Below are 44,954 nucleotides of genomic sequence, written 5' to 3' on the forward strand. Positions count from 1 at the left end.
ATTCTTTTTCTGTTTTGCTCATAGCTATACCTGCCTCTCGAATTTCAACGAATCAATTCAGCACACCAACTATCTCTTTCCCTATAAAGCAATTATACCATGTTGCAGGCTTTTTGCCTAAATCTATAAAGGACAAAATAAAAAACAGGAGATTATTTCGCCTTTTCGGCTGATAATTCCGGGAGTTTGACAGTTGAATAATAGAAAAAGTACTTGCAGGCCGCATAAAACCTGCATTTTTTGTGTCAATTTTTCTGTTTTTATATATTGTATTTTATTGCAATGTGTTGTAAAATATATAAAAGGGGGTATTTTTTCTATGAGAGTTGTAACCTCGAAATCCAAGAACGCTGAATCTTTTTATATTTCAAAAGGCTATGTTAATGACAAAGGAGTCAGTACTTCTGTTATCGTCAGGAAACTGGGAACTCTAAAAGAACTTTTACCAGAACACGGTCCGACACGAGATGATGTAATGGCCTGGGCAAGAGAACAAGCACGCATAGAAACTTTAAAGTATAAACAGGAAAAAGAAGAAAAACAGATAAAACTCACTTTTCATGCAGACCGCTTGCTGGATTATCATAAACAAACCTTTTTCCGTGGAGGATACCTTTTCCTGCAGTCCATCTATTATCAGATGCAGATGAATAAGATCTGTCGGAAATTGAAACAAAGATATAAATTTAAATATGACATCAACGCGATCCTTTCTGACTTGATCTATGCAAGGATACTGGATCCATGCAGCAAGCGTTCTTCCTATAAAGCTGCATCGGAGTTCTTAGAAAAACCTTCCTATGAACTTCATGATGTATACCGCGCCCTGGATGTTCTCGGTGCTGAATGCGACCTGATCCAGGCAGAAGTCTATAAAAACAGCCATTTCATGGGGAAAAGGAATGATAAGATCCTTTATTATGACTGCTCGAATTATTATTTCGAGATTGAACAGGAAGATGGCAGCAAAAAGTACGGGAAAAGCAAAGAACACAGACCGAATCCGATCATTCAAATGGGGCTTTTCATGGACGGGGATGGGATTCCTCTTGCGTTTTCTCTCTTCCCGGGAAATGCAAACGAACAGACATCCTTGAAGCCGTTAGAAAAGAAAGTTCTTGGGGATTTCGGATGCCAGAAATTTATTTACTGCAGCGATGCCGGACTGGGTTCAGAATCCATCCGGGAATACAACCATATGGGAGAGCGGGCTTATATCGTAACCCAGTCGATCAAAAAGCTGAAGAAAGAAGAAAAAGAGTGGGCGCTGGACCCGCAGGGATTTAAACGGGTCTCCGATGACAAGCCTGTCGATATCACGAAACTGCCGGAAGATGACAAAGGGCTTTATTACAAGGACGAACCGTATACCACAAAAAAGCTGCACCAGCGTTTAATCATAACTTATTCCCCAAAGTATGCCCTGTATCAGAAATCCATCCGTAACAAACAGGTGGAGCGGGCACAAAAAATGCTGGATTCGGGGAAAACAAAAAAGAACCGGAAGAACCCGAATGACCCGGCACGTTTCATTGGAAAGATGGCTGTTACAAAAGATGGGGAGGCTGCGGATATCAAACAGTATCTGGATGAGGATAAGATTGCAGAAGAGGCGCAGTATGATGGGCTTTATGCAGTATGCACGGATCTTTTAGATGATGAGGTCGATGATATCTTAAAAGTAAGTGAAGGCAGATGGAAGATCGAAGAATGCTTCCGGATCATGAAAACGGATTTTACTGCAAGACCGGTTTATTTAAGGGATGAAAACAGGATCAAAGCCCATTTCCTGATCTGTTTTCTTGGATTAACCGTCTACCGTTACCTTGAGAAAAAACTGGATTTAAAATACACCTGCGAAGAATTGCTGGACACACTGAAAGCAATGAACTTTGCCGGGATACAAGAGCAGGGCTTCATCCCTCTGTATCGTCGGGAAAGTATCACGGATGCTCTTCATGAAGCCTGCGGTTTCCGGACGGACTATCAATTCATAACCAAAAGTAAAATGAGAACAATCCAGAAAAAAAGTAAAGGGAAGGAATAAATTACTATAGTTCGAAACAACAGCAAAAATCGCTGTAGCCCAGTAAGCACAAGGGATACAGCGATTTTTTCTTCCGTCAACTGTCAAAGACAGGATTATAGTGTGCCACTTCACTGTTTGGTGCCTGGGCTTTTTCATCAATAACTACCAATTCTTTTTCTGTTTTGCTCATAGCTATACCTGCCTCTCGAATTTCAACGAATCAATTCAGCACACCAACTATCTCTTTCCCTATAAAGCAATTATACCATGTTGCAGGCTTTTTGCCTCCCTAAATCTACAAAGGACAAAGTAAAAAGCAGGAGATTATTTCGCCTTTTCGGCTGATAATTCCTGCTTTTAAAACCCGTTCCCGAGGTGATTCGAACACCCGACCTACCGCTTAGGAGGCGGTCGCTCTATCCTGCTGAGCTACGGAAACATAATTGTCACAACACCCCTGATTATACCATATCCCGGGGGTGTTGTGAAGCTTTTATGAAAAATTAATTTTACCCTGGAGCCAGATATTCGTGCGGAACCTTCTTCCCACTGCCGGTTCTCCCAGTATATTGGCTTTCGGAATGCAGACATCAAAAATCATTTCATTGACATCCAGTGTGAGAATCATGATTTTTTCCCTTGTCACCTCATTGATAACCAGATCCATATCCAGGATTTCACCCATGATTGAATACAGGTCACATTCTACGCCGTACGGCATAAAATACGTGTCTATAATACTGAAAATATCCTCTGTAACCACTCTTTTGGACACTTTCTGGTACGTATCCATATCTTTGAGTGTCAGTGTCTCTATTGCCTCGGAATCGCCTTTTCTGGCGGCGCTTACAAGCATCATCCTGTCCCGGAACTGTTCTCTTTGTTCCTTTTTGTCCTTTTCATTTTTTGTGACAGGGAACAGAACAGTACCATCATATGCAAGTCCCGCGAGCGTCACGGATGTTTTCTTTTTGCTGAGATTTCCAGACTGAAGTTCTCTTACATACTCCATCGGATTCTGAAGATAAAACATCAGGGAAATGTCCACTCTGGCATCCTCGCAGATGCCTATATAAGCCTCTTTGTCAATCTTTTTCTCTACAATAACATCCGCGTATGTGGTGATTCCTTTTCCTTGAAATACAGGCACGCTGTATTCTTTTTCAAAGTTTTCGTCCAGATCCATTACACCGTACATGGCCAGTTCCAGACGCTCTCCAAGAATCTTTCGGAATTCACAGTAATCGGTATCTTCATCCAGTATCATTCTTTCATGGGAGGTGAATTCTCTGCGGACTTCCTCTTCCACTTTTCTCATCATGGATCCGGAGATATCACCTCCGAACCCGATTGCTTTTGAATATTTATGCATTATCTGATTTCCTTCATTCCACCCATGTAAGGCTGAAGCGCTTCCGGAATCTTCACAGAGCCATCTGCCTGAAGATTGTTTTCCAGAAATGCGATCAGCATTCTTGGCGGCGCTACTACTGTGTTATTGAGTGTATGTGCAAAATATTTCTTTCCGTCCTGTCCTTTTACACGGATTCCAAGACGTCTTGCCTGAGCGTCTCCAAGGTTGGAGCAGCTTCCTACTTCAAAATATTTTTTCTGTCTTGGAGACCATGCTTCCACATCGCAGGACTTCACTTTCAGATCCGCAAGATCTCCGGAGCAGCATTCCAGTGTACGTACCGGGATATCCAGAGTGCGGAAGAAATCTACTGTGTTTTTCCACATTTTTTCATACCATTCCATACTGTCTTCCGGTTTACATACAACAATCATTTCCTGCTTTTCAAACTGATGTATTCTGTATACACCACGCTCTTCAATTCCGTGTGCCCCTTTTTCTTTTCTGAAGCATGGAGAATAACTGGTCAGTGTTCTCGGAAGTGTCTCCTCCGGAAGCATGGAATCAATGAATTTTCCAATCATGGAGTGTTCACTTGTTCCGATCAGGTACAGATCTTCTCCTTCAATCTTATACATCATTGCATCCATTTCTGCGAAGCTCATTACTCCGGTCACGACATTGCTGCGTATCATAAACGGCGGTACACAGTAAGTAAATCCGCGGTTAATCATAAAATCTCTTGCATAAGAGATTACCGCTGAGTGAAGCCTTGCAATGTCCCCCATCAGGTAATAGAAACCGTTTCCTGCCACTTTTCCGGCGCTTTCCAGATCGATTCCATTGAATTTTTCCATGATTTCTGTATGATATGGGATCTCATAGTCCGGAACAACCGGCTCTCCGAAGCGTTCCAGCTCTACATTTTCGCTGTCATCTTTCCCGATTGGTACAGACGGATCAATGATATTCGGAATCACCATCATGATCTTTTTGATTTTCTCTTCTACTTCCTTTTCTTCTGCAGAAAGTTCAGCTGTTCTTCCGGCATTTGCCTCCACCTGTTTTTTCAGTTCTTCCGCTTCTTCTTTCTTTCCCTGAGCCATGCAGGCACCGATTTGTTTTGAAATTTTGTTCTTATCTGCTCGCAGCGCTTCTACTTCCTGTTTGATTTCACGGTTTCTCTTGTCAAGTTCCAGTACTTCATCTACCAGCGGCAGTTTCTCATCCTGAAATTTCTTTTTGATATTTTCTTTTACTACATCCGGGTTACTTCTGACAAACTTAATATCTAACATTTTAAACTCTTCCTTCCTTATTCTATTCCTGCCAGTTCCTCTGAATCACCATACATAGCCTGTTCCAGTGATTCCGCCTCTTCCTCGGCAAGTTCTGTGTGACATTCTCCGTTCACAATTTCTTTTATATAAATGTAACATCCTTCTCTGCTGTGCATGGCATTTAAGATCCAGCCATTGTCTTCTCCATCCAGTATCGTAAACGCAAAGCTCAATTTCCCGCCCATTTCATTAAAAGCATCGTACTGCACCAGTCCCGTTTTCTGAATACTTCCACTGATTTTTTCTTTTAATGACCGCAGTTCCATCTGATTCTGTCCGGAAAGTTCTTCAATCCTCTCCATTTCTTCCAGGTGACGCCGGATATTATCTTCCAGCGTCTTCCCGTCGCTTCCTCGCATAAACCGGGAATAGCTTCTTTTCAGTCGATTATACTTCATGTTGAGACTCACAAGAAAAGCTCCCAGTATAATCAGAATCAGAAACATGACAATCAGAATATATGCCGGATCAATACCTATCGATTCCAGAATTTTACTCTGCATCTTATCTGACTTCCTCTCTAATACTCATGATCATCTCAAACAGTCTTTCCAGTTCTTCGTCAGAATAATACTCTATTTCTATTTTTCCTTTGCCATTTGCCTTTCTGTTGACGCTGACTTTCGTTCCCATGATTCCTTTCATTTTTTCCTCCAGATCATGGTAAATAAAATCATTTTCCTTTTTTACTTTCTTTTTCTCCGGTTTTGGTTTATTCCATTCACGGATCAGCTTTTCTGTCTCTCTTACACTCAGTTTTTCATCAAAAACCTGAGTTGCAGCCGCATATTGTTCTTCCTTATCTTCCAAAGCAAGAAGTGCCCTTGCATGTCCACTTGAAATCATATCGTCAATCAGCATCTGCTGTACTCTTTCATCCAGCTTCAGGAGACGGATCGAATTCGTTACTGCTGTTCTGCTCTTTCCAACACGCTCCGCGATTTCATCCTGCTTCATGGAAAACTCTTCCATCAGTCTTTTATATGCCTGTGCTTCTTCTACTGGATTCAGGTTTTCTCTCTGAATATTTTCTATCAGAGCAATCTCAACGACTTCCTGTTTTGAATATTCTCTTATAATCACTGGCACTTCCTTGACTCCGGCCAGCTTAGCTGCCCTCCATCTCCGTTCTCCGGCGATAATTTCATAATATCCATCCTTTTTCTGTACAAGAAGCGGCTGCAGCACTCCAAACTGCTTGATCGACTCTGCAAGTTCCAGAAGGGAATCTTCCTCAAAATTTCTTCTCGGCTGTTCTCTGTTTGGTTCAATCATATTGATTTTCACCAGTTTTTCTCCAGTTGATACCGCTTCTTCTGTTTTTTCCTTTGCAGGCGTACTCTTTTTGGCCGAACGGTTATCCGGGATCAGACTGTCCAGTCCCTTTCCAAGTCCTTTTCCTAATCCACTTCTTTTCGCTGTCATTCTTCTTCTCCTTTATGAATCACTTCATCTGCCAATAGCATATAACTCTCTGCTCCGGTTGACTTTGGATCATACAGATTAATCGGCATACCATAGCTTGGCGCCTCAGCAAGTCTGATATTTCTCGGAATGATGGTCTTGTAGATCGTCTGTTCCAGGTTATCTTTTACATTTTCCACTACCTGAAGTGAAAGATTTGTTCTCGCATCATACATTGTGAACACGACGCCTTCCATCTTCAGATTCTCATTCAATCTTTCCTGTACAAGTTCAATTGTGTGGATCAGCTGGCTTAATCCCTCCAGAGCATAGTATTCACACTGAATCGGGACCAGTACACTGTCAGCTGTCGTCATCGCATTGATTGTCAACATATTCAAAGACGGAGGGCAGTCGATAATCACATAATCATAATTTTCTCTTATCTTTGCCACCTCATCTCTGAGGATATATTCTTTGTTTTCTACTCCAATCATTTCGATTTCAGCGGCCGACAAATCAATATTTGTAGGAAGCACGTCCAGATTTTCAATCACTTCTTTGCACAGAACCTCTTCAATTCCTGCTTTTCCAATGATCAGATCATAGACTGTATTTTCTACCTGATCTTTCTCTACCCCCAGCCCGCTGGTCATATTTCCCTGCGGGTCCATGTCAATCGCCAATACTTTCTGTCCTTTTGCCGCCAGACACGAGGATAAATTAATAGCTGTTGTCGTCTTGCCGACGCCGCCTTTCTGATTGGCAACCGCAATTATTCTACCCATTTATACTTCACCTTTCTTTCATAAGCCTTATTATAACATTTTTTATTTCTATAATCTATATAATGTTTCATGTGAAACATGAAAAATTCGTAACGATTCAGCTATGTGGTTCAGATTTCGGTGAAATATTCCACGTGAAACAAAAAAATTTTGTATTCATTCAGCTCCATAACTCAAATTTCAGCAGAATGTTTCACGTGGAACATCAAGAAACTCGTGTCAATTCAGCTGTGCAGCTCCGATTTCGGCAAAAATGTTTCACGTGGAACATTTTTGAACAAAACCAGGTCTTTGTCTTCAAACTAAAATTGTCCCTCAAACACATGATGTTTCACGTGAAACATTTTCTTTTTGCACCAAACCACTGCGCCTTGAATTCTCGATGAGCAATAACCAAAACAAGAATCGTGTCGAAAATTTCATACATTCACTTCTTTTCTTGCTCTATCCAATGTAGTATAATATATCATAAGAATAACTATGAAAGTTGGCCGAATTTATGAAGAAAAAAATAAGATCTTTTGTTATCCTGACTGCCTTATGTGCAGCTACAATACATATTATAAACAGAACGATTCATCATCTCTCTACACTGCATAATCTGCTTCACAAAGAGAATGAATCTGATTATGAATGGCGTTTTGGGAAGATTCATTATAGAAAATGCGGCACTGGGAAGCCTTTGCTGCTGCTCCACGATCTTGCTCCGGCAAGCTCATCTATAGAGTGGTCTCACATTGTTCCTTTACTTTCCAGGGAGCATACTGTTTATACGGTAGATCTTCTCGGATGTGGTCAGTCAGATAAGCCAAACCTGACCTATACCAATTTTCTGTATGTACAGATGATTTCCGATTTTATCAAACATGTAGTCCATGAACCTGTAGATGTCATCGCCACTGGTGCTTCTGCTCCTCTTGTAGCAATGACAGCAACCTCCAGCCAGGAACTAATTGATAAAATGATCTTCGTTAATCCGCAGAGCCTGCATGAGTTGGCTAAAATACCTTCCAAGCGCAGCAAATTATTATATCACTTTATCAATATGCCACTGCTTGGCACTTTCCTTTATAATATCTTGTTCTGCCGGAGACGGATTGCCGCAAAATCGGAAGAAGCATTCTTTGATCCTGCTCAGATCGATGAGCTTATGGTCAATACCTATTATGAGTCTGCTCATCTGGATCATATGCATTCCAGATACCTGTTTGCAAGCATCCGCGGAAACTATACGAATGTGAACCTTGCACCATTCCTTTCAAGGATCACACACAGTATCTTTATTATTACCGGTGCTGAGAATCCTCTCTTTAATGAGAACGCATCCCAGTATCAAAAATACCTTCCGTCAATCGAAATTGTCTCCATGGGAGAGACAAAAGCCTATCCTCACATTGAAAAACCGGAAGAATTTTGCGAACAGGTTGAGATCCTTCTTGATCCAAAATAACAAAAAAAATGAGTGTTTCACGTGAAACACTCATTTTTTTTATTACTGTAATGGCTCTTTTGCAGGCAGGCCTGCTTTTCTCGGATATCTCTTTGCCGTAGATTTGATTTTCTTAATTTTAATGAATGAACGGCCAATCTCGGTTCCCTGCAGCTTGAACTTATACACTTCTTCGATTGTTCCTCCAAGAATTTTTGCCGCATTGCGTGCCTGTTCTACTTCTTCATCCACTTCTTCCGACTTATACGGTACAAAATAGCCGCCAACTTTTACATAAGGAAGGCAATATTCCGATAAAGTGGCCAGATTTGCCACTGCGCGCGATACACAAAGGTCAAACTTTTCTCTATAATCCGCCTTTTTAGCGAAATCTTCTGCTCTTCCATGGATCGTTTCAATTCCGTTAAGTCCCAGCTTTGCAATTACCTCATTCAGAAAACGGATTCTTTTATTTAATGAATCCAGCAACACAACTTTGATCTCCGGAAAGACGATTTTAAGCGGAATTCCCGGAAATCCGGCTCCGGTCCCCACATCGATCAATGATGATACCTTTGTCATATCACAGCTTTTGACAATCGAAAGGCTGTCCAGGAAATGCTTTTCATTCACTTCCTCATATTCTGTAATTCCGGTGAGATTCATTACCTTGTTCCATTCCACCAGAATATCATAATACTGATCAAACTGTTCGTACTGTCTGTCCGTCAGGGAAAGACCGATCTCTTTTAATCTTGCTTCAAACACCTTATCCACTCTTCTTCTCCTTTCCCGTTAAGCCCGTCTCATGGACTCCAGATAGACCAGCAGTACGGAAATATCTGCCGGTGAAACCCCGGATATTCTGGATGCCTGTCCAATGGATACCGGACGCTGCGCGCTCAGCTTCTGCACTGCCTCAATCCGAAGGCTTTTCACATCGTTATAATCAATATCCTCCGGTATTTTCTTTTTCTCCATCTTCTTGAACTGTTCCACCTGCCGCATCTGCCGCTTGATATATCCGTCATATTTAATATTAATATCAACCTGCTCTGCCACTTCTTCCGGGATCTGCGGCCTGTTTTCATCAATTGGAGCCAGAATATTGTAATGAAGCTCCGGTCTCCGGATCAGATCCGCAATGGTTGCTCCGGAATTCAGCGGAGTACTTCCATACTGTATTAACAGATTCTGTACTTTTTCACTCGTTCCTACATTTACATGTTCTACTCGTTCTATCTCAGATGTAATCATTTTTTCCTTTTCCAGGAGATTTTCATACCGTTCTTCTGAAACCAGCCCGATTTCATATCCAATCTTCGTCAGTCTCTGGTCCGCATTATCCTGGCGAAGCAGGAGGCGGTATTCTGCCCTGGATGTCATCATTCTGTATGGTTCATGGCTCTCTTTTGTAACCAGATCATCGATGAGAACGCCGATATAAGCCTGGGAACGGTCCAGAATGAGCTGTTCCCTGCCAAGGATCTTCTGCGCCGCATTGATGCCCGCTACAAGTCCCTGTGCCGCAGCCTCCTCATATCCGGAGCTTCCGTTAAACTGTCCGGCACTGTAGAGCCCTTCCACCTTCCGAAATTCCAGCGTCGGATAAAGCTGTCTTGCATCGATACAGTCATACTCAATCGCATAGGCATTTCTCACAATCTTCGCATGCTCCAGCCCCGGTACAGAACGGTACATCTCATACTGTACATCCTCCGGGAGGGAACTGGACATTCCGCCGATATACATCTCATTCGTATATTCTCCCTCCGGTTCGATGAATACCTGATGCCTGTTTTTATCTGCGAATTTTACGACCTTGTCTTCGATAGACGGACAATACCTCGGTCCGGTTCCCTCGATCGCGCCGGAAAACAGAGGGGATCTGTCCAGATTATTCCGGATGATTTCATGGGTTTTTTCATTCGTATACGTCAGCCAGCAGGAAATCTGCTCTCTCTGCACCGATTCCGGATCTGTTGTAAAGGAAAACGGTGTAATTCTTTCGTCTCCCTTCTGCTCTTCCATCTTGGAAAAATCAATCGATCTGCGGTCGATTCTCGCCGGAGTTCCTGTCTTAAAACGGTACATTGATACACCAAGCTTCTTCATGCAGTCAGACAGGTATGTGGACGCCTGAAGGCCGTTTGGGCCGGTTTCTATGCTGACATCACCATAAATACACCTCGCCTTCAAATACGTCCCTGTACAGAGGATTACGGCCTTACAGCGGTATATGGCACCGGAGATGATCTGTACTCCGGTAACTTTCCCGTCTTCCACTAGAATATCCACCACTTCCGCCTGCTTTAAGTCCAGCCCCGGTTGGTTTTCCAGCACCATACGCATGGCCTTGCTGTACTCCTGTTTATCCGCCTGCGCTCTCAATGAATGAACCGCAGGCCCTTTGGAACGATTCAGCATTTTTGACTGAATAAATGTGCGGTCGATGACCTTTCCCATCTCTCCGCCGAGAGCATCCACCTCTTTTACCAGATGCCCCTTTGATGTTCCGCCGATATTCGGATTACACGGCATCATCGCCACGCTTTCCATGCTGACCGTAAAGACAATCGTCCTCATCCCAAGTCTTGCCGCCGCCAGGGCCGCCTCACAGCCCGCATGTCCGGCGCCGATTACGGCAACATCGTACACGTCTTTATTTTCCCATACAGAATTTACTGAATATTTCATTAACCAGATCCTCTCCTATCGTTTCTCCCGTAATACTTCCAAGTGCTTCGTATGCATCCATCAGATCAATCGTATAAAAATCCTCCGGCATGCCGTCTTCGATACTTCGTTTTACCTGTTTCAGGCTTGTAAAGGCCTGTTCCAGAGCCTCTTTCTGTCTCACATTCGTAATATAGACTTCATCATTAAAAGCAATCTCGCCCCGGAAAAACATCTCCTTTACGGTCTGTTCCAGTTCGTAGATTCCCTCTTCTTCCTTTGCTGAAATCTCAATCATCGGCTTATCCAGATGTTCCTGGATCATTTCTTTTGTCACCTTTGTCTCAAGATCCGACTTATTCAACAGAACAATCACGTTCTTATCCTGGATCATCTCCATGATCTCAAAATCATTTTCATCCAGATTTCGCGATGAGTCAACTACAAAAATAATCAAATCCGCATCTTCCGCCTGATTTTTCGCCCGGTCGACGCCGATTTTTTCCACCACATCTTCTGTCTTTCGGATTCCGGCCGTATCCATAATATTCAGGCTGACTCCGTTTAACTGGATGTGCTCTTCCAGAATATCCCTTGTCGTCCCCTCAATCTCCGTCACAATGGCCCGCTCTTCTCCTACCAGCGCATTCAGAAGAGAGGACTTCCCTGCATTTGGCTTTCCTACGATCACCGTCCGGATTCCTTCCTGCATCATCCTGCCGTTATCCGCAGTATCGATCAGTTTTTTCAGTTCTTTCAACAATTCCTCTACTTTTTCCACAAGGGTATCTCCGTATCCGTCCAGAGAAATATGCTCCGGATCATCCAGGGCAGACTCAATGTAGGCTGTATGATACAGAATTTCTTCCCTCATGGCGCTGATTTTGCGTTGTACGCTTCCTTTCAACTGACTGACTGAATTCTTCAGGGCATACTCATTTTGGGAATGAATGACGTCTATGACCGCCTCTGCCTGCGACAGATCCATCCTTCCATTCAGGAAAGCCCTCTTTGTAAATTCACCCGGTTCAGCAGCTCTGGCGCCGTTTTTCAGTACGGTTTCCAGTATTTTTCTGACGACAAAGACTCCCCCGTGGCAGTCGATTTCCACGGTATCTTCTCCTGTATAGCTGTGCGGTCCTCTCATAAGCATCACCAGCACTTCATCTATCGTATTTTCCCCGTCCTTGATCCACCCATAATGTACGGTATGAGATGGCTGCGAGGAAAGTGTTTTCTTCCCTTTATAAATCCTGTCTGCAATTTCAAATGCATCCGGTCCGCTGATCCTTACAATTCCGATTCCGGAATCCGACATGGCTGTCGAGATCGCTGCGATTGTCTCCGTTACTTTCATCATGTCTGCACCCTCTCTTGTTCCTGCATATTCTGCACTGGAAATATTTTCCTGTTCAAAAAACAAAAAGGGCAGATTCTCCTGTTGTCATGGAAATCAGCCCTTTTTCTATCTTTACTTATTTCTGATTAAGGTTACTACGACTCTTCTGTAAGGCTCTTCTCCTTCACTGTGTGTCGTCACATAACGGTCTGCCTGAAGAGCAGAATGAATAATTCTTCTTTCGTATGGATTCATCGGTTCCAGAGCAACCGGTTTCTTCGTTCTCTTTACCTTGTAGGCAATGTTTTTCGCAAGATTTTCGAGAGTTTCTTTTCTTCTTCTTCTGTAGTCTTCTGTATCCAGCTTCACTCTCACATATCCATCCTGTGTCTTGTTTGCTACTCTGTTTGTAAGATACTGAAGAGAATCCAGTGTCTGACCTCTCTTACCGATCAGGATTCCCATATTCTTTCCATCCATCACGATTTCGAGGGCGCCCTCTTCATCAATACGGGATGAAATTTTAACTTCCATATCCATTGCGTGAAGCACGTCTGTGAGGAATTTCTCACATGCTGCAATTGTCTCATCCTGCACTTTTGCGAGCTTTTTACTCTCCTGAACCGGCTTTGTTTCTTTTACTTCTTTCACTTCAGCCGCTTCTTTTTCTCTTTTTTCTTTCCGCTCTTTCTTTTCTCTGCGCGGTTTTTTCTCTTTTACCTCGGATTTCATCTCCGGTTTTACTGCTTTTTCTTCGCCTTTTACCTCAGAGATGACCTCCTGGATTTCTTCTTTAAGCTCTTCTAATTCATCTTCTTTTTCTACTGTTTTCTTTTTCCATGCACGGATGACAGCCTGTTTGCTTCCGATTCCAAGAAAACCGCTGCTTCCTTTTTCAATTACATCGTATTCCAGCATATCACTTGTAACACCAAGCTGGATCAGGGCTTCTGTAATTGCATCATCCACTGTTTTTGCTGATACTGTAATTTCACCCATCCTGATAACCTCTTTCTTCATCTCTTACTTCTTTTGACTGTCTTTATGATTACTTTCATTATACTGTCTTACCAGATTTGCTTTCGCTGCGAGGCTTCCTGATTTTGCGTTTTTGCTCTTCTCAGCCGCTCTTTGTAAGGCTTCTTCTCTTTCTTTTTCTGTCATCTTTTTCTGTTTTGGCTCTTCAATGCTTCTTGCGTGAACCTGAGCCATCTCAGAAAGTTTCTGTGCGTTTGTGCCCTTCTTTTCTCTCTTTTTCGCCGCTTTTTTCTGATTCTTCTCAATCAGTTCTTCAATCGATATCCTGGAAAGATATTTATTAATAGCAAGCTGCTGAATCATACGTACTACTGCACTGGCGATCCAGTAAAGTCCGATACCGGAAGGGAATGTAAAACACATTACCACTGAAAATAACGGCATGATCTTCATCGTTGCATTCATGGAATTTACCATGGAATTGTCACTGCTGTCATTTTCTGTCGGCGCTGCCGTCGGTGAAAGTTTCATACTGATATACTGTGTCAATCCCGAAATAATCGGAATAGACAGAGCCAGGATTGCCGCTATAACAGCTCCTGTTTGAATCGAATTCATGAAAATATTCAGTGGAGTTTCCGCAATATTGATTCCGAGGAAAGAATTCAAATGTGTCAGACTATCCTGAGTAGAACGGATCAGCGACTCCAGATCCGGCAGTTTGTCGGCCAGAGTATCCCAGCTGCTTTCCTGAAATTTGTAAAGCGCATCCACCATAACGTTGGGCTGGCTGAATTTATATCTGGACGGATCCATTGCAATCGCATTCGTCTTACCAAGCGCCTCCATTGCCGCCTGTCCGCCTTCGGTGGACAAAAGCTGATTTACGAGCGGCATGTAAACTTCTTTGATTCCGTCTACATAAGCCGGGATATTACGGATTACATAAAACAGACCCCACAGAATCGGCAGCTGGATCAAAAGCTGCGAACAGCCTCCCATCATGGAAGTTCCGTATTTCTCATAGACCATCTTGGTTTCTTCCTGCATCTTCATCATCGATGCCTGGTCTTTTTTGTTCTTATATTTGTTCTGAATCCTTCTAAGCTCCGGATTCATTACAACAGTCAGTTTTGACGCCTTTTGCTGTTTGTACGTCAATGGAAGAAGCAGTGTATAGATAATGATTGTAAAAATAATGATACAAAGACCAATATTTTCAATATGGAATACATTACTAAGCACACTGAAAATTCCGTTCATCAGATGCCCCAGAAGCCAGGAAATCTGGCCGACGATCGGAGCCGATGACTGTGTCAATAATAAACCTTCCATCAGTTCTCCTCCATATTCAGGTATTATTTAATTACGGTACCGGATCGTATCCTCCCCGGTGGAACGGATTACATCTGAGTATTCTCCAGACCGTAAGAAGTCCTCCCTTTAAGGCTCCGTACTTCTCGATTGCCTCCAGTCCGTACTCCGAACAGGTCGGCGTATAAATACAGTGCTGTGTCGGCAGCTTGTACTTTGATAAATGCTTTCTGTAAAAACGAATTACTGCAAGCAACAGTTTTTTCATCGTTTCATCTCCATTTCATTTCCCTTATCCGAAGAATCCTGCTGTGTGTCCTGTAAATATATATGATGAAGTTTTCCGAGATGGACCACTGCACTTTCTATTTCCTGATAGCTTTTGTCCTTTGCCGAAGCCCGTGCAATGATAATTATGTCATATCCACGCCGGAAATGCTCTTCCTGCAGTCGATAACTTTCTCTCAATAGCCGTGTAACCCTGTGACGGACTACACTGTTCCCTACCTTTTTGCTGACTGAAAGTCCCAGTCTGTTGCCCGAGGTACCATTCTCTCTGACATACATGACAAGATATCTGTTTGCATAGGATTTTCCTTTTTTATAGGTCAGCTGAAAATCCCTGTTCTTTTTCAATGATTCTGAAAACTGCATTGCCGTATGCTCCTGATATGTTCTACGGTACGCAGATTATCCGCCTTTTCTTCATTCTGTATAGAAGAAAAGGCCACATATATGCGGCCTACGCTGATAATCTTTTTCTTCCTTTTGCTCTTCTGGCTGCGAGAACTTTTCTTCCGCCTGCCGTGCTCATTCTTGCTCTGAATCCATGAACTTTCGCTCTGGAACGTTTCTTTGGCTGAAATGTCATTTTCATTACTTTCCACCTCCTTAACCTGAAACTTATATATATAAATATAAGTACATTAATATCGTTCTTTGCTAAAAGACACCACGTCTGATTATAGTCAAAAACCCCCTGCAAGTCAAGTAATTCCGTGATTTTTTTACGTTTTTTCACAAGGATCCACAGTTATACAGCTCCTTTCCACAGGACCGGGACAATTTTATCTGCTCCGGAATGCTTTACACGCTGATTTCCACATGTTTTCAACATTTTGTGGATAATTTTGTGATTTTGTGTGGAAAACATGTTGGATTCTGCTAAATTCGTCATTTTTTTTCCGGTTTCATGCGGTTTTCCACTGTTCAAAATCTTATCCACATCGATTTTACATTGCACTTGAAATCTTTTTGTTGTAATATATAAGGGAGTGAATCTATTTATTTCACGAGATCGCAGCGAAAATCCGGCCCGTTTTTTTGTGTCGGGTGTTTTTTGCTGTGCTTTTCAGTCATGTCCTGATCAGACGTCTCTGACAGGCGGACAGTACTAAAACAATAAGATTAGGAGTCATCAAAATGGACATCGTAACAGAAAAATGGAATGAAATAATTGAAAATTTAAGACTTGAGCATAGTCTTTCCGACGTTTCATTTAAAACATGGATTCTTCCATTAAAAGTCTATGATGTAATTGAAAATACCGTCTATATTCTCGTGACGTTAGATGGGACCGGTGATTATATCGATTACATAGAGAAAAAATACCTCCTTCCATTTAAAGTTTCGATCGCTGAAATTACCGGAATCGAGTATGATGTCAAATTTATTCCGGATAACCCGAGCGAACTGGAAAAGGTAGAAGAAATAGCAAATGCTCACAAGAAAAAAGCAGCGGCACACACAAAGAAAAACGACAATCTTCTTATGATAGAGCGTGCAAACTTAAACCCGCGCTATACATTTGATACCTTTGTCGTCGGCAAAAACAACAATTTCGCCCATGCCGCATCCCTTGCAGTTGCAGAATCACCGGGTGAAGTATACAATCCTTTATTCCTCTACGGAGGTGTAGGACTTGGGAAAACCCATCTGATGCATTCGATTGCTCATTTTATTCTGGAAAAAGATCCGAAGAAAAAGGTTCTCTACGTGACAAGTGAGGCCTTTACCAATGAGCTGATCGAATCCCTCAGAAGCGGTAAAACAGGAAACGAACTTCCGATGACTGCTTTTCGTGATAAATACAGAAATGTCGATGTGCTCCTGATTGACGATATCCAGTTTATTATAGGAAAGGAGAGTACCCAGGAAGAGTTTTTCCACACATTCAATCACCTGCATGTGGCCGGAAAACAGATCATCATTTCCTCGGACAAACCTCCTAAGGATATCGAAACACTGGAGGCACGGCTTCGTACCCGGTTTGAGTGGGGACTCATCGCTGATATTTCGGCTCCGGATTACGAGACCCGAATGGCAATTCTGAAGAAAAAAATCGAATCCGATCAGCTGGAACGCTACCATATTCCGGAAGATGTTCTGCAGTTTATTGCGACTAACATCAAATCCAACATCCGGGAGCTGGAAGGTTCTCTTAACAAACTGATCGCACTGTATAAATTAAAGAACGAAGAGATCAATATTTCACTTGCAGCCGAGGCTTTAAAAGATCTGATCTCGCCGGATGAAAACCGGAAGATCACGCCGGAACTGATCATCGAAACAGTTTCCGAACATTTCGGGATCTCTGTAGCGGACTTAAAGAGCGCAAGCCGCGACGCAAAGACAACAAGCGCACGTCATATTGCCATGTATCTTTGCCGTTCCATGACAGACACCCCTCTGAAAATGATCGGATCCTTACTTGGCGGAAGAGACCACTCGACTGTGAAACATGGTGTGGATAAAGTGTCGAAAGATATGGAAAACAATGATTCTCTGAAAAATACACTCAGTATCATTCAAAAGAAAATCAGTCCGCTTTGATGGTTTTCCTGCATTCATCCTCATGAAATCCAAGCCCGTTCAACGAAGATTTCCATCCCGGAATCCACGAACTGGCGCGGGTTTGCACAGGTTATGCACATATCCACACATCCTAAGGCGGCGAATGCGGATATCTTATATATAAAAATTTATCTGGCTCAGCGAAAGGAGTTATACACATGAAAATTATCTGCACAAAATCCAATCTGGCAAAAGGTGTGGGAATCGTCTCCAAAGCAGTTCCTTCTAAAACAACAATGCCGATTCTGGAATGTATTTTGATTGATGCGACAAACGATATAATCAAACTGACAGCAAATGATATGGAACTTGGAATCGAAACAATTATCGAAGGTGAAATTGTACAGCCTGGTATGATTGCTCTGGATGCAAAAATCTTTTCTGAAATTGTCAGAAAGCTCCCGGATAGTGAAATCGTTATCACAACGGATGAAAATGAACAAACATTAATTATCTGTGAGAAAGCGAAATTTCAGATTGCCGGAAAATCCGGAAGTGATTTCGCCTACCTTCCATATATTGAAAAGAACGAATCCATTCTGGTATCACAATATACATTAAAAGAAGTGATCCGCCAGACAATCTTTTCTATTGCTGATACAGAGAGCAACAAGCTGATGACCGGCGAGCTGTTTGAAGTAGAAGATAACATTCTGAAAGTAGTTTCACTGGACGGTCACAGAATCTCCATCCGGAAGATTGAGCTGAAAGACAACTATGACCATAAAAAAGTTGTCGTTCCAGGAAAGACACTCACAGAAATCAGCAAGATTTTATCCGGCGATGCCGAGAGCGAAGTACAGATTTACTTTGCAGAAAATCATATTGTATTTGAATTTGATCAGACTGTCGTCGTATCCCGTCTGATCGAGGGAGAGTATTTCCGCATTGAGCAGATGCTCTCAAGCGATTATGAGACGAAGGTACACATTAATAAAAAAGAACTGTTAAACTGTATTGACCGTGCAACGCTTCTTGTAAAAGAAGGAGACAAGCGTCCGATCATCATTCAGATCGGCGACGAAACAATGGAGCTGAAGATCCAGTCACAGCTTGGATCCATGGATGAGGAGATTTTTATCACAAAAGAAGGAAAGGATCTTCTGATCGGATTCAATCCGAAATTCCTGATCGACGCCCTGAGAGTGATCGATGATGAGGAAGTCGCTTTGTACTTTATGAATGCGAAGGCTCCATGCTTTATCAAGGATGAGAAGGAAAGTTATGTATATCTGATCCTTCCGGTCAACTTTAACGCAATCTAAAGGAAAGAGGTTACCAGATGGAGACAATTACACTTCGGGATGAATTTATCAAGCTTGGACAGGCTCTGAAAGCTGCCGGACTTTGTGAATCCGGGGTAGAGGCGAAAGAAGTCATCCAGGACGGCCTTGTGAAGGTCAATGGAAGTGTCGACACAAGACGCGGAAGAAAGCTGTATGACGGGGACGTCGTATCCTTCGACGGACAGGAAATCAAAATACAGAAATAGCGGACAGGTGCGGCATGATCATCCAGTCATTGAAATTAAAAAATTTTAGAAACTATGAACTTTTAAATCTTGAATTTCATCCTGTCACAAATATTTTTCACGGGGATAATGCCCAGGGAAAGACGAATATTCTTGAGGCGGTCTACCTTGCGGGCACGACGAAGTCGCACCGCGGAACAAAGGACAGGGATATGATTTCGTTTGGAAAAGAGGAATCCCATATTGAGGTCGAGGTTCTGAAAAATGGGGTTCCTTTTCGAATCGATATCCATCTGAAAAAAAACAGCCCGAAGGGGGCGGCCATCAACCGGATGCCGGTGAAACGTGCAAGCGAACTGTTCGGGATCATTAATCTGGTGTTTTTTTCACCGGAGGATCTGAATATTATCAAGGATGGTCCGGCTCAGAGGAGACGGTTCATGGATCTGGAGCTCTCCCAGCTCGATAAGATCTATCTGAACAACCTGGCGGACTATAACCGGGTGGTCAACCAGAGGAACCGACTGTTAAAAGAGATGGCATTTCAGGATAATTTAAGAGATACGCTGGACATCTGGGATCTGCAGCTCATCCGGTACGGGGAGCTGGTCATGGAAGGAAGGCGGAAGTTTATCCGGGAGATCAATGAGATCGTCGGAGAGATACATGAAAAGCTGACCGGGGGAAAGGAACGGCTTGTCATGGAGTACGAACCGTCCACAGGGGAGATGTCCCTTGAGGAGGCGGTGAAAAAGAACCGGGAGCGGGATATCCGGATGAAGAGTACCTCTGCGGGTCCACACCGGGATGATATCTGCTTTCGGATCCATGATATGGACATCCGGAAGTTCGGTTCTCAGGGACAGCAGCGTACAGCGGCACTTTCCCTGAAGCTTGCGGAGATTGAGATCGTAAAGCGGGTGATTCATGACACACCGGTTTTACTTTTGGACGATGTGTTGTCTGAACTTGATAAACACAGGCAAAACTATTTATTAGACAGCATACACGATATTCAGACTCTGATCACCTGTACCGGTGTGGAAGAGTTCGTGAATCATCGTTTTTCAATCAATAAAGTGTTCCTTGTCCAGAATGGACATGTAACAAATGAAAATTAATAGGAGGATCAGTATGAGCGCAGAATATGGTGGAGATCAAATCCAGATCTTGGAAGGGTTGGAGGCGGTCCGCAAAAGACCAGGAATGTATATCGGCAGCACTTCTGCAAGAGGACTTCACCACCTTGTGTACGAAATCGTGGACAATGCGGTGGATGAGGCGCTTGCGGGATTTTGTGATACGATCGAAGTGACGGTCAACGCGGATAATTCCGTGACAGTCATTGACAACGGAAGAGGCATTCCAACCGGCATCAACCATAAATCCGGGCTTCCTGCCGTGGAAGTCGTATTTACGGTACTTCATGCCGGCGGAAAATTCGGAGGCGGAGGATACAAGGTATCCGGCGGTCTTCACGGAGTAGGGGCATCCGTTGTCAATGCGCTTTCAGACTGGCTTGTAGTAGAAGTATGGAGAGACGGCAAAATTCATGAACAGCGTTATGAGAGAGGCAAGGTCGTCACTCCGCTGACTGTAATCGGGGAATGTGACCCTGATAAAACCGGAACGAAAGTCACTTTCCTTCCGGACGAGACGATTTTTGAGGAGACAGTGTTTGATTACGGAGTGTTAAGACAGCGTCTCCGTGAAATGGCATTCCTTACAAAAAATCTGAAGATCACATTAAAAGACGACAGAGAGGAAAAACGGGAGGAGTCCTTCCACTATGAAGGAGGAATCCGCGAATTTGTAAGCTATTTAAACCGAAGCGTGCAGCCTCTTTATGAGCAGATTATCTACTGTGAGGGCACAAGAGATGATGTGTATGTGGAGGTTGCAATGCAGCATAACGATTCCTACACAGAGAGTACATACGGGTTTGTCAATAATATTACAACACCGGAAGGTGGTACTCATATTGTGGGATTCCGTAATGCTCTGACAAAGACGTTCAACGCTTATGCAAAGAAGAATAAACTGATCAAGGAAAATGAGCAGAGCTTGAGCGGTGAAGATATCAGGGAAGGACTGACTGCCATTGTCAGTGTTAAACTTCCGGAGCCTCAGTTTGAGGGACAGACAAAGCAGAAGCTTGGAAACAGCGAGGCAAGAGGAGCGGTCGACAGTATCGTAAGCTCCCAGCTTGAGATTTTCCTGGAGCAGAATCCGGCTGTGGCAAAGACAATTATTGAGAAGTCTGTGATGGCACAAAGAGCGAGAGAGGCAGCGAGAAAAGCGCGTGATCTGACAAGAAGAAAGTCGGCGCTGGAAGGCATGTCTCTGCCTGGAAAGCTTGCGGACTGTTCCGACAAGGATCCGAAAAACTGTGAAATCTACATTGTAGAGGGAGACTCCGCCGGCGGTTCCGCAAAGACGGCGAGAGACCGTACGACCCAGGCGATTCTGCCGCTTCGTGGTAAGATTCTGAATGTGGAGAAGGCACGACTGGACAAGATTTACGCAAACGCGGAGATCAAGGCTATGATTACAGCTTTCGGAACCGGAATCCATGAAGATTTTGATATCAGCAAGCTACGGTATGACAAGATTATCATCATGACCGATGCGGATGTGGACGGGGCACATATCAGTACCCTGCTTCTGACATTCCTTTACCGGTTTATGCCGGATCTGATCAAAGAAGGACATGTATACCTTGCAAAACCGCCGCTTTACAAACTTGAGAAAAATAAAAAAGTCTGGTATGCGTACAGCGATGAGGAGCTTGCATCCATTCTCGCGGAAGTGGGACGTGACCAGAATAACAAGATCCAGAGATACAAAGGACTTGGTGAGATGGATGCAGATCAGCTCTGGGAGACGACGATGGATCCGGAACAGAGAATTCTGATCCGTGTGACGATGGATGAAGAGACATCCTCGGAACTGGATCTGACATTTACGACTCTGATGGGAGACAAGGTCGAACCGAGACGTGAGTTCATCGAGGAAAATGCGAAATACGTGAAGAATCTGGATGTATAAGGGAAGGGAGATAAGCAATGGAAGATACTATCTTTGATAAGATCGAGGAAATCGATCTTGAGAAAAAAATGAAAGAGTCGTATATCGACTATGCCATGAGCGTTATCGCTTCCCGTGCGCTTCCGGATGTAAGGGACGGTCTGAAGCCGGTACAGAGAAGAATCCTGTATTCGATGATCGAGCTGAACAACGGTCCGGACAAGCCGCACCGTAAATGTGCGCGTATCGTCGGTGATACGATGGGTAAATATCATCCGCACGGTGACAGTTCCATCTATGGAGCCCTGGTTAATATGGCACAGGACTGGTCCACACGTTATCCGCTTGTAGACGGCCATGGAAACTTTGGATCCGTGGACGGGGACGGCGCGGCAGCCATGCGTTATACAGAGGCAAGACTCAGTAAAATTTCCATGGAACTGACTGCGGATATCAATAAAAATACCGTAGACTTTGAGCCGAACTTTGACGAGACGGAAAAGGAACCGGTTGTACTTCCGGCGAGATTTCCGAATCTTCTCGTAAACGGAACCTCCGGTATCGCGGTCGGAATGGCGACAAATATTCCGCCGCACAACTTAAAAGAAGTCATTGGTGCGGTAGTCAGGATCATCGATGACCAGATGGAGAATAAAGAGACGACCATCGAAGACATTATGAAGATTGTAAAAGGACCGGACTTCCCGACCGGAGCGACGATCCTCGGAACAAGAGGAATCAACGAGGCGTACCGCACCGGAAGAGGAAAGATTGTTGTCCGGGCCGTAACTAATATTGAGGCCATGGCAAACGGCAAGAGCCGGATCATTGTGACAGAGCTCCCGTACATGGTCAATAAAGCAAGACTCATTGCCAAGATTGCGGATCTGGTGAAAGAAAAGAGAATCGACGGTATCGTTGACTTAAGCGACCAGTCCAGCCGGGAAGGTATGAGAATCTGTATTGAGCTGAGACGTGACGCCAACGCAAACGTCATCTTAAACCAGCTCTACAAGCACACCCAGCTCCAGGATACGTTTGGAGTCATCATGCTGGCACTCGTGAACGGGGAGCCGAAGATCATGAATCTTCTGGATATGCTCGGACATTACCTGAAACATCAGGAAGAAGTAATTACGAGAAGAACCCAGTATGAGTTAAACAAGGCAGAAGAGCGTGCCCATATTTTACAGGGACTGCTCATTGCCCTTGACAATATTGACGAAGTCATCAAGATTATCCGTGGTTCCCAGACCGTACAGCTTGCAAAGACGGAATTGATGGAACGCTTCCAGCTCTCTGACGCACAGGCACAGGCAATCGTAGACATGCGTCTGCGTGCTCTGACCGGACTGGAAAGAGAGAAGCTGGAAAAAGAATTTGAAGAACTGATGAAACGGATCGGGGAGTTGAAAGCAATTTTGGCAGACAGAAACCTGCTTCTTGGAGTCATCAAAGAAGAGATCCTTGCGATCAGCGAAAAATACGGAGACGAGAGACGGACACAGATCGGATTCGATGTGTACGACATCTCTACAGAAGATCTCATTCCGAGAGAGGACGTTGTGATCACCATGACAAAGCTTGGATATATCAAGCGGATGACAACGGATAACTTCAAGAGCCAGAACCGTGGAGGCCGCGGTATCAAAGGAATGCAGACACTGGATGAGGACTACGTGGAAGAGCTCTTTATGTGCTCAACCCATCACTATATTATGTTCTTCACCAATACAGGAAGAGTCTACCGTCTGAAAGGATATGAAATTCCGGAGGCGGGAAGGACCGCAAGAGGAACGGCGATCATCAATCTGCTTCAGCTTCAGCCGGAGGAGAAGATCACCGCAGTCATCCCGATCAAGGAGTATGAAGAAGGACAGTATCTGTTCATGGCAACCAAGAAGGGTCTTGTCAAGAAGACTCCGATCATGGACTACGCAAATGTCAGAAAGACAGGACTGGCAGCCATCACACTCAGAGAAGACGACGAACTGATCGAGGTTAAGACGACAGACGATACGAAGGACATTCTGCTTGTAACAAAATACGGACAGTGTATTCGTTTCCACGAAACAGATGTCCGGCCGACAGGAAGAACATCCATGGGAGTACGTGGAATGAATCTTGGTGATCAGGATGAAGTTATCGGAATGCAGCTTGATATCCAGGGAGAATATCTCCTGATTGTATCGGAAAAAGGTATGGGAAAACTGACCGCTATGGAAGAATTCACACCACAGAACCGAGGCGGAAAAGGAATCAAATGCTACAAGATCATTGAAAAGACAGGAAATGTCGTAGGTGTGAAAGCCGTCGATGAGGACGATGAGATCATGATTATCAATACCGAAGGCATTATCATCCGGACCGAGTGCTCCGGCATCTCAAAACTGGGACGGATTACATCCGGCGTCAAACTCATCAACCTGGACGATAACGTCAGCGTGGCAAGCATCGCAAAAGTCAGAAAGACGGAAGATGACGGGGACGAAGAGGAAGAAAGCCAGGAAGAGAACGAAGAAGTGACAGAAGAATAAAGAAGTAATCGCGCCCCTATTTTGTGCACGGTTACATAGAAAACAGGAAGATGTTCTCAGATCGAGAATGTCTTCCTGTTTTTTTATCTGCTATAAAGCCGGTTTTTGTAAATGAAATACAGTACAGCTCCAACAACCGCCGTCACAAGCTCGGTAGCCGGGAAGGACATCCAGACACCTGTCATGTCCCAGAGGTTTGCAAAGAGAAAGGCAATCGGGATAATCAGGATCAGCCCCCGCAGGAGAGAGATGATCTGTGCCGGAAGTGCCTTCTCGACGGAAGTAAAGTACATCGAAAGGATGATATTGAATCCCGCAAACACAAGGGAGGTAAAATATAACTTCAGTCCGGTTATTGCAATCTCCTGCAGCTTTGCGTTGTGTTCGCTGTTAAATGCAGATGCGATCGGATCCGCAAATACAAAGAGGATCAGGTACATCACTGCGGACAGGATCACCATGGAAATCATGGCGTAGCGCAGAAACTGCCGGATGCCGTCCGTCTTTTTCCGGCCGTAGGAATGGCTGACAAGCGGCTGGATTCCCTGGGCGATTCCGGTATAGAAAGAAAGAACCACGAGGGAAATATTGGCGATGACTCCGTAGGCAGCTACTCCTGTATTGCCTTCCAGGCCCAGAATCAGCATATTAAATATAATCATGACAATCGCGGCGCTGATCTGGGACAGCAGGGAAGGAAATCCAAGGGAAATATTGGTACGGATGGAATCTGCATCCGGAACCAGTTTCCGGAAATGGAATCCTCTTTTCTTTCCAAGCCAGTGCGGGGACATGATAGTGAGTCCGACAACCGGAGAAAATCCGGTGGCAAGAACCGCACCAAGCATTCCCATATTGCAAGGGAAGATAAAAATATAGTCAAATACGACATTGAACAGACTTCCGCATACGGTTGCAATCATGGAAAGTCTTGGATTGCCGTCGTTTCTTACGAAACAGAGAATGATATCATTAAAAATAAAGGCCGGTGAAAACAGCATCATCACACGTAGATACGTATTTGTCATTTCGAAGGTATTCTGATTGGCACCAAGGAGTCTTGCCAGGGAACCGGAGAAAAACAGCCCTCCGAGCATAAAAATTATTGAGAAAAAGATCCCCAGATATACGGTATTCGTAAAAATCGTATCGGCACCCTTCTGATTATTCTGGCTTTTCAGAATGGAAAAACGGGTAGCGCCTCCCATTCCGAGCATCAGTCCGGTTCCATGAATAAAATCATAGGTCGGAATGGCAAGATTCAGGGCTGCAAGACCATTTGTCCCCAGTCCCTGGGCCACAAAAAAGGTATCAGCAAGAATATAGCAGGAAATGGCAATCATACCCATAATGCTGAAAAAGGAATACCTGATAAAATCCTGAAATGGTGTATTTTTCGTCATAAAACCCTCCTGTTATTTCGGACTTCCACGCCGGAAAAGACAAAAAGAAAAGCGCTGACATTTTGTATCTTCAAAGGCCTACGATACAAAATCCAACGCTTGATTACCCGGCGGTAAGTCTTTATTTTATTTCTCGACTCAGAATATCAGAATGCCAGGAAAGAGTCAAGGAAAAATTCAGATGAGTTGACTTTTTTCTGCCTATCCTGTTTAATGAAAAACAGGAAGAAGATGATGAAAGGAGAGACCGGGTATGCAGACGACAAAAATTCTGCTGGTGGAGGACGACCGGCTGATTATAGAAAATCTGACAGAATTTTTAAAGGGGGAAGGCTTTGAAGTACAGTACGCCGAAGGGCAGGAAAAAGCGATGAGACTTCTGGAAGAGCAGGAATTTGACCTGATCCTTCTGGATGTTACGCTGGCACAGGGAAACGGTTACAGTGCCTGTACACAGATCAAGTCCAGATATGAGATTCCGATTATTTTTCTGACGGCGCTGGACGATGAATTTTCCGTGGTGACAGGACTGGAGATGGGAGCGGACGATTATATCAGCAAGCCGTTCCGACCAAGGGAGCTGGTATCCAGAATGAGGACGGTACTCAGAAGAACGGGACGGAACCAGAAGATGCTTTCCTGTCAGGACATCTGCGTGGATCCGGTCAAGGGAATTACGACAAAAAAGGGAGAGGAAGTATTTCTCTCGGCGCTGGAATACAGGCTGCTGCTAGTCTTTTTCCAGCATCGGGGCATGGTGATGTCAAGATCCATGCTTCTGGAGGAAATCTGGGATATTGCAGGAGAGTATGTCAATGACAATACGCTGACAGTCTATATTAAAAGACTGAGAGAAAAGATCGAGGACAATCCACAGGAGCCGAAGATCATCAAAACGGTTCGGGGACTTGGATATAAGATGGAGGGATAAGGATGAAACTGTTTCGGAACCGGGAGATTGGAAGCTATATGTCCGCTTTCCTGCTTACTACAGCTGCAGTCTGCATCTGTTTTCTTTTAACAGGAGGAAATGCGGTCTTTTATCTGATGGCGGAAGGTCTGATCCTTCTTGGGATTTTTCTCATCTGCCTGAGAAGGCGGTATGAGGATATGGAAAAACTGACCCAGAAGGTCGACCGGATTCTTCATGGAGAGGATCAGCTGGAGCTTGGTGAATATAAGGAAGGGGATCTCGAAATTCTAAAAGACGAGATCTATAAGATGACTGTGCGTTTAAGAGAGCAGAACGAGCAGCTGGAACGGGAAAAGAGTTATCTTGCCAATGCGCTTGCTGATATTTCCCATCAGATCCGCACGCCCCTTACTTCTTTAAATCTTATGGTAGAACGGCTCAGAAGACCGGATATGGAAGAAGGACAGAAACGAAAAATATACCGGGAAATGACAGGGATGCTTCAGAGGATGGAGTGGCTGATCCTGGCTCTTCTGAAAATTTCCAAACTGGATGCAGGGGCGGTTACATTGGAAAAACAGAAAATTATGGTAAGACCGTTTTTGAGAGAAGTCTTAAGTGTTCTTGAAATTCCGATGGAGCTTAGGGAGCAGCAGGTCATTTTGAATGGAAATGAGGATGCCTCATTTTATGGAGATGAATCCTGGACTATGGAGGCAGTCGAAAATGTACTGAAAAACTGTATGGAACACACCCCTTACGGCGGAACAATCCGGATTTCCTGGGAGGAGAATCCTCTCTACACGGAGATTTCGGTGACAGATTCCGGAAAGGGAATCGATGAAAAGGATCTGCCGCACATTTTTGAGCGGTTTTATAAAGGCAGAATGTCGGAACAGCAGAATTTTGGCATTGGACTTGCGCTTTCACGCAGCATCCTTTCCCACGAGAAGGCGGTGATTACAGCAAAAAACGCAAAAGAAGGAGGGGCGAAATTTCAGATGCGTTTTTATGAAAACCGTTAAAAAACGGAAAGTGACAGAATTGTTATGAAAAAGTCATCCGGGTGTCATGCGGGCCGGGTATACTCATTTTCAGAAAGCAGGAGGAGGAAAAAGTATGGAAATTCTAAAAATAGAAAATCTGACGAAAGTTTACGGAAAAGGAGAAAATGAGGTACACGCGCTCAACGGAGTTTCTTTTTCAGTGGAGAAAGGAGAGTTTGTCTCCATTATCGGATCATCCGGATCCGGAAAATCCACACTTCTTCATTTGATCGGAGGAGTGGACCGGCCGACATCCGGAAAAGTATATGTGGACGGAAAAGACGTCTATGCACAGAAAGAGGAGGCACTTGCTATCTTCAGAAGGAGACAAGTGGGGCTGATTTATCAGTTTTACAACCTGATCCCGGTTCTCAATGTAGAGGAAAATATGACGCTTCCGGTGCTGATGGACGGAAGAAAGGTCAATCAGAAGCGGTTTGACGAGCTGATCGAAGTACTGAACATGAAAGACCGGATTCACCATCTGCCAAACGAGCTTTCCGGAGGACAGCAGCAAAGAGTATCCATCGGAAGAGCACTGTTAAATGCCCCGGCTATTCTGCTGGCGGATGAGCCGACCGGAAATCTGGATTCGGAAAACAGTAAGGAGATCATGAATCTTCTGCGGTATTCCAACCGGGCATATGACCAGACGATGCTTGTAATCACCCACGATGAAAATATCGCCCTTCAGGCGGACCGGATTATTACCCTGGAAGACGGGCGGATTGTAAGAGATGAGGTGGTCCGCTCATGAATATCTTTGCAACCATTACCAACAGAACAATGAAACAGAACAAGGCAAGAACGATCGTGACGATCATCGGTGTCATTCTTGCCACCGCAATGATATCGGCGGTCATCACTCTGGGAATCAGTTTGCAGAGATATATGTACGATTATGCGGTAGAAACTGACGGTAACTGGCATGTTGTGGCAAAAGGTCTTTCCGAAGAGCAGGTCAAAGAATTTCAGGAAAATGAGGAAGTGAAAGATTTTTCCGTGATTTCCGAGATCGGATATGCCAAGATCGGTGAAAATGATGAGGATCTTTTCGGACAATATCTGTATCTTCAGAGTATTGATGAAAAAGCGGCTGAAATGCTTTCTGTCAAACTGACCCAGGGAAGGCTTCCGGAAAATGAAAATGAGATCATTATTCAGGGAGGACTTCAGCAAAACGATAATGAAATCCGAATCGGAGATACGATTTCGTTCCCGGTGGGAGACAGAAAAGATGCAGAGGGAAACAGCCTGCCTTTCAATGCCTATATTCAGGTTGATGAGGAAGGGAATCCAATGGAGACTTTCCAGGAGCGTGAGCAGAGACAGTTTGAAGTAGTTGGTTTTCTGGAACACTGGGGAGACACCCAGGTAGCAGGCGCAGGTCTGGATGCTTTTATAGGAAAAGGAGAGGAATCCCAGTCTGTCAACCAGATCTATATGGAACTGAAAAACCCTTCGGACGCATTTGCTTTTATGGAAAAATATGAGGATGAGTTTTCCATGCAGGGAAATACCAGTGTCCTGAGATGGATGGGCGTCTCTGGAAACGCTTCCTTTGAAGGAATGTTGAATGGAATGTTGACAATACTGATTGTGATCATTGGAGTAGGAGCCGTTTCCCTTATCTACAATGCGTTTTCTATTTCGCTTAGAGAACGGACGACGCAGTTTGGCCTGTTATCCTCCATTGGAGCAACGAAGCGTCAGCTGCGCAGATCCATGTGGCAGGAGGCACTGGTTGTGGGAGCAATCGGAATTCCGATCGGGATTCTCTGCGGAATCGGAGGAATCGGAGTTACTCTGTACTTTATCGGAGATTCCATGGCTCAATTTATCCATGGTACGCAGAGCGGAAAGATGACATTGCAGACATCGCCGGGAGCCATTTTGTTATCGGCTCTGATAGCGTTTTTGATCATCTGCATTTCCGTCTGGATTCCTGCGGCAAGAATTAAAAAGATCACGCCGCTGGAGGCAATCCGGGCAAATAAGGATGTCCGCATCCGTGCAAAAGAAGTGAAAAGTCCGAAAATCATCCAGAAGCTGTTTGGACTGGAAGGAATGCTGGCAGATAAAAACTACAAGAGGGATCGGAAGAAATACCGTGCAACTGTATTTTCTCTGACCATTAGCATTGTGCTCTTTACGTCGGCAACCCTGTTCTCGAATTATATGGACATGACAGGAAGTTTTATGCTGGAAGCACCGGAATATGAACTTCAGTTTGTGCTGGTTGATTCCGAAGAAGATGCCACAGAAGGAGCCGATAATGAACGGGAAGACCTGCTTCAGATGTTTGAGCAGGGCGAGGATGTGGATGAAGTAGAACTTCATGGAGAAATGAGCATGCCGGCCGGGATCGCGAAAGAGGATCTCGCTGATGAAGCTACAAACCATATATGGGGATATGGACTTCAGGAATTTTATACAATTACCGAGGAAGCAGCATCACCATTCAATGAGAAAAATTATTACGAATATTTTGAGGTGATCGGCCTTTCGGATGAAGCGTTTGAGGAGTATGCTTCTTCTCAGGGAGTGAATCCGGCTCCGTATATGCAGAAAGGGAACAGAGAAGTCCTCTTTTATGATAACTATCAGTTCTATAATGGAGAAAGCGGGCGGTATGAGAATGTCCGTACGATAGACCAGGAGGGGATCAACATCCAGATCCTTCCGGAAAATCCATCCTATGATGAGGAATTTCAGGATCCAAATACAATTATGAACGGAGCAGAAAGCCTTGTATTGGGACATCGTGTAGATCAGATGCCGGAAGGGGTTGAAAATTCAAATTCCATCTGTACGATTGTGATTCCAGAGAGTCGTGGAGAAGAGCTCATTGGAACGAACAGTTATAACCGTTCTGGATTCATCTGGTGCTATCAGATTCAGTCTTCCAATTATCAGAACTCTTATGAAGATCTGACTCAGAAAATGGAAGAGAGAGGGATCGATAAAGATGCGCTCAGAAATATTGCACAGCAGTATGAACAGGACAGAGGAATTCAGATCGCGATCCGTATTCTTTCATTTGGATTTATTACACTGATCTCCCTGATTGCGGCAGTCAATGTGTTTAATACGATCTCCACCAATATCATGCTGAGAAAACGGGAATTTGCCATGCTCAAGTCCATGGGAATGAATATGAAAAGCATGAAGAAGATGATGAATTACGAGTGTCTGATCTACGGATTCCGTTCGATCTTCTACGGAGTAATCCTGTCTCTTCTGATCAGCTTTGCCATGTTTATGGTTCTGAGCCAGGGAGCAGCTGTAGATTTCCGACAGCCTTGGGAAGGAATTCTCATTTCGGTGATCTGGGTATTTGCAGTTGTATTTATCACGATGCTCTACTCCATGAGTAAGATCAAAAAACAGAATATTATTGATGAATTAAAGAAAGATTCATAAGAAAGAACAGCAGGAATCGCGCTTAGGATTCCTGCTGTTCGTCATGTTTCAGCTCTCTTAAAATAATCTCCGCAGTCTTTTTTGTAGTAGAAGTGACAATGTCCGTACACATGGCTTTCCGTTCCGGGGCGTCCCTGTCGTAGTCTTTGATCAATACTCCGCAGCAAGGCGAATGGAAGGATTCCGTAAAGAAATCATGGAGTTCCTTCGTCAGTGCGAAGCAACGCTGATTTCTCGGATCTCCCGGCGTCCTCCGGCCAAAGAAGTAGCCGATGCACATCGCACCTCCTGCCAGAGCTCCGCAGATGCAGCCGCCTCCGCCCAGACCCCACGGAAATCCGCTGCTCATGGCAATGGCGTCATCAGAAAGATCAATCTCAAAATTTTTACGGATTGCATAGATGACAGATTCCGAACAGGCAAATCCCTGATGGAAGATGTTATCTGCGTCCTGTGCAAGCTGTTCCATATCGATATTTGTATTCATATCCATTCCTCTTTTCTCTTCTCTCTTTATATCCCATTATATAATTCCGAAAGAAAAAAGTAAAATGCAGCACATCAGGATTTTTCTATATTTTGTTTACAGTTCTTGCTAGAAATTCATTCTCTCTGTAAACTCAGTTATTGTTTCCATGATAGCAGGATATGTAATCTCTCTTGCATATAAATTTTGTGTTTGATACCTTTTCCATAAACCCTGCAGAACAGTTGATTCTCTCAACGCTGGCAGAATACGTGCCGTGTCCTGCAGAACGGATAAGGAATCTCTTTTCTTCGCTGTGGAAAGAACTGCCTGTTTTAAAAGGTCCCAGTCTGCATTTTCCTGATATAGTCGATACAAAAGGTGTAAATCATAAAAATCTCTTGCACGCGTATTTCCGATATTTCTTCGGATAATCGTTTCGTATTTTTCCGCCAGTATAGTTTCCTGTGTATAGGCTTTCACAAGTACTTGGCGGTCATCAAACAGGAATGGGTAGGAAAATTGGACTTCTTTTGGTGTAATTTCGTCACCGGTCGTTATATCAATCTTCATAGATATTTTCATTTTTCCGTAAGTCGCTTGGATCGAAGCACGGAAATTTTCGTATTCGTCATCTTCACGGATAGGTGTTAGGTATAAAAGCTGAAATTCGATTCCATCATTCACTGGCTGATTCAGAATTTCGGTGATCGCTTTCCGTATGCTCTTTTCATCCATTGGAAATCCTTTTACAGTTGTGTCCATATCCATTGTAGTCCGTTCAGTTATTCCAAGGATGGCGGAAATTAAAAGACCGCCTTTTAAAATAAACTTGTCCTTGTATGAAGAAACGGAAAGACGTTCAATGATACGTTCAAACATGAAAATCTGGAGGACTTCCTGTGCATGGATTCCTTTCTTTTTTGCCAGGCTGCGGATGGATCCTTTTAATTGTTCTGGTGTTTTCATCATAATATCTCCATATACTCTTGCACTTTTTCCTCAATGTGAAATTTCTTGGCATATTCCATCAAGCGAATATTATCACGCTCTTTGGAAGAAAAATATCCTTTCACCGCCTGAATAAAAACCTGTGGATCAGTCTGCTTGCGGCTTCGTATCATATCACAGATACACCGTTCTCTATCATAGACCGTGATTTTCCCGCCCTGCGGTGAGATCATCTTTATCATTCCAAGGTCCCATAAGGACGGTTTGATTCTGTGGAACTCTACATGAAATAATTCTTCTTTTAGATAAAATACATTGTAGGTCTTCGGCACTGTCATGGAAATCATCTGTGGAAACCGATCTGACAGGCCATGAAAATACAATGCTGTTCCATAAGAGAAAACGCCTTTTTTACATCTGCTCTGCAACAATACAAATTCATCATTGATACTGTCAGCAAAGGAATAGATTCCCCGACTTTCCCGAATCAGGCTGCCTTCTTCCAAATATTTTTTGAGATATTCCCGGCGAATTCCTGCGTTGGTTACGTCTTTGGTATAGAGATAACCATTTTCCCTGACAAGTTTTTTTAAAGAATCTAAATCAATCATAACATCACCCTTTTCGGCTTAACTTGACACCATTATATCATATAGTATCAATTTTGTACATATTTTTTAGAAGTTCAATTTCCGTATCAGGTTGAATGTAGTGAATGAAGAAATTCTTAATTTTATCGAAAAACGATAAATCTATATTGAAAAACAATAAGCACCGTGCTATGGTATAGAAAAGTCAAAGAGCAGCAAGGAGGATGCAAAACAATGATTGGAAAAAGATCTGAGAGAAGACTGATACTGGGAACAAAATGGATTCTGGATTTTATGTTTGTTTCCGGGGTGATTGTACTTTTGATGTCCCCGTTTCTTTTACAGTACGCAGGAGATCATTTTGCGGGAGTCATCCGGGAACACTATATCCTGTATGTGGCGGTTTATCTGATTTCCGGTGTGATGGGACTTGCGATTGTATTCTGCCTCAGGAAGATGATGAAGACTGTCATAAGTCAGGACTGTTTTGTAGATGAAAACGTGAGAGAACTCAAGATCATGGGCACGGCAAGTTTTGTGATTGCGGCAGCGTTTCTTGTGAAAACCATATTTGCGGGAACCGTGGCAGGCGTGGTGATTATTGTTGTATTTTTTATTGCGGCGTTGTTCAGCTTCGTGCTGGCGGGTGTCTTTTCAGAAGCGGTCCGCTATAAAAAAGAAAATGATCTGACAATTTAGGAGGGTTCTGAAGATGGCAATACGTATGAATCTGGACGTCATGATGGCAAAAAGAAAGATCGGGCTGACGGAATTGTCGAAGGAAGTCGATATCACGATGGCCAATCTGTCAATCCTGAAAAACAATAAGGCAAAGGCCGTACGGTTTACGACGTTGGAAGCACTCTGCAAGGCGCTCCACTGTCAGCCGGGAGATCTGATCGAATATGTAGAAGAAGAGGAGGAAAAGGATGGAGAAGAGCAGATATGAAGTAATCATGGAACAAAAGACGGGAAAACTGCTTGCGGGCAGTCTGATCTACGGGATCTTGTTTGCGGTTCTTCTGTACCGGAATATGAGCGGAATCGGGATTCCGGTCCTGATGCTGGTAACCTGCCTGTTTCTTGCGGGATTTTTCCGGATGTTTGAAATGAAACTGAAAAAAGAGACGGTCTATTATATGACCGTGATGGTGCTGCTCGGTGTATCATCGACTTTGACGACATCGGATTTCTTTATTATGTTTAACTGGTTTGGAAGTATCGGATTGTTCTTTCTGATCCTGATCCACCAGTTTTATGAAGACCGGAACTGGAATTTCCTTTCTTATACGGTGGTTTATCTGAGAATGATGTTTGCTCCGCTCGGAAATCTTCTGTCTCCATTCCGGGCACTGATCCGATACCGGAAAAGTAAGGAAGACGGGGAAGAAAAGAAGAAATCAGGTTATATTGGACAGGTGGTGCTCGGAATCATTCTGGCAGGTTTGCTTTTGCTTGTAATTTTTCCGCTCCTCTTTTCAGGAGATATGGTATTTGCGGAATTTATCCGTCTGTTTACTGGAAATTTTAGAGGATTTTCTTTTTCGACAGGCTGGATCACCCTGTTTCTGGCTGGATTTATTCTCTGCTTTGCCGTATGGCAGGCATTTGTCAATTATGATCCGGACTTTGAGACGGAAGAAAAAGAAGAGCGTTCGATTCAGGTTGCAGGGATCACCTGCATATCGATTCTGACGGCAGTTTATCTGATTTTCTGTGCGATTCAGCTCGGATCACTGTTCTTCGGACACGGAATGGGGCTTCCGGATGGATATACTTATGCAGAATACGCAAGAAGCGGATTTTTTGAACTGCTTGGAGTCAGTATCATCAATCTGCTGATTGTTCTTGCGGTCATCCACCTGTTTTACCCAAAACGGCTGATGCAGAGACTCCTTACCGTTTTTTCCGGCTGCACGTATGTGATGATCCTTTCTTCCGGATACCGGATGTGCATGTATATCGAAGCATACAGGTTTACGCTTTCGAGAGTCCTGGTACTGTGGGGATTATGTGTCTTGTCTTTCATTTTGGCAGGTGTTATAGTAAATGTATATAAAAAAGACTTTCCACTGTTTCGTTACAGTGCGGCTGTCTGTGCCGCATTCTATTTGATTTTGTCCCTTTCCAGACCGGATGAGTGGATGGCACGTTATAATCTGGCCTATAAAGAAGAGTGGATCGAATCATACGATGAAATCCGGTATCTGTTTTCCAGAGATCTCCTGCTTGCGGTGGACGCGGAGCAGATCCAGCATCTCAAAGGAGATCCGGGAAATCTGATTCATTACTGTCAGGAAGTCGTAGACATGTACGACAATGAACCGGGATGGACATACAGTATCGGTGAGGCGAGAGCGAAAGAATCAGCGGAGCGTTTTTTGAAAGAATATGGAGACATCACATAAGGAGAAAACACGATGCGTACAGTAAATGTCAGTGAGATCACAGAGAACATCAAAGAAATGTGCATAGAAGCCAACCATTATCTCTCAAAAGATATGGAGGCTGCCTTAAAACACTCTCAGGAGACAGAAGCATCCCCGCTTGGACGGCAGATTCTCGGACAGCTTTCTGAAAATCTTCAGATTGCGGCGGATGAGATGATTCCGATCTGCCAGGATACCGGGATGGCGGTTGTCTTTCTGGAGGTCGGACAGGATGTCCATCTGGAGGGCGGAGCCGTCGAGGAGGCTGTCAATGAAGGTGTGCGTAAAGGCTATACCGAAGGATATCTGAGAAAATCTGTTGTAGGGGATCCGATTGAGCGGATCAATACAGGAGATAATACACCGGCTGTTATTCATTATTCCATTGCCCCTGGAGATACTGTCCGGATTACGGTGGCACCAAAAGGATTCGGAAGTGAAAATATGAGCCGGGTTTTCATGTTAAAGCCGGCAGATGGCATCGAGGGAGTCAAAGACGCAATATTAAAGGCGGTCAGCGAGGCGGGTCCGAATGCCTGTCCGCCGATGGTGGTAGGAGTCGGTATCGGGGGAACTTTTGAAAAATGCGCACTGATGGCAAAGCAGGCATTGACACGTGAGACCGGGGCTCATTCCACGATTCCGTATGTCAGGGAACTGGAAGAGGAAATGCTGGAAAAGATCAACGGACTTGGAATCGGTCCGGGCGGACTTGGAGGCACTACAACAGCTCTGGCAGTTCATATCAATACTTATCCGACACATATTGCAGGACTTCCGGTGGCGGTCAATATATGCTGCCACGTCAACCGGCATATTGTCCGGGAACTGTAGGAAGAACCTCAGCAGAAAGATGGAATACAGAAAGGAAGGATAAGACGATGGAAAAGCAGATCAGCGCACCGATCGATAAAAAGACTGCCGAAGAACTGACGGCGGGAGATTATGTCTATATTACAGGTACGATTTATACGGCAAGAGATGCCGCGCATAAGCGGATGAAGGAAACTCTGGACAGGGGAGAGTCACTTCCGTTTGATATAAAAGGTCAAATGATTTATTATATGGGGCCGTCTCCGGCAAGAGAAGGACGTCCGATCGGATCAGCAGGACCGACAACGGCAAGCCGTATGGATAAATACACACCGGAACTTTTGAATCTTGGCCTTGGAGCCATGATCGGAAAAGGAAAGAGAAGCAGGGAAGTGCTGGATGCGGTTGTAAGAAACAAGGCAGTCTATTTTGCGGCTGTCGGAGGAGCAGGAGCTCTTTTATCAAAGTGCATCCAGTCATCGGAAGTGATTGCCTATGAGGATCTTGGAACAGAGGCAGTACGCAAACTGTATGTGAAAGATTTCCCGGTTATCGTAGTGGCAGACAGCAAAGGAAATAATCTGTACGAAACAGCAATAGAACAGTACAGGAAAGCATAAGAGGAGAAGAAAAATGAAGCGTATATTAATGATGGTCATCCGGAATCTGATTTTTGTTCCGTACGGATGGATTAAACTGTGCTATTACGCCAGCCACGTAGATAAATATACGGAAGAAGAGCGATACCGCCTTTTAAAGTATATTGACCACAAGGCAAATAAGGGAGGCAGCGTCCATATCGAAGTACACGGACAGGAAAACATCCCGAAAGAAAACGGATTTATGTTTTTCCCAAACCATCAGGGGCTTTACGATGTGCTGGCAGTGCTTGAGGCATGCCCGGTTCCTTTTTCGGTTGTCGCAAAAAAGGAAATTGCCAATATTCCGTTTCTGAAACAGGTCTTTGCCTGCATGAAGGCGTACATGATTGACAGGGAGGATGTCAGGCAGGCCATGCAGGTCATCATCGATGTGACAAATGAAGTGAAAAGTGGAAGAAATTACCTGATTTTTGCGGAGGGAACAAGATCTAAAGAGGGAAATAAACCGGGGACTTTCAAAGGAGGAAGCTTCAAATCGGCAACAAAGGCAAAATGTCCGATCATTCCGGTGGCACTGATTGACGCATTTAAGCCGTTTGATACAAACAGCATCAAACCGGTGACTGTACAGGTTCATTTTTTGAAACCGATGTATTACGAAGAATACAAAGACATGAAAACGACGGAGATTGCAGCAGAGGTAAAAAAAAGGATCGAACAGACAATAGAAGAGAATATCTGATACCATAAGAATTTCGGCAGGATCTCTTGTAAAAGAGACAGCATTATGATAAACTTTTCTTAATTGAAGAACAAATGCTGAGACGGGAGAGCAACAGGACAACAGAGATGTTGTTTTGTTTTGCTCTTCTTTTTTTCTGGAAACAGAGGAGGATAGAGTTTCTGATTCCGGAGAATCAGAATGAAGGAAGTGAGTGGAAGAAAAATGAACCAGAGATTCTATGATATGCTGGAGGAAAATCCGGTGATTGCGGCGGTGAAGGATGAGGAGGGACTGGAGAAATGCTGCGGTCTGGAAGACATCAAGGTTGTCTTCATCCTTTTTGGAGATCTCTGCAGTATTCCGGATCTTGTAGGAAGAATCAAGGAGTCGGGGAAGATGGCAGTTGTCCATGCAGATCTGATTACCGGACTTGGAAGCAGGGAGATTGCGGTGGATTTTATCAAAAAGGCTACGCAGGCGGACGGGATCATTTCTACAAAACCGGCTCTGATCAAACGAGGGAGAGAACTGGGAATGTTCACCGTCATGCGGTATTTCCTGATTGATTCCATGGCGCTGGAAAATGTCAGGACTCTTCCGGGCGGAGTCAGACCGGATGTCATTGAAATCCTGCCCGGACTGATGCCGGATATTATCCGGAACATCTGTCAGGATCTGAAGACCCCGATTATCGCAGGAGGTTTGATTACAGACAGAAAATCCGTTATGGCTGCACTGTCGGCAGGAGCATTGTGTGTTTCTTCCACAAACCAGAATGTCTGGACAATGTAAAATACGGCACAGGAGCCGAAAAAAAGGAGGAACTGAATATGGCTAAATATGTAATGGCGCTGGATGCGGGAACCACAAGCAACAGGTGTATCCTGTTTAATGAGAGGGGAGAAATGTGCAGCGTGGCTCAGCGGGAATTCCGCCAGTATTTTCCAAAGCCGGGCTGGGTGGAGCACGACGCGGATGAGATCTGGGCAAGCCAGCTTGGAGTGGCTGTCGAAGCAATGAATATGATTTCCGCTACAGCAGATGATATTGCGGCAATCGGTATTACCAATCAAAGAGAGACCGCCATTGTCTGGGATAAGAATACGGGGGAACCGGTCTATCATGCAATTGTCTGGCAGTGCCGGAGGACATCTGAATACTGTGATTCTCTTGTGGAAAAAGGACTGACGGAAAAATTCCGGGAGAAAACAGGTCTTGTGATCGATGCTTATTTTTCTGCAACGAAGATCAAGTGGATTCTGGACAATGTGCCGGGAGCAAGAGAAAGAGCTGAGAAAGGCGAGCTTTTGTTTGGAACCGTGGAGACATGGCTGATCTGGAAACTGACAAAAGGTGCTGTCCATGTGACAGATTATTCGAATGCGTCCAGAACCATGCTGTTTAATATCAATACATTGGAATGGGACGATGAGATTCTTCAGGAACTTGATATTCCGAAGGCTATGCTTCCGGAGCCGAAACCGTCCAGCTGCATATACGGGGAGACAGACCCTTCATTTCTGGGCGGAGCGATTCCGATTGCAGGAGCGGCAGGAGATCAGCAGGCCGCTTTGTTTGGACAGACCTGTTTCAAGGCAGGAGAAGCGAAAAATACATATGGAACGGGATGCTTTCTTCTGATGAACACGGGAGAAAAACCTGTTTTTTCTCAAAACGGACTGGTTACCACGATTGCCTGGGGAATGGATGGAAAAGTGAATTATGCTCTTGAAGGCTCCATCTTTGTCGCGGGAGCAGCAGTGCAGTGGCTCAGGGATGAAATGAGACTGATTGATTCGGCGGCAGATTCGGAATATATGGCAAAAAAAGAAAAGGATACGAACGGATGCTATGTTGTTCCGGCATTTACCGGACTTGGAGCACCACATTGGGATCAGTATGCAAGAGGGACGATCGTGGGAATTACCCGGGGAGTCAACAAATATCATATTATCCGGGCTACACTGGAGTCTATCGCATATCAGGTGAACGATGTGCTGGAAGCGATGAAAGCAGACTCGGGAATCCAGCTGGCATCTTTGAAAGTGGATGGCGGGGCAAGTGCAAACAACTTCCTTATGCAGACGCAGTCGGATATCATCAATGCTCCGGTCAACCGTCCAAGATGCGTGGAAACTACGGCAATGGGCGCTGCCTATCTGGCAGGACTTGCAGTAGGATACTGGAAAGATAAAAAGGATGTAAAGAGAAACTGGAAGATCGATCAGATTTTCCTGCCATCCATCGATGAAGAAAAGAGGCAGAAAAAAATCAAAGGATGGAATAAAGCTGTAAAATATGCCTATGGATGGGCAAAAGAAGACTGAGAATGGTGTCAGGAAGAAGGGAGACGAGAAGAGATGTATGATGTGATCATAATCGGAGGGGGCGTATCCGGCGCGGCATCCGCGAGGGAACTTTCCCGATACAAGATCAAAGCCTGTGTCCTGGAAAAAGAGGAGGATGTCTGCTGCGGAACATCAAAAGCCAACAGCGCGATTGTACACGCAGGGTATGATGCAGTTCCGGGATCTTTGATGGCAAAACTGAATGTCAAAGGGAATGAGATGATGGAACAGCTTTCAAAAGACCTGGATTTTCCGTTTCGGAGAATCGGTTCTCTTGTCATCTGTCTGAACGAAACGGATATGCCGAAACTGCAGGAACTGTACGAGAAAGGACTGAAAAATGGAGTCAGAGACTTAAAAGTCATCAGCGGAGAAGAGGCAAAGGCCATGGAGCCGAATCTGGATGATCAGGTCTGTGCGGCACTTTATGCGCCAACAGCAGGGATTGTCTGTCCGTTTGAACTGAATATTGCTCTGGCGGAAAACGCATGTGAGAACGGAGTGGAATTTCGATTAGGAACAGAAGTGGAGAACATTGTCAAGATTGACGGCGGATATGAACTTCATACAAATCAGGGAAATTTCCAGACAAGGTACGTTGTTAATGCGGCCGGGGTGTATGCAGACCGTTTTCATAATATGGTCAGCAGGAAAAAGATTCACATCACGCCGAGAAAAGGGGAATACTGTCTGCTTGATAAGACAGCCGGTCAGCATGTGAGCAGAACCATCTTTTCTCTTCCGACAAAATATGGAAAGGGCGTTCTTGTGACACCGACGGTACACGGCAATCTGCTTCTGGGACCGACTGCGAATGATATTGAAAATAAAGAAGGAACCAATACGACCAGAGAAGGACTTGATGAGGTTATCACAAAGGCGGGACAAAGTGTGAAAGACCTTCCGATGAGACAGGTCATCACATCCTTTGCAGGACTTCGTGCTCATGAGGATGGCAGTGAATTTATCATCGGAGAAGTTGAGGACGCAAAAGGATTTATTGACTGTGCGGGAATTGAATCCCCTGGACTTACCAGCTGTCCGGCAATTGGGGAGATGGTGGCGGATATTCTGAAAGAAAAAATGAGGCTGGAGAAGAAGGAGCATTTCATAGAGACAAGGAAAGGTATTCTTGATCCAAATACGCTGTCAACAGAAGAACATGCGGAGCTGATCCGGAAGGAGCCGGCATACGGAAATGTGATCTGCAGGTGCGAAATGATTACAGAAGGAGAGATTCTGGATGCCATTCACCGTCCGCTCGGTGCAAAATCTTTGGATGGAGTAAAAAGGCGTACACGGGCAGGAATGGGAAGATGCCAGTCTGGATTCTGCTCGCCAAGAACCATGGAAATTCTCGCACGGGAACTGGGAAAAGACATGTCCGAAATTACAAAAACGGGCGGAGAGTCCCGGCTTGTCGTCGGTACAAATAAAGACAGATTGTAGAAAGGAAGGCTTCGGAGATGAAAAACTATGATATTGTCATCATCGGGGGAGGACCGGCAGGGCTTGCAGCCGCAGTCTCAGCAAAAAGAAATGGAACAGACAGTATTCTGATTCTGGAAAGAGACAAGGAGCTTGGCGGAATCCTGAACCAGTGTATCCATAATGGATTTGGCCTCCATACTTTTCAGGAAGAACTGACCGGACCGGAATACGCCCAGCGGTTTATTGATCAGATCGTTGAACTTGGCATTGAATACCGGCTGAATACCATGGTTATGGATATCAGCCATGAAAAAGTGGTAACGGCCATGAATAAAGAAGAAGGGCTGTTTGAAATTCAGGCAAAGGCTGTCATTTTGTCTATGGGCTGCAGGGAGCGGTCCAGAGGAGCGCTGAATATTCCGGGATATCGTCCGGCAGGCATTTATTCCGCTGGTACTGCGCAGAGACTGGTCAACATGGAAGGCATGATGCCGGGGCGTGAGATCGTGATCCTTGGCTCCGGAGATATCGGATTGATTATGGCCAGGAGAATGACGCTTGAAGGGGCAAAAGTCAAAGTGGTAGCGGAGCTGATGCCGTATTCCGGAGGACTGAAGAGGAATATTGTTCAATGTCTCGACGATTATGGAATTCCGCTGAAATTAAGTCATACAGTTGTAGACATCAAGGGAAAGGAACGGCTGAAAGGAGTCACACTGGCCGAAGTGGATCAAAACGGGAAACCAATTCCTGGAACGGAAGAAGAGTATTCATGTGACACACTTCTGCTTTCTGTCGGATTGATTCCGGAGAACGAACTTTCACGCGGCATGGGTGTGGAAATGAGCAGAGTTACATCCGGTCCGGTTGTCAATGAGAGTCTTGAGACAAATATTGAGGGAGTCTTTGCATGCGGAAACGTGCTTCACGTACATGACCTGGTGGACTTTGTGTCTGAGGAGGCAGCTGCGGCGGGAAAACATGCGGCAGCGTATGTAAAAGGCGAAAGCAGACCGGGAAGCGGGCGGAGAATCACAATGAATCCGACAGGAGGAGTACGCTATACGGTTCCATCCACGATTGATCCGGAACGGATGGAAAATGAGCTTACTGTACGCTTCCGTGCGGGAGCAGTATTTAAAAATTGTTATGTAAGTGTATATTTTGATCAGGAAAGGGTCATACGCCGCAGACGTCAGATTGTGGCTCCGGGCGAGATGGAAGAAATCAGGCTGACAAAGGAACAACTTTCTCAGCATGCTGACCTGAAAATAATTACAGTAACAATAGAGGAGGCGTAGAAATGGAAATTCGACATTTAACCTGTATCAGCTGTCCGATGGGCTGTCCGATTACGGTAGAGATGGAAGATGGACAGGTCGTAAGTGTTACAGGAAATACATGCAAAAGAGGCGATATCTACGCGAGAAAGGAAGTGACAAATCCGACCCGGATTGTGACTTCCACCATCCGGGTAAAAGGCGGAGCTGAAGATATGGTATCGGTAAAGACAAAGGAAGATATTCCAAAAGGGAAGATTTTTGACTGCGTCAAAGCACTCAAAGGAATCGAGAAAGAAGCTCCGGTAAAGATTGGCGACGTAATCCTGAAAGATGTGGCCGGGACAGGCGTGGATATTGTTGCGACGAAACATGTAGAAAAAGCATAAAGAAATAAAATGTGCCGTACACGGAAAAGAATATAATTCCTGTACGGCACATTTTATTTCTTTATGCAGAATATCTTATCGGAGCCGGATGTCAGATCAGACTGTCCATGAAGTCGATAATCCCCTGTTCTACATCACAGCGGATGTCTGCGTAATTGTGAATTTCATGGCGGTATCCAGGATACACTTTTGTCTGAACCTGATGCCCGGTATCATGAAGCCAGTTGGATACTTCATAGAGACCCTGACCATAGTTGCCGACCGGATCCTGATCTCCTCCAATATTATAGAATGGCAGAGAAGCAGGTACTTTTTCAGCCCACTCTTTTCCTGTGATTACACGCATCATCTGAGTGAAATAGTAAAGAGAACGATTCAGCGTTGGCTTGGTAAAAGCATCGAACGGATCTTCCGCATGGTCTTTCTGAACATATGGATCAGAACAAATCCATTCATTGCCGAGAGCAGAACTTTCGCAGCGTTCACACATCCATCCGAGAAGTTTTCCGGCATAGGACGGATCTGCCTCATCGCCATGGCCACCGTCGACAACTGATTTCAGTTCCTCCTCCGCCTCCCCGGCTCCCCGGAAAACACCGGCGGTACCGCAGATTGTGACACCGGTCAGCTCTGCACCATATTTGGCTGCATAATCTCTTGCGATAAAAGATCCCATGCTGTGTCCGAAAAGAAAATATGGAAGCTCCGGATATTTTTCGCGGACAATCCCGGTCAGTGCATGTTCATCTTCCATCATAGTATGGCATCCCTTGTCACCCCAGTCTCCCCAGGTATCGTTCATCATAGCCGTTTTTCCATGTCCTACATGATCATCGGCCGCAACAATATAGCCGGCATCCACAAAGGCTGAAATCATGTGAAGATATCTTCGTGAGTGTTCCCCATATCCGTGGATCAGCTGGACAATGCCCTTCGGCTTTGCAGCGGGAACGTAAATCCAGCCACAGACGGTATCACGTTCATTATAAGATGGAAACTGAACTTCATGTAACATATAAACACCTCCATTCTAGATTACAGATCGTAAGTTCATCTCATCTGTCTAAAATCATTGTAGAATTCAGAAAAAATGATGTCAAGAAAGAATGCGTATCTTTCCGGCTTTCTTAAATTAAAACAGGAAAAACGGAGAGAGAATTATATAATGAAAGATGAAAAAAGTGAAATTTCAAAAATTGGCAAGAAAACCGAAAAATTCTGCTTGACAATAAGAAAGGAGTTTAGTATAATTACTCATGCGTTATGGAACGCATAATAAAATACTGACATGAATTCAGTATCCGGAGAAATACTCAAGAGGCTGAAGAGGCGCCCCTGCTAAGGGTGTAGGTCGGGCAACCGGCGCGAGGGTTCAAATCCCTCTTTCTCCGTTTTATTTATTGCCCTTTTTCGGGTGATAAATAAAGAACAGATTATCAGATCAAAAAAACAAAAAAGTTTTAAAAAAGTGCTTGACAGAAACGAGCGGATGTGATAATCTAATATAGCTGTCGCGAGAGAGCGGCAACGAAAACAAAGAACTTTGATAACTGAACAATAGACAACGATCCCTGAAAATTCATGAGAATTATTCAGAACAAGGAACT

The 44,954-nt window shown here is 44.4% G+C and carries 42 protein-coding genes and 2 tRNA genes; 25 read left to right on the plus strand and 19 right to left on the minus strand.

What is annotated here, in order from left to right; genetic code table 11:
- Window positions 1-319: 319 nt before the first annotated feature.
- Entirely contained in the window at window positions 320-2,047 is a 1,728-nt protein-coding gene (locus B5G11_RS14795) for an IS1634 family transposase (protein ID WP_087255189.1), read from the plus strand.
- A 347-nt stretch (window positions 2,048-2,394) separates the two neighbouring features.
- On the opposite strand, the gene B5G11_RS14800 is transcribed toward B5G11_RS14795, so the two are convergent.
- The 6 genes from B5G11_RS14800 to B5G11_RS14825 form a co-directional block, all read right to left on the minus strand.
- Window positions 2,395-2,468 (minus strand) — tRNA-Arg (locus B5G11_RS14800).
- 54 nt (window positions 2,469-2,522) lie between these two features.
- Complete coding sequence (locus tag B5G11_RS14805) at window positions 2,523-3,401, minus strand: DUF3881 family protein (RefSeq protein WP_087166523.1); 879 nt, start codon at window positions 3,399-3,401, stop codon at window positions 2,523-2,525.
- A complete protein-coding gene (serS, locus tag B5G11_RS14810; RefSeq protein ID WP_087255192.1) occupies window positions 3,401-4,681 on the minus strand; it encodes a serine--tRNA ligase in 1,281 nt (426 codons plus the stop codon). Before serS ends, B5G11_RS14805 begins: the two co-directional genes overlap by 1 nt.
- Before the next feature lie 17 nt (window positions 4,682-4,698).
- Window positions 4,699-5,226: a DUF4446 family protein gene (locus tag B5G11_RS14815; protein ID WP_087166521.1), complete on the minus strand. Its 528-nt coding sequence runs from the start codon at window positions 5,224-5,226 to the stop codon at window positions 4,699-4,701.
- Window position 5,227: 1 nt separating this feature from the next.
- Window positions 5,228-6,148, minus strand: a complete 921-nt coding sequence (locus B5G11_RS14820) for a ParB/RepB/Spo0J family partition protein (protein ID WP_087255195.1) — start codon at window positions 6,146-6,148, stop codon at window positions 5,228-5,230.
- A complete protein-coding gene (locus B5G11_RS14825; RefSeq protein ID WP_087166519.1) occupies window positions 6,145-6,915 on the minus strand; it encodes an AAA family ATPase in 771 nt (256 codons plus the stop codon). The genes B5G11_RS14820 and B5G11_RS14825 overlap by 4 nt, the downstream gene beginning before the upstream one ends.
- A 499-nt stretch (window positions 6,916-7,414) precedes the next feature.
- Between B5G11_RS14825 and B5G11_RS14830 the strand changes: the two genes are divergently transcribed.
- Window positions 7,415-8,365, plus strand: coding sequence for an alpha/beta fold hydrolase (locus B5G11_RS14830; protein WP_087255198.1), 951 nt, complete (start codon window positions 7,415-7,417; stop codon window positions 8,363-8,365).
- A gap of 42 nt (window positions 8,366-8,407) precedes the next feature.
- Here the strand turns inward: B5G11_RS14830 and rsmG are convergent, their stop codons facing one another.
- The 8 genes from rsmG to rpmH all read right to left on the minus strand — a co-directional run bounded on the left by rsmG (window position 8,408) and on the right by rpmH (window position 15,528).
- Entirely contained in the window at window positions 8,408-9,121 is a 714-nt protein-coding gene (gene rsmG, locus B5G11_RS14835) for a 16S rRNA (guanine(527)-N(7))-methyltransferase RsmG (protein ID WP_087255201.1), read from the minus strand.
- A gap of 18 nt (window positions 9,122-9,139) precedes the next feature.
- Window positions 9,140-11,041 (minus strand): tRNA uridine-5-carboxymethylaminomethyl(34) synthesis enzyme MnmG, encoded by a 1,902-nt coding sequence (mnmG, locus tag B5G11_RS14840; RefSeq protein ID WP_087255204.1) that lies wholly within the window; start codon window positions 11,039-11,041, stop codon window positions 9,140-9,142.
- Complete coding sequence (gene mnmE, locus B5G11_RS14845; RefSeq protein WP_087255259.1) at window positions 11,007-12,377, minus strand: tRNA uridine-5-carboxymethylaminomethyl(34) synthesis GTPase MnmE; 1,371 nt, start codon at window positions 12,375-12,377, stop codon at window positions 11,007-11,009. The genes mnmG and mnmE overlap by 35 nt, the downstream gene beginning before the upstream one ends.
- A gap of 114 nt (window positions 12,378-12,491) precedes the next feature.
- Entirely contained in the window at window positions 12,492-13,358 is an 867-nt protein-coding gene (gene jag / locus B5G11_RS14850) for an RNA-binding cell elongation regulator Jag/EloR (protein WP_087166907.1), read from the minus strand.
- Between the two features lie 24 nt (window positions 13,359-13,382).
- Window positions 13,383-14,672 carry a YidC/Oxa1 family membrane protein insertase gene (locus tag B5G11_RS14855; RefSeq protein WP_087166515.1) on the minus strand — a complete coding sequence of 430 codons (1,290 nt, stop codon included), beginning with the start codon at window positions 14,670-14,672 and terminating at the stop codon, window positions 13,383-13,385.
- Window positions 14,673-14,703: 31 nt separating this feature from the next.
- Window positions 14,704-14,919 (minus strand): membrane protein insertion efficiency factor YidD, encoded by a 216-nt coding sequence (gene yidD, locus B5G11_RS14860; protein ID WP_087166514.1) that lies wholly within the window; start codon window positions 14,917-14,919, stop codon window positions 14,704-14,706.
- Window positions 14,916-15,305 carry a ribonuclease P protein component gene (gene rnpA / locus B5G11_RS14865; protein ID WP_087166513.1) on the minus strand — a complete coding sequence of 130 codons (390 nt, stop codon included), beginning with the start codon at window positions 15,303-15,305 and terminating at the stop codon, window positions 14,916-14,918. Before rnpA ends, yidD begins: the two co-directional genes overlap by 4 nt.
- Before the next feature lie 88 nt (window positions 15,306-15,393).
- A complete protein-coding gene (gene rpmH, locus B5G11_RS14870) occupies window positions 15,394-15,528 on the minus strand; it encodes a 50S ribosomal protein L34 (protein WP_024733939.1) in 135 nt (44 codons plus the stop codon).
- A gap of 545 nt (window positions 15,529-16,073) precedes the next feature.
- On the opposite strand from rpmH, the gene dnaA reads away from it, so the two are divergent.
- From dnaA to gyrA, 6 genes are all read left to right on the plus strand, one after another.
- Complete coding sequence (dnaA, locus tag B5G11_RS14880) at window positions 16,074-17,483, plus strand: chromosomal replication initiator protein DnaA (RefSeq protein WP_087255210.1); 1,410 nt, start codon at window positions 16,074-16,076, stop codon at window positions 17,481-17,483.
- Between the two features lie 179 nt (window positions 17,484-17,662).
- Window positions 17,663-18,769 carry a DNA polymerase III subunit beta gene (dnaN, locus tag B5G11_RS14885; protein ID WP_087255213.1) on the plus strand — a complete coding sequence of 369 codons (1,107 nt, stop codon included), beginning with the start codon at window positions 17,663-17,665 and terminating at the stop codon, window positions 18,767-18,769.
- Between the two features lie 17 nt (window positions 18,770-18,786).
- The gene (locus tag B5G11_RS14890) at window positions 18,787-18,996 is read left to right on the plus strand and encodes an RNA-binding S4 domain-containing protein (RefSeq protein WP_087166509.1); all 210 of its coding nucleotides are present in this window, start codon (window positions 18,787-18,789) and stop codon (window positions 18,994-18,996) included.
- A gap of 14 nt (window positions 18,997-19,010) precedes the next feature.
- Complete coding sequence (gene recF / locus B5G11_RS14895; RefSeq protein WP_087166508.1) at window positions 19,011-20,096, plus strand: DNA replication/repair protein RecF; 1,086 nt, start codon at window positions 19,011-19,013, stop codon at window positions 20,094-20,096.
- Window positions 20,097-20,109: 13 nt separating this feature from the next.
- The gene (gene gyrB, locus B5G11_RS14900; RefSeq protein WP_087255216.1) at window positions 20,110-22,023 is read left to right on the plus strand and encodes a DNA topoisomerase (ATP-hydrolyzing) subunit B; all 1,914 of its coding nucleotides are present in this window, start codon (window positions 20,110-20,112) and stop codon (window positions 22,021-22,023) included.
- A 17-nt stretch (window positions 22,024-22,040) separates the two neighbouring features.
- Entirely contained in the window at window positions 22,041-24,539 is a 2,499-nt protein-coding gene (gyrA, locus tag B5G11_RS14905) for a DNA gyrase subunit A (protein WP_087255219.1), read from the plus strand.
- A gap of 83 nt (window positions 24,540-24,622) precedes the next feature.
- Here the strand turns inward: gyrA and B5G11_RS14910 are convergent, their stop codons facing one another.
- Window positions 24,623-25,942 (minus strand): MATE family efflux transporter, encoded by a 1,320-nt coding sequence (locus B5G11_RS14910; RefSeq protein ID WP_087255222.1) that lies wholly within the window; start codon window positions 25,940-25,942, stop codon window positions 24,623-24,625.
- 253 nt (window positions 25,943-26,195) lie between these two features.
- Here B5G11_RS14910 and B5G11_RS14915 point away from each other — a divergent pair, with 253 nt between their 5' ends.
- The 4 genes from B5G11_RS14915 (at window position 26,196) to B5G11_RS14930 (ending at window position 31,324) form a co-directional block, all read left to right on the plus strand.
- Entirely contained in the window at window positions 26,196-26,873 is a 678-nt protein-coding gene (locus B5G11_RS14915) for a response regulator transcription factor (protein ID WP_087255225.1), read from the plus strand.
- Between the two features lie 2 nt (window positions 26,874-26,875).
- A complete protein-coding gene (locus B5G11_RS14920; protein ID WP_242959077.1) occupies window positions 26,876-27,880 on the plus strand; it encodes a HAMP domain-containing sensor histidine kinase in 1,005 nt (334 codons plus the stop codon).
- A 94-nt stretch (window positions 27,881-27,974) separates the two neighbouring features.
- Window positions 27,975-28,658 carry an ABC transporter ATP-binding protein gene (locus B5G11_RS14925; protein WP_087255227.1) on the plus strand — a complete coding sequence of 228 codons (684 nt, stop codon included), beginning with the start codon at window positions 27,975-27,977 and terminating at the stop codon, window positions 28,656-28,658.
- Complete coding sequence (locus B5G11_RS14930; RefSeq protein WP_087255230.1) at window positions 28,655-31,324, plus strand: ABC transporter permease; 2,670 nt, start codon at window positions 28,655-28,657, stop codon at window positions 31,322-31,324. Before B5G11_RS14925 ends, B5G11_RS14930 begins: the two co-directional genes overlap by 4 nt.
- Before the next feature lie 22 nt (window positions 31,325-31,346).
- Here the strand turns inward: B5G11_RS14930 and B5G11_RS14935 are convergent, their stop codons facing one another.
- The 3 genes from B5G11_RS14935 to B5G11_RS14945 all read right to left on the minus strand — a co-directional run bounded on the left by B5G11_RS14935 (window position 31,347) and on the right by B5G11_RS14945 (window position 33,352).
- On the minus strand, window positions 31,347-31,811 hold the full coding sequence (locus tag B5G11_RS14935) for a C-GCAxxG-C-C family (seleno)protein (protein ID WP_087255265.1): 465 nt from the start codon (window positions 31,809-31,811) through the stop codon (window positions 31,347-31,349).
- Between the two features lie 108 nt (window positions 31,812-31,919).
- Window positions 31,920-32,759 (minus strand): nucleotidyl transferase AbiEii/AbiGii toxin family protein, encoded by an 840-nt coding sequence (locus B5G11_RS14940; protein WP_087255233.1) that lies wholly within the window; start codon window positions 32,757-32,759, stop codon window positions 31,920-31,922.
- On the minus strand, window positions 32,759-33,352 hold the full coding sequence (locus tag B5G11_RS14945; RefSeq protein WP_087255236.1) for a type IV toxin-antitoxin system AbiEi family antitoxin domain-containing protein: 594 nt from the start codon (window positions 33,350-33,352) through the stop codon (window positions 32,759-32,761). Before B5G11_RS14945 ends, B5G11_RS14940 begins: the two co-directional genes overlap by 1 nt.
- Before the next feature lie 213 nt (window positions 33,353-33,565).
- Between B5G11_RS14945 and B5G11_RS14950 the strand changes: the two genes are divergently transcribed.
- The 11 genes from B5G11_RS14950 to B5G11_RS15000 all read left to right on the plus strand — a co-directional run bounded on the left by B5G11_RS14950 (window position 33,566) and on the right by B5G11_RS15000 (window position 43,347).
- The gene (locus B5G11_RS14950) at window positions 33,566-34,030 is read left to right on the plus strand and encodes a DUF2975 domain-containing protein (protein ID WP_087255239.1); all 465 of its coding nucleotides are present in this window, start codon (window positions 33,566-33,568) and stop codon (window positions 34,028-34,030) included.
- Between the two features lie 13 nt (window positions 34,031-34,043).
- The gene (locus tag B5G11_RS14955; RefSeq protein WP_087166498.1) at window positions 34,044-34,280 is read left to right on the plus strand and encodes a helix-turn-helix transcriptional regulator; all 237 of its coding nucleotides are present in this window, start codon (window positions 34,044-34,046) and stop codon (window positions 34,278-34,280) included.
- On the plus strand, window positions 34,261-35,739 hold the full coding sequence (locus B5G11_RS14960) for a DUF4173 domain-containing protein (RefSeq protein ID WP_087255242.1): 1,479 nt from the start codon (window positions 34,261-34,263) through the stop codon (window positions 35,737-35,739). Before B5G11_RS14955 ends, B5G11_RS14960 begins: the two co-directional genes overlap by 20 nt.
- A gap of 12 nt (window positions 35,740-35,751) precedes the next feature.
- A complete protein-coding gene (locus tag B5G11_RS14965; protein WP_087255245.1) occupies window positions 35,752-36,594 on the plus strand; it encodes a fumarate hydratase in 843 nt (280 codons plus the stop codon).
- Entirely contained in the window at window positions 36,555-37,193 is a 639-nt protein-coding gene (locus B5G11_RS14970) for a Fe-S-containing hydro-lyase (RefSeq protein ID WP_158099303.1), read from the plus strand. Before B5G11_RS14965 ends, B5G11_RS14970 begins: the two co-directional genes overlap by 40 nt.
- A 13-nt stretch (window positions 37,194-37,206) precedes the next feature.
- Entirely contained in the window at window positions 37,207-37,917 is a 711-nt protein-coding gene (locus B5G11_RS14975) for a lysophospholipid acyltransferase family protein (RefSeq protein WP_087166494.1), read from the plus strand.
- 204 nt (window positions 37,918-38,121) lie between these two features.
- Entirely contained in the window at window positions 38,122-38,691 is a 570-nt protein-coding gene (locus B5G11_RS14980; protein ID WP_087255268.1) for a glycerol-3-phosphate responsive antiterminator, read from the plus strand.
- 38 nt (window positions 38,692-38,729) lie between these two features.
- The gene (gene glpK, locus B5G11_RS14985) at window positions 38,730-40,226 is read left to right on the plus strand and encodes a glycerol kinase GlpK (RefSeq protein ID WP_087255250.1); all 1,497 of its coding nucleotides are present in this window, start codon (window positions 38,730-38,732) and stop codon (window positions 40,224-40,226) included.
- 33 nt (window positions 40,227-40,259) lie between these two features.
- Window positions 40,260-41,696, plus strand: coding sequence for an NAD(P)/FAD-dependent oxidoreductase (locus tag B5G11_RS14990; protein WP_087255253.1), 1,437 nt, complete (start codon window positions 40,260-40,262; stop codon window positions 41,694-41,696).
- Between the two features lie 17 nt (window positions 41,697-41,713).
- Window positions 41,714-42,979, plus strand: a complete 1,266-nt coding sequence (locus B5G11_RS14995; protein ID WP_087255256.1) for an FAD-dependent oxidoreductase — start codon at window positions 41,714-41,716, stop codon at window positions 42,977-42,979.
- Between the two features lie 2 nt (window positions 42,980-42,981).
- Entirely contained in the window at window positions 42,982-43,347 is a 366-nt protein-coding gene (locus B5G11_RS15000) for a DUF1667 domain-containing protein (RefSeq protein WP_087166490.1), read from the plus strand.
- A gap of 91 nt (window positions 43,348-43,438) precedes the next feature.
- On the opposite strand, the gene B5G11_RS15005 is transcribed toward B5G11_RS15000, so the two are convergent.
- Window positions 43,439-44,362: an alpha/beta fold hydrolase gene (locus tag B5G11_RS15005; protein ID WP_087166489.1), complete on the minus strand. Its 924-nt coding sequence runs from the start codon at window positions 44,360-44,362 to the stop codon at window positions 43,439-43,441.
- A gap of 78 nt (window positions 44,363-44,440) precedes the next feature.
- Between B5G11_RS15005 and B5G11_RS16405 the strand changes: the two genes are divergently transcribed.
- Together B5G11_RS16405 and B5G11_RS15015 are read left to right on the plus strand one after the other, a co-directional pair.
- Window positions 44,441-44,623: a hypothetical protein gene (locus tag B5G11_RS16405; RefSeq protein ID WP_087166488.1), complete on the plus strand. Its 183-nt coding sequence runs from the start codon at window positions 44,441-44,443 to the stop codon at window positions 44,621-44,623.
- 27 nt (window positions 44,624-44,650) lie between these two features.
- A tRNA-Ser gene (locus tag B5G11_RS15015) sits at window positions 44,651-44,738 on the plus strand.
- Window positions 44,739-44,954: the final 216 nt, after the last annotated feature.

Source organism: Drancourtella sp. An57, from assembly GCF_002161525.1.
GTDB lineage: Bacteria > Bacillota > Clostridia > Lachnospirales > Lachnospiraceae > Sellimonas > Sellimonas catena.

Bases quoted from the DNA above. Each gene is read 5' to 3' on its own strand.
- B5G11_RS14935 (WP_087255265.1), bottom strand. From the start codon at position 31,811: ATGAATACAAATATCGATATGGAACAGCTTGCACAGGACGCAGATAAC.
- B5G11_RS14805 (WP_087166523.1), bottom strand. From the start codon at position 3,401: ATGCATAAATATTCAAAAGCAATCGGGTTCGGAGGTGATATCTCCGGA.
- B5G11_RS14820 (WP_087255195.1), bottom strand. From the start codon at position 6,148: ATGACAGCGAAAAGAAGTGGATTAGGAAAAGGACTTGGAAAGGGACTG.
- gyrA (WP_087255219.1), top strand. From the start codon at position 22,041: ATGGAAGATACTATCTTTGATAAGATCGAGGAAATCGATCTTGAGAAA.
- jag (WP_087166907.1), bottom strand. From the start codon at position 13,358: ATGGGTGAAATTACAGTATCAGCAAAAACAGTGGATGATGCAATTACA.
- mnmE (WP_087255259.1), bottom strand. From the start codon at position 12,377: ATGAAAGTAACGGAGACAATCGCAGCGATCTCGACAGCCATGTCGGAT.
- serS (WP_087255192.1), bottom strand. From the start codon at position 4,681: ATGTTAGATATTAAGTTTGTCAGAAGTAACCCGGATGTAGTAAAAGAA.
- gyrB (WP_087255216.1), top strand. From the start codon at position 20,110: ATGAGCGCAGAATATGGTGGAGATCAAATCCAGATCTTGGAAGGGTTG.
- B5G11_RS15005 (WP_087166489.1), bottom strand. From the start codon at position 44,362: ATGTTACATGAAGTTCAGTTTCCATCTTATAATGAACGTGATACCGTC.
- rnpA (WP_087166513.1), bottom strand. From the start codon at position 15,305: ATGCAGTTTTCAGAATCATTGAAAAAGAACAGGGATTTTCAGCTGACC.
- B5G11_RS14930 (WP_087255230.1), top strand. From the start codon at position 28,655: ATGAATATCTTTGCAACCATTACCAACAGAACAATGAAACAGAACAAG.
- yidD (WP_087166514.1), bottom strand. From the start codon at position 14,919: ATGAAAAAACTGTTGCTTGCAGTAATTCGTTTTTACAGAAAGCATTTA.
- B5G11_RS14925 (WP_087255227.1), top strand. From the start codon at position 27,975: ATGGAAATTCTAAAAATAGAAAATCTGACGAAAGTTTACGGAAAAGGA.
- rpmH (WP_024733939.1), bottom strand. From the start codon at position 15,528: ATGAAAATGACATTTCAGCCAAAGAAACGTTCCAGAGCGAAAGTTCAT.
- B5G11_RS14950 (WP_087255239.1), top strand. From the start codon at position 33,566: ATGATTGGAAAAAGATCTGAGAGAAGACTGATACTGGGAACAAAATGG.
- B5G11_RS14825 (WP_087166519.1), bottom strand. From the start codon at position 6,915: ATGGGTAGAATAATTGCGGTTGCCAATCAGAAAGGCGGCGTCGGCAAG.
- B5G11_RS14970 (WP_158099303.1), top strand. From the start codon at position 36,555: ATGCTGCCACGTCAACCGGCATATTGTCCGGGAACTGTAGGAAGAACC.
- dnaN (WP_087255213.1), top strand. From the start codon at position 17,663: ATGAAAATTATCTGCACAAAATCCAATCTGGCAAAAGGTGTGGGAATC.
- mnmG (WP_087255204.1), bottom strand. From the start codon at position 11,041: ATGAAATATTCAGTAAATTCTGTATGGGAAAATAAAGACGTGTACGAT.
- B5G11_RS14915 (WP_087255225.1), top strand. From the start codon at position 26,196: ATGCAGACGACAAAAATTCTGCTGGTGGAGGACGACCGGCTGATTATA.
- B5G11_RS15000 (WP_087166490.1), top strand. From the start codon at position 42,982: ATGGAAATTCGACATTTAACCTGTATCAGCTGTCCGATGGGCTGTCCG.
- B5G11_RS14965 (WP_087255245.1), top strand. From the start codon at position 35,752: ATGCGTACAGTAAATGTCAGTGAGATCACAGAGAACATCAAAGAAATG.
- B5G11_RS14795 (WP_087255189.1), top strand. From the start codon at position 320: ATGAGAGTTGTAACCTCGAAATCCAAGAACGCTGAATCTTTTTATATT.
- B5G11_RS14995 (WP_087255256.1), top strand. From the start codon at position 41,714: ATGAAAAACTATGATATTGTCATCATCGGGGGAGGACCGGCAGGGCTT.
- B5G11_RS14890 (WP_087166509.1), top strand. From the start codon at position 18,787: ATGGAGACAATTACACTTCGGGATGAATTTATCAAGCTTGGACAGGCT.
- recF (WP_087166508.1), top strand. From the start codon at position 19,011: ATGATCATCCAGTCATTGAAATTAAAAAATTTTAGAAACTATGAACTT.
- dnaA (WP_087255210.1), top strand. From the start codon at position 16,074: ATGGACATCGTAACAGAAAAATGGAATGAAATAATTGAAAATTTAAGA.
- B5G11_RS14815 (WP_087166521.1), bottom strand. From the start codon at position 5,226: ATGCAGAGTAAAATTCTGGAATCGATAGGTATTGATCCGGCATATATT.
- B5G11_RS14990 (WP_087255253.1), top strand. From the start codon at position 40,260: ATGTATGATGTGATCATAATCGGAGGGGGCGTATCCGGCGCGGCATCC.
- B5G11_RS14975 (WP_087166494.1), top strand. From the start codon at position 37,207: ATGAAGCGTATATTAATGATGGTCATCCGGAATCTGATTTTTGTTCCG.
- B5G11_RS14855 (WP_087166515.1), bottom strand. From the start codon at position 14,672: ATGGAAGGTTTATTATTGACACAGTCATCGGCTCCGATCGTCGGCCAG.
- B5G11_RS14910 (WP_087255222.1), bottom strand. From the start codon at position 25,942: ATGACGAAAAATACACCATTTCAGGATTTTATCAGGTATTCCTTTTTC.
- glpK (WP_087255250.1), top strand. From the start codon at position 38,730: ATGGCTAAATATGTAATGGCGCTGGATGCGGGAACCACAAGCAACAGG.
- B5G11_RS14945 (WP_087255236.1), bottom strand. From the start codon at position 33,352: ATGATTGATTTAGATTCTTTAAAAAAACTTGTCAGGGAAAATGGTTAT.
- B5G11_RS14980 (WP_087255268.1), top strand. From the start codon at position 38,122: ATGAACCAGAGATTCTATGATATGCTGGAGGAAAATCCGGTGATTGCG.
- B5G11_RS14920 (WP_242959077.1), top strand. From the start codon at position 26,876: ATGAAACTGTTTCGGAACCGGGAGATTGGAAGCTATATGTCCGCTTTC.
- B5G11_RS16405 (WP_087166488.1), top strand. From the start codon at position 44,441: ATGTCAAGAAAGAATGCGTATCTTTCCGGCTTTCTTAAATTAAAACAG.
- B5G11_RS14830 (WP_087255198.1), top strand. From the start codon at position 7,415: ATGAAGAAAAAAATAAGATCTTTTGTTATCCTGACTGCCTTATGTGCA.
- B5G11_RS14940 (WP_087255233.1), bottom strand. From the start codon at position 32,759: ATGAAAACACCAGAACAATTAAAAGGATCCATCCGCAGCCTGGCAAAA.
- B5G11_RS14960 (WP_087255242.1), top strand. From the start codon at position 34,261: ATGGAGAAGAGCAGATATGAAGTAATCATGGAACAAAAGACGGGAAAA.
- B5G11_RS14955 (WP_087166498.1), top strand. From the start codon at position 34,044: ATGGCAATACGTATGAATCTGGACGTCATGATGGCAAAAAGAAAGATC.